Source organism: Pseudomonas reactans, assembly GCF_013387025.1.
Taxonomy (GTDB): domain Bacteria; phylum Pseudomonadota; class Gammaproteobacteria; order Pseudomonadales; family Pseudomonadaceae; genus Aquipseudomonas; species Aquipseudomonas reactans.
In genome coordinates, this window is record NZ_JACAQP010000008.1 from 71081 (window position 1) to 124173 (window position 53093).

At 60.2% G+C, this 53093-nt stretch carries 47 protein-coding genes, 5 tRNA genes and 1 riboswitch (1 of these 53 cut by a window edge); of the genes, 38 read left to right on the forward strand and 14 right to left on the reverse strand.

What is annotated here, in order from left to right:
• The 3 genes in view from HX793_RS11485 to HX793_RS11495 are tightly spaced (at most 28 nt apart) and all read right to left on the reverse strand, a layout consistent with a single transcriptional unit that may run on beyond the window.
• Positions 1-498: the 5' portion of a flavin reductase family protein gene (locus HX793_RS11485; RefSeq protein ID WP_177095534.1), read on the reverse strand. It extends 21 nt beyond the left edge of the window; the window shows 498 of its 519 coding nt (coding positions 1-498); it begins with the start codon at positions 496-498; the stop codon falls past the left edge of the window.
• Positions 498-1526 (reverse strand): methionine synthase, encoded by a 1029-nt coding sequence (locus tag HX793_RS11490; protein WP_177095536.1) that lies wholly within the window; start codon positions 1524-1526, stop codon positions 498-500. Before HX793_RS11490 ends, HX793_RS11485 begins: the two co-directional genes overlap by 1 nt.
• Positions 1527-1554: 28 nt before the next feature.
• Positions 1555-2538, reverse strand: coding sequence for a DUF1852 domain-containing protein (locus tag HX793_RS11495; protein WP_177095538.1), 984 nt, complete (start codon positions 2536-2538; stop codon positions 1555-1557).
• A 277-nt stretch (positions 2539-2815) separates the two neighbouring features.
• Here HX793_RS11495 and HX793_RS11500 point away from each other — a divergent pair, with 277 nt between their 5' ends.
• On the forward strand, positions 2816-3049 hold the full coding sequence (locus HX793_RS11500) for a hypothetical protein (RefSeq protein WP_038843387.1): 234 nt from the start codon (positions 2816-2818) through the stop codon (positions 3047-3049).
• Here HX793_RS11500 and HX793_RS11505 read toward each other — a convergent pair.
• Complete coding sequence (locus HX793_RS11505) at positions 3046-3510, reverse strand: putative adhesin (RefSeq protein ID WP_177095540.1); 465 nt, start codon at positions 3508-3510, stop codon at positions 3046-3048. The two genes, HX793_RS11500 and HX793_RS11505, sit on opposite strands and share 4 nt — an antisense overlap.
• A 177-nt stretch (positions 3511-3687) precedes the next feature.
• On the opposite strand from HX793_RS11505, the gene HX793_RS11510 reads away from it, so the two are divergent.
• Positions 3688-4290 (forward strand): nucleotidyltransferase family protein, encoded by a 603-nt coding sequence (locus tag HX793_RS11510; RefSeq protein ID WP_177095542.1) that lies wholly within the window; start codon positions 3688-3690, stop codon positions 4288-4290.
• Positions 4291-4295: 5 nt separating this feature from the next.
• On the opposite strand, the gene HX793_RS11515 is transcribed toward HX793_RS11510, so the two are convergent.
• On the reverse strand, positions 4296-5453 hold the full coding sequence (locus HX793_RS11515) for a hypothetical protein (RefSeq protein ID WP_177052961.1): 1158 nt from the start codon (positions 5451-5453) through the stop codon (positions 4296-4298).
• A 273-nt stretch (positions 5454-5726) separates the two neighbouring features.
• Here HX793_RS11515 and tspO point away from each other — a divergent pair, with 273 nt between their 5' ends.
• Positions 5727-6167 (forward strand): tryptophan-rich sensory protein TspO, encoded by a 441-nt coding sequence (tspO, locus tag HX793_RS11520; protein ID WP_177052960.1) that lies wholly within the window; start codon positions 5727-5729, stop codon positions 6165-6167.
• The gene (locus tag HX793_RS11525; RefSeq protein ID WP_177052959.1) at positions 6167-7111 is read left to right on the forward strand and encodes an alpha/beta hydrolase fold domain-containing protein; all 945 of its coding nucleotides are present in this window, start codon (positions 6167-6169) and stop codon (positions 7109-7111) included. The genes tspO and HX793_RS11525 overlap by 1 nt, the downstream gene beginning before the upstream one ends.
• A gap of 186 nt (positions 7112-7297) precedes the next feature.
• Here HX793_RS11525 and HX793_RS11530 read toward each other — a convergent pair whose 3' ends face one another.
• Genes HX793_RS11530 through HX793_RS11540 form a run of 3 tightly spaced genes read right to left on the reverse strand, consistent with a single transcriptional unit; the run spans position 7298 to position 10070 of the window.
• Positions 7298-8062 carry an ABC transporter ATP-binding protein gene (locus tag HX793_RS11530; RefSeq protein WP_177095544.1) on the reverse strand — a complete coding sequence of 255 codons (765 nt, stop codon included), beginning with the start codon at positions 8060-8062 and terminating at the stop codon, positions 7298-7300.
• Positions 8059-9063, reverse strand: a complete 1005-nt coding sequence (locus HX793_RS11535) for a FecCD family ABC transporter permease (RefSeq protein WP_177052957.1) — start codon at positions 9061-9063, stop codon at positions 8059-8061. Before HX793_RS11535 ends, HX793_RS11530 begins: the two co-directional genes overlap by 4 nt.
• Positions 9060-10070, reverse strand: a complete 1011-nt coding sequence (locus HX793_RS11540; RefSeq protein WP_177095546.1) for an ABC transporter substrate-binding protein — start codon at positions 10068-10070, stop codon at positions 9060-9062. The genes HX793_RS11535 and HX793_RS11540 overlap by 4 nt, the downstream gene beginning before the upstream one ends.
• A 102-nt stretch (positions 10071-10172) precedes the next feature.
• Positions 10173-10367: riboswitch (cobalamin riboswitch) on the reverse strand.
• Positions 10368-10470: 103 nt separating this feature from the next.
• Here HX793_RS11540 and HX793_RS11545 point away from each other — a divergent pair.
• Positions 10471-10914, forward strand: coding sequence for a hypothetical protein (locus tag HX793_RS11545; protein ID WP_177095548.1), 444 nt, complete (start codon positions 10471-10473; stop codon positions 10912-10914).
• A gap of 502 nt (positions 10915-11416) precedes the next feature.
• Here the strand turns inward: HX793_RS11545 and HX793_RS11550 are convergent.
• A complete protein-coding gene (locus HX793_RS11550) occupies positions 11417-12343 on the reverse strand; it encodes a DNA/RNA non-specific endonuclease (protein WP_177061593.1) in 927 nt (308 codons plus the stop codon).
• A 114-nt stretch (positions 12344-12457) separates the two neighbouring features.
• Between HX793_RS11550 and HX793_RS11555 the strand changes: the two genes are divergently transcribed.
• Positions 12458-13519 (forward strand): M4 family metallopeptidase, encoded by a 1062-nt coding sequence (locus HX793_RS11555; RefSeq protein ID WP_177052953.1) that lies wholly within the window; start codon positions 12458-12460, stop codon positions 13517-13519.
• 14 nt (positions 13520-13533) lie between these two features.
• The gene (locus HX793_RS11560) at positions 13534-13839 is read left to right on the forward strand and encodes a protealysin inhibitor emfourin (protein WP_177052952.1); all 306 of its coding nucleotides are present in this window, start codon (positions 13534-13536) and stop codon (positions 13837-13839) included.
• A 23-nt stretch (positions 13840-13862) separates the two neighbouring features.
• On the opposite strand, the gene HX793_RS11565 is transcribed toward HX793_RS11560, so the two are convergent.
• Complete coding sequence (locus HX793_RS11565; protein ID WP_177095549.1) at positions 13863-15245, reverse strand: aldehyde dehydrogenase family protein; 1383 nt, start codon at positions 15243-15245, stop codon at positions 13863-13865.
• A gap of 104 nt (positions 15246-15349) precedes the next feature.
• Here HX793_RS11565 and ptrR point away from each other — a divergent pair, with 104 nt between their 5' ends.
• Positions 15350-16243 (forward strand): putrescine utilization regulator PtrR, encoded by an 894-nt coding sequence (ptrR, locus tag HX793_RS11570; RefSeq protein WP_016979491.1) that lies wholly within the window; start codon positions 15350-15352, stop codon positions 16241-16243.
• Between the two features lie 81 nt (positions 16244-16324).
• Here ptrR and HX793_RS11575 read toward each other — a convergent pair whose 3' ends face one another.
• Together HX793_RS11575 and HX793_RS11580 are read right to left on the reverse strand one after the other, a co-directional pair.
• The gene (locus tag HX793_RS11575; RefSeq protein ID WP_028617133.1) at positions 16325-16534 is read right to left on the reverse strand and encodes a hypothetical protein; all 210 of its coding nucleotides are present in this window, start codon (positions 16532-16534) and stop codon (positions 16325-16327) included.
• 100 nt (positions 16535-16634) lie between these two features.
• On the reverse strand, positions 16635-17831 hold the full coding sequence (locus tag HX793_RS11580; RefSeq protein ID WP_038845572.1) for an amino acid aminotransferase: 1197 nt from the start codon (positions 17829-17831) through the stop codon (positions 16635-16637).
• A 343-nt stretch (positions 17832-18174) separates the two neighbouring features.
• On the opposite strand from HX793_RS11580, the gene uvrB reads away from it, so the two are divergent.
• The 13 genes from uvrB to HX793_RS11645 all read left to right on the forward strand — a co-directional run bounded on the left by uvrB (position 18175) and on the right by HX793_RS11645 (position 30062).
• Positions 18175-20190 (forward strand): excinuclease ABC subunit UvrB, encoded by a 2016-nt coding sequence (gene uvrB, locus HX793_RS11585; RefSeq protein WP_016979488.1) that lies wholly within the window; start codon positions 18175-18177, stop codon positions 20188-20190.
• 184 nt (positions 20191-20374) lie between these two features.
• The gene (gene gltX / locus HX793_RS11590) at positions 20375-21856 is read left to right on the forward strand and encodes a glutamate--tRNA ligase (RefSeq protein ID WP_177052950.1); all 1482 of its coding nucleotides are present in this window, start codon (positions 20375-20377) and stop codon (positions 21854-21856) included.
• Between the two features lie 147 nt (positions 21857-22003).
• A tRNA-Ala gene (locus HX793_RS11595) sits at positions 22004-22079 on the forward strand.
• A 78-nt stretch (positions 22080-22157) separates the two neighbouring features.
• Positions 22158-22233 (forward strand) — tRNA-Glu (locus HX793_RS11600).
• A gap of 50 nt (positions 22234-22283) precedes the next feature.
• A tRNA-Ala gene (locus HX793_RS11605) sits at positions 22284-22359 on the forward strand.
• Between the two features lie 77 nt (positions 22360-22436).
• Positions 22437-22512, forward strand: a tRNA-Glu gene (locus HX793_RS11610).
• 182 nt (positions 22513-22694) lie between these two features.
• The gene (locus HX793_RS11615; protein WP_010209050.1) at positions 22695-23234 is read left to right on the forward strand and encodes a TetR/AcrR family transcriptional regulator; all 540 of its coding nucleotides are present in this window, start codon (positions 22695-22697) and stop codon (positions 23232-23234) included.
• 15 nt (positions 23235-23249) lie between these two features.
• The gene (locus tag HX793_RS11620) at positions 23250-24083 is read left to right on the forward strand and encodes an alpha/beta hydrolase (protein WP_177052972.1); all 834 of its coding nucleotides are present in this window, start codon (positions 23250-23252) and stop codon (positions 24081-24083) included.
• Between the two features lie 39 nt (positions 24084-24122).
• Complete coding sequence (locus HX793_RS11625) at positions 24123-24557, forward strand: acyl-CoA thioesterase (protein ID WP_033901813.1); 435 nt, start codon at positions 24123-24125, stop codon at positions 24555-24557.
• A 55-nt stretch (positions 24558-24612) separates the two neighbouring features.
• On the forward strand, positions 24613-25590 hold the full coding sequence (locus HX793_RS11630) for a tRNA dihydrouridine synthase (protein ID WP_095016956.1): 978 nt from the start codon (positions 24613-24615) through the stop codon (positions 25588-25590).
• Positions 25591-26154: 564 nt separating this feature from the next.
• Entirely contained in the window at positions 26155-27039 is an 885-nt protein-coding gene (locus HX793_RS11635) for a hypothetical protein (protein ID WP_177052949.1), read from the forward strand.
• Positions 27040-27119: 80 nt separating this feature from the next.
• Positions 27120-28085, forward strand: coding sequence for a hypothetical protein (locus tag HX793_RS11640; protein WP_256348364.1), 966 nt, complete (start codon positions 27120-27122; stop codon positions 28083-28085).
• A 51-nt stretch (positions 28086-28136) separates the two neighbouring features.
• Complete coding sequence (locus tag HX793_RS11645; RefSeq protein WP_177052948.1) at positions 28137-30062, forward strand: hypothetical protein; 1926 nt, start codon at positions 28137-28139, stop codon at positions 30060-30062.
• Here HX793_RS11645 and HX793_RS11650 read toward each other — a convergent pair.
• Complete coding sequence (locus HX793_RS11650) at positions 30059-33355, reverse strand: EAL domain-containing protein (protein WP_177052947.1); 3297 nt, start codon at positions 33353-33355, stop codon at positions 30059-30061. The genes HX793_RS11645 and HX793_RS11650 overlap by 4 nt on opposite strands.
• A gap of 66 nt (positions 33356-33421) precedes the next feature.
• Positions 33422-34312, reverse strand: a complete 891-nt coding sequence (locus HX793_RS11655) for a LysR family transcriptional regulator (RefSeq protein WP_038845586.1) — start codon at positions 34310-34312, stop codon at positions 33422-33424.
• A 140-nt stretch (positions 34313-34452) separates the two neighbouring features.
• Here HX793_RS11655 and leuC point away from each other — a divergent pair, with 140 nt between their 5' ends.
• The 17 genes from leuC to HX793_RS11740 all read left to right on the forward strand — a co-directional run bounded on the left by leuC (position 34453) and on the right by HX793_RS11740 (position 53018).
• Positions 34453-35871 (forward strand): 3-isopropylmalate dehydratase large subunit, encoded by a 1419-nt coding sequence (gene leuC, locus HX793_RS11660; RefSeq protein WP_016976623.1) that lies wholly within the window; start codon positions 34453-34455, stop codon positions 35869-35871.
• A gap of 10 nt (positions 35872-35881) precedes the next feature.
• The gene (gene leuD / locus HX793_RS11665; protein WP_033901804.1) at positions 35882-36526 is read left to right on the forward strand and encodes a 3-isopropylmalate dehydratase small subunit; all 645 of its coding nucleotides are present in this window, start codon (positions 35882-35884) and stop codon (positions 36524-36526) included.
• A 130-nt stretch (positions 36527-36656) separates the two neighbouring features.
• Positions 36657-37421 (forward strand): class I SAM-dependent methyltransferase, encoded by a 765-nt coding sequence (locus HX793_RS11670; RefSeq protein ID WP_177095551.1) that lies wholly within the window; start codon positions 36657-36659, stop codon positions 37419-37421.
• Positions 37422-37474: 53 nt separating this feature from the next.
• A complete protein-coding gene (leuB, locus tag HX793_RS11675; RefSeq protein ID WP_177095553.1) occupies positions 37475-38557 on the forward strand; it encodes a 3-isopropylmalate dehydrogenase in 1083 nt (360 codons plus the stop codon).
• Positions 38558-38621: 64 nt separating this feature from the next.
• Positions 38622-39734: an aspartate-semialdehyde dehydrogenase gene (gene asd, locus HX793_RS11680; protein ID WP_095016947.1), complete on the forward strand. Its 1113-nt coding sequence runs from the start codon at positions 38622-38624 to the stop codon at positions 39732-39734.
• A 116-nt stretch (positions 39735-39850) separates the two neighbouring features.
• Entirely contained in the window at positions 39851-40861 is a 1011-nt protein-coding gene (locus tag HX793_RS11685; RefSeq protein WP_177052945.1) for an aspartate-semialdehyde dehydrogenase, read from the forward strand.
• 162 nt (positions 40862-41023) lie between these two features.
• Entirely contained in the window at positions 41024-43567 is a 2544-nt protein-coding gene (locus HX793_RS11690; protein WP_177095555.1) for a FimV/HubP family polar landmark protein, read from the forward strand.
• Positions 43568-43797: 230 nt separating this feature from the next.
• Positions 43798-44622, forward strand: coding sequence for a tRNA pseudouridine(38-40) synthase TruA (gene truA, locus HX793_RS11695; RefSeq protein ID WP_020372639.1), 825 nt, complete (start codon positions 43798-43800; stop codon positions 44620-44622).
• Positions 44623-44686: 64 nt separating this feature from the next.
• Entirely contained in the window at positions 44687-45307 is a 621-nt protein-coding gene (locus HX793_RS11700; RefSeq protein WP_177095557.1) for a phosphoribosylanthranilate isomerase, read from the forward strand.
• A 244-nt stretch (positions 45308-45551) separates the two neighbouring features.
• Positions 45552-46472 carry an acetyl-CoA carboxylase, carboxyltransferase subunit beta gene (accD, locus tag HX793_RS11705; RefSeq protein ID WP_016976632.1) on the forward strand — a complete coding sequence of 307 codons (921 nt, stop codon included), beginning with the start codon at positions 45552-45554 and terminating at the stop codon, positions 46470-46472.
• The gene (folC, locus tag HX793_RS11710; protein ID WP_177052943.1) at positions 46469-47776 is read left to right on the forward strand and encodes a bifunctional tetrahydrofolate synthase/dihydrofolate synthase; all 1308 of its coding nucleotides are present in this window, start codon (positions 46469-46471) and stop codon (positions 47774-47776) included. The genes accD and folC overlap by 4 nt, the downstream gene beginning before the upstream one ends.
• Positions 47760-48419, forward strand: a complete 660-nt coding sequence (locus HX793_RS11715) for an SPOR domain-containing protein (protein WP_177052942.1) — start codon at positions 47760-47762, stop codon at positions 48417-48419. Before folC ends, HX793_RS11715 begins: the two co-directional genes overlap by 17 nt.
• Before the next feature lie 258 nt (positions 48420-48677).
• On the forward strand, positions 48678-49235 hold the full coding sequence (locus HX793_RS11720; RefSeq protein ID WP_003192538.1) for a CvpA family protein: 558 nt from the start codon (positions 48678-48680) through the stop codon (positions 49233-49235).
• A 41-nt stretch (positions 49236-49276) separates the two neighbouring features.
• The gene (gene purF / locus HX793_RS11725) at positions 49277-50782 is read left to right on the forward strand and encodes an amidophosphoribosyltransferase (RefSeq protein ID WP_015884965.1); all 1506 of its coding nucleotides are present in this window, start codon (positions 49277-49279) and stop codon (positions 50780-50782) included.
• A gap of 65 nt (positions 50783-50847) precedes the next feature.
• Positions 50848-52059: an O-succinylhomoserine sulfhydrylase gene (locus HX793_RS11730; protein ID WP_016976635.1), complete on the forward strand. Its 1212-nt coding sequence runs from the start codon at positions 50848-50850 to the stop codon at positions 52057-52059.
• Positions 52060-52070: 11 nt separating this feature from the next.
• Positions 52071-52835, forward strand: a complete 765-nt coding sequence (locus tag HX793_RS11735) for an SDR family oxidoreductase (RefSeq protein ID WP_020372640.1) — start codon at positions 52071-52073, stop codon at positions 52833-52835.
• A gap of 107 nt (positions 52836-52942) precedes the next feature.
• Positions 52943-53018: transfer RNA gene (locus HX793_RS11740), tRNA-Val, on the forward strand.
• Positions 53019-53093: the final 75 nt, after the last annotated feature.

Sequence of the window (53093 nt, forward strand, 5' to 3'; positions counted from 1 at the left end):
GAGGTTGCAATATTGCCCTTTGAAATACAGCAGGGGTTGCGCCGCCGCCGTCTCTTGCAGGTTCAGCGCTTTTACTTCACCGATCACGATCAGGTGATCGCCGGCGGTGTGTTCGGCGTGAATCTCGCAATCGAGCCAATGCAGGCTGCCGGCAATGATCGGGTTGCCCAGGGGCGATGCCTGCCAGTCGACGTCGTGCCACTTGTCGGTGCCACGCCGCGCGAACTGGTTGGAGATCTTGACCTGCTCGCCCGAGAGGATGTTGACGGCAAACCGACCGGCCTGGCGGATCTTGGGGTAGCTGGCGGAACTGGCCATGACGCTGAATGACACCAACGGTGGGTTCATCGACACGCTGTAGAACGACTGGCAGGTGAAGCCAATCGGCTCGCCATTGATGTGCGATGTAATCACCGTGATGCCGGAGGCGTAGTGCCCGAGCGCTTCGCGAAAGCTCAAGGGCTCAATGGCCGCACAGGCACGTGACAGGATGGACATCAGTTCGACAGTTCTCGGCGGATGATTTCAGCGCCGGCACTCAACGCCTGCAGCTTGCCGCGTGCCACTTGGCGGGGCAGGGGCGCCATGCCGCAGTTGGTGCACGGGTAAAGTTTGTCGGCATCCACGAACTGCAGGGCTTTGCGCAGGGTATTGGCGACTTCTTCCGGTGTTTCAATGGCGTGGTTGGCCACGTCAATGGCACCGACCATCACTTTTTTACCGCGAATCAGTTCGATGAGTTCCATGGGCACATGGGAGTTGTGGCATTCCAGCGAGACGATATCGATGCTCGATTGCTGCAGCTTGGGAAATGCCTCTTCGTATTGGCGCCACTCGGAGCCCAGGGTTTTTTTCCAGTCGGTATTGGCCTTGATGCCGTAGCCGTAGCAGATGTGCACCGCTGTTTCACATTTAAGACCTTCGATGGCTCTTTCCAGGGTGGCAACGCCCCAGTCGTTCACCTCGTCAAAGAAGACGTTAAAGGCAGGCTCGTCAAACTGGATGATATCCACGCCCGCCGCTTCCAACTCCCGGGCTTCTTCATTGAGGATCTTGGCGAATTCCCAGGCCAGTTTTTCGCGACTTTTGTAGTGGTTGTCATACAGCGTATCGATCATCGTCATGGGGCCTGGCAGCGCCCACTTGATCGGTTGGTTGGTCTGTTGGCGCAGGAACTTGGCGTCTTCGACAAACACCGGCTTTTGACGCGCGACAGCCCCCACTACGGTCGGCACGCTCGCATCATAACGGTCACGGATTCTGACGGTTTCACGCTTCTCGAAATCCACACCGCTGAGGTGTTCGATGAAGGTGGTGACGAAGTGTTGGCGCGTTTGTTCGCCATCACTGACGATATCAATGCCGGCGTTTTGTTGTTCTTGCAGCGACAAGCGCAACGCGTCTTGCTTGCCCTCGATCAGTGCTTCTTCTTGCAGTTTCCAGGGCGACCAGAGTGTCTCGGGTTGTGCCAGCCAGGACGGTTTAGGCAAGCTGCCGGCGGTTGATGTAGGTAATAACTTTTTCATTAAAGGGTGACCTTGTCTTTTAAGGGAATTAACGCGCGCAGTGGGCAGACCACTGCTCCAGTACCGACTGGTAGGGCTTGATGAAGTTTTCTTCAACGAACTTGCCCTGCTCGATGGCCAGTCGGCCGCGCTCTTCGCGGTCGTACACAATCCGCGTCAGTGAATAGTCCTGGTGTTGCAGGCTGGGTTGATAGGATTTACCGGCTACAGAGTTCGCGTTGTAGATCTCTGGGCGGTAGATCTTCTGGAAGGTGTCCATGGTGCTGATGGTGCTGATCAGCTCAAGGGTGCTGTAGTCGCTGAGCAAATCCCCGGAAAAGTAAAACGCCAGGGGCGCAACGCTGTTGGCCGGCATGAAATAGCGAACCTTGAGCCCCATCTTGTTGAAGTACTCATCCGTCAGGGAGTATTCATCTTGCTGGTATTCAACACCCAGCACAGGGTGCAGGTTTTCGGTGCGGTGATAGGTCCTGGCGCTCGACACGCTCAGGCAGATCACGGGCGGTTTGTTGAAGTGCTCCTTGTACGTGCTGGAGTTGACGAAGCTCTTGAACAACTTCCCGTGCAGCTCGCCAAAGTCAGCGGGCGTGCTGAACTGGGCTTGGTCTTTGTTGTGCTCCAGCAAGCGCACGCTGAAGTCATAGTCGCGTACGTAAGAGGAAAAGTTATTGCCGACAATGCCTGCCAGGCGCTCGTTGGTTTTGCGATCGACAATATTGGTTTTCAATATTTCAATCAAAGGAATGGCATGGCCGCTGCGCTGGGCATCCATGTCCATTTCCACGGAAATGATTTCAAGCTCGACCGTGTAGCGATCGCCTTTGGGGTTGTCCCAATGGGCCAAGGCATTGAAGCGGTTGTCAATCATCCGCAACGTGTTGCGCAAGTTTTCTTGACGGCTCGCGCCCCTCGCCAGGTTGGCAAAGTTGGTGGTGATGCGCGTATTTTCGGCGGGATGGTAGTTCTCGTCGAAACGAATGCTCTTGACCGTAAATGCAAACTCTTTGTTCATTGTGATGCCACACCCTGATTGCCGCGATAGCCCCTGAACGTGTTCAGGGGCTTGTTCAGCGGTCTATAACTTGTCTTTAAGTAGGGTGCATCTTAGGCGGGGAGCAACATGAGAAAAACTGAATTGATTTCACTGCAACTTTAGCGCTCCTCATGATGGGGTACCGCCGTTGCGCGGCCGCCGCCAAAACCAGCCCCTTTCTACGCAAACCGGTCTACCATGCCTCCCCGGCAGTGGTTCCACGCGCTACCGACCTCTCTCTTGCAAGGTATCGCCCATGTCCATTGACCAGATTTCCCTCCCTAAAGGCGTAGGCCCTCACGCCACCAAGCTTCTCGATGCCATCACCGGCGCTGCCACCCACGATGAACTCAACCGCGCCGGCGGCAAGGCCGAAGGGTTTGTACTCGGGCTGGAATCCACCAAGGCGATCAAGAGCCAGATCGCCGAGTCGCTGTATGTGGCCTACGACGACGCGGCGAGTCACCGGGCAACTGAACTGAAAGGCTAACGCCAGGCGGGTTTCTTCGGGTCCGGATTGAACGGCCTGAGCGACTGTTGCCAGGCCGGAGCCGGCAAGTTGCTGCGGCAGGCGCACCAATGCACCGGTGTCGGATTATTGATATCGCCCCAGCCTTTGGCTTCATAGGACGCCATGATCTCGCTCAACCGCCAGGCGTCACCGGCCCCGGCGATCAACTGCGTATGGGGCGCCGGCGTGGGGTTGATCGTCAGCGGCGGGTTGGTGGAGTCCAGCAGCCAGTAATCCTTCACCAGCCCGCCCCGGGACACCACGTTAGGGGCTTGTAGCCGATTCATCGAAGCGGGGTCGGCTTCGATCCGGCCTGCTACGTTATCCCGGATGGGAATGCCGTCGGCCGTCCAGAAGTACAGCGTGAAGCCCTTTGGCAGCGCAAAAGGGGGAAACCCGTCCCCACAGGCCAACCCATGCCCCGACAATACAATCGCCATACTGATTCCCCGCTCGTTTGAGGTGTGCCGAGCGCCCCTTCGCAGGAGGGGCGAGTTGAATTAAAAACGTGTGAGGTGGGCGGAATATTCCAGTCGCGGGCAAAAATAATCCAGAAATCTTGTCATGAGGGTGCGCTACAGTGGGTGCCTGACGCTGGCCCGATAGAAAGGAATCCCATGACATTGACCGTCGACGATTTGCTCAGCCTGGCCATGGCCAACCCCATCAACGCCGAAATCACCGCGCGCCTGCCGGACCTCGGGGTGGACCAGTGCTTTCTCACGGCGGGCTGCCTGTTCCAGGCGGTGTGGAATCATCAGTCGAACCTGCCTGCGGCCCAGGGTGTAAAGGACTACGACGTTTTCTACTTCGATACCGACCTGTCCTACGAGGCCGAGGACGCGGTGATCCGTGCGGCTGAGCGGTTGTTCCAGGACCTGGGCGTCAACGTCGAGGTGAAGAACCAGGCGCGGATTCATCTCTGGTACGGCGAGCGGTTTGGTCGGCCTTATCCGCAGTTGCACACGGCCAAACAGGGGATTGATCGTTACTTGGTCGCGGGCACCTGCATCGGGTTGGAGATTGCCACGGGCGAGTTGTACGCGCCTTATGGGCTGGAGGACGTGGCGCAGGGCGTGCTGCGCATCAACCCCCTGCATCCGGAACCTGAGTTGTTTAGGCAGAAGGCCCGCAGTTATCAGGCGCGCTGGCCTTGGCTCAGGGTTGTAGAGGCAGCCCACAGAGGTCCATTTCTAGCGTCTGCCAAAACCTGCCCGTGAATCATCTACGGTAGTGGGTGTGCTGGCACCGCAGCCGAACGTGCATCCAAGGCTGACTCGATGTTGCTGATCAAGTCTTCAAGGCTAGTGACTACTTTGGCTTTGCATTTGATTTGTGCATTTTTCAAGGCGTTTGCAGTAGCCAAGTCGGCTCTGAAGAAATCGACATAGGGGATGTACAGCGTGTGGATTAAATCACCGAGGTCGCTGTCTCGCGCTTTTCTCGTGTTCTTGGTTGATACCACGGATGATAAAAACATCTGGGCGATAAATTTTGACGCGACATACATCGAGGGCGAGCCTTCGGGGCTGGCGGTTACTAGACTGTTGGCTGGGATGTGTCCTTCTGAAAGTGCGTCAATAAAGTCTTGGGGCGCTTTGTCAGCCAGTTGTTTCGCCAACGCCGTCAGACGTTTATTGACCTCGGAGGCGCTTGCTCCCGTCGCCACCAATTCGTCATGGAGGGTTTTAAGCTCTGCGGACGACTCGGTAAGCAGATGGTTAAGCCCTTTGCCTGCCGTCCGTAGGCTTGTTGAAAACTGTGTTGAGGTGTTCCAGTTTTTTACATACCAATTGGATAAAAAATCTAAGTCGTTAACAGAGTCCTGCATGGCGATGGCTAGAGCCGAAGTAAAGTCCTGAGCAGAGAGCATCTCCAACGTCTTGCTCTGCTTGATCGGAAACTCCCGAGTGATATCTCTCACCAGTGTGTTGTCGGTAGCCAATGCTTTCTTTGTTTTGGCTTTATCCGCGCGTCGTTGCTGCCTGTTTTTTGGCGGCTCGGTACTCTGATCGTTGCTTGTGTCGTCTTTCCATAACTCTGCCAGGTTGGGGAGCCAGTGACCGCGATCATTCAGTACACCCGACGTGACGGTTCCTGAAAGCTCATTGATGATGAGTGATATGGGGTCCATGAACACTTTTGTCCCGCAGAGTTGTTTGATGCACGACAAGCGTAATTGTCCAAATTCGGCACTTGCAATATCAACAGGCACCGCCTCCATGATATGAGCCATGGAGTATCTGATTTCGATTTTTCCGCTGTTAACCCAGTGGAGTAATTTTGACTTTATTTGGCTCATGGCGTGACCATCTTTGCCTTGAGCGCGGGAGAGGTTCGAAAAATCGCTACTGTCCAGATAGACCTGCATTGAGGTATTCATACTTCAAGAAGATTCCTTTTTTCGTGAAGCCTGGATGGTATCAATACGACATTATTTCGGACAAGAGTCCATGGGCGTAGAGCTGGCGTAGCAGTACTTTCTGATTTAAGCGGGTAGCCCGGTTGTTCAGGGGGGGCGTGCATGCAGCGGGTCAGTGGGATCGCACGCTGTCCCATTGAGTATTTGATTGAATTTTTGAAGGTGGGTTGAGTCATTGAAGGATGCACGGAAAAGCCCTTTTTCATCACCGCTGACGACAGCCAAGGATCGCCCATGACCTTCTTCATCTTCCTGCTCGCCTGCGTCGCTGCTGCCAGTACCGGCATGCTCTTCAAACCGGGGGCCTGGTACGAATCCCTGGTCAAACCCAGTTTCACCCCGCCCAATTGGTTGTTCCCGGTGGCGTGGACGATCATCTACCTGCTGCTGGCCTGGGCCGGTTACCGCCTCAGCCTGATTCCGGGCAGCCAAACCGTGTTGGCGCTGTGGGCGGCGCAGATTGCGTTGAACACCTTGTGGACGCCGGTGTTTTTCGGCGCCCATCGCATCCTCGCCGGGATGGTGATTCTGGCTGTGTTGTGGCTGACCGTGGCGACGATGGTGGTGCTGGCGGTGCAGTTGGACCTGATCACCGGCTTGATTCTGTTCCCGTACCTGGCGTGGTTGTGCGTGGCGGCGGCGCTGAATTTCTCGATCCTGCGCAATAACCGCTGATGGCCGTTAAAGCCTGGCCCGCCAGTGAGTCCGAACTGGCCGAAATGCGGCGCTTCAACCAAAAGCTCGCCTGGTTGCCGCGCTTCAAGATCCGCAATCGCGTCACGCCGCGTTTGATCCAGGCGCTGTTGCGGGTCAGTCAAAAGATCAAGCAAGCGCCTTTGGCGCAAACCCGCTACGTCGACTCAGTCCCCGTGCGCATCCTGCGCCCCAGCGGCCAGCCCAAGGGCGTGGTACTGGATATCCACGGCGGCGGCTGGGTGATCGGCAACGCGCAGATGGATGACGACCTCAACCTGGGCATGGTCAATGCCTGCGACGTGGCGGTGGTGTCGGTGGATTATCGGCTGGCAGTCGACACGCCGGTCGAAGGGCTGATGGACGACTGCCTGGCGGCGGCGCGGTGGCTGCTCACCACGGAGGAATTTGCCGGGCTGCCGGTGATTGTCGTCGGCGAGTCCGCCGGTGGGCACCTGGCAGCGGCCACTTTGCTGGCGCTGAAGCAATGGCCGGCGCTGCTCCAGCGGGTGAGCGGGGCGGTGTTGTATTACGGCGTCTACGACCTGACCGGCACACCCAGCGTGCGCGCGGCGGGGCCCGACACCCTGTTGCTGGACGGGCCGGGTATGGTCGACGCGCTGCGCCTGCTCACGCCGGGGTTGAACGATGACGCGCGACGCCAGTCGCCGCTGTCACCGTTGTATGGCGACTTCGAAGGCCTGCCCCCGGCGTTGATGTTCGTGGGGGAGCTTGATCCGTTGAAGGATGACACGCTGTTGATAGCTGAGCGGTGGCCGGGGGCTGAGGCGCATTTGTTGCCGGAGGCGGCACATGGGTTTATTCATTTTCCCGTGGCGATGGGGGCGGGAGTGCTTGCCTACAGCCGCCGGTGGATAAGCCAGCGCGTGGACGGTAGCGAGCGGCAGACGACGCTGATGCAATGAGGTTCAGTGGTCTATGTGTGGCGAGCGAGCTTGTTGTGGCGAGCGGGCTTGCCCCGCGTTGGGCTGCGAAGCGGCCCTAAACCATGCGAACCCGTTCGACCTGAAGGAACGCAGTGGCCTTATTGGGGCCGCTTCGCAGCCCAACGCGGGGCAAGCCCGCTCGCCACAGTAATCTCCTTTCCATCATTAAACCGAGCGTAGCCGCAGGATTTGCGCCCCATCAAACGGGTCTGTCAGATAGTGCGCCTGCACCCCAAAAGTCTCCTGCAAACGCTGCGGCGTCAACACCTCCAGTGGCTTGCCCAGTGCCACCAACCGCCCGTGATCCAACACCGCCAGCCGATCGCAGGTCAGCGCCTGGTTCAGATCATGCAGGGCAATCAAGGTGGTGACGGGCAACCCTTGCACGCCCTTCAACATGCCAAGCTGATGCTGGATATCCAAATGATTGGTCGGCTCATCCAGCAACAGGATCTGCGGCCGTTGCGCCAACGCACGGGCGATGTGCACGCGTTGGCGTTCACCGCCCGAGAGGCTGCGCCAGGCGCGATGGCTCAGGTGGGTGGCGTCGACGTCGTGCAGCGCCTGATTGACGATGACGTCGTCTTCATTCGACCACGGGCTCAGCGCCGACAACCACGGGGTTCGGCCCAGCGCCACGGCGTCGAACACGCGGATGGCGTCGTCGGTGTCGGCCTGCTGTTCCACCACCGCCAGTTGTTGCGCGATGGCGCGGCGCGACAGCTTGCCCAGGCGCTGGCCGCCCAGCAGCACTTCGCCGGACGCTGGGGTGCGCAGGCCGGCGAGCAACTTGAGCAAGGTGGATTTACCGGAGCCGTTCGGCCCGACGATACCGAGGGTTTCGCCCGGCTGAACGTCCAGATGAATGTCGCTCAGCAATTGCGCCTCGCGCACTTTGAAACCCAATCCTGTGCAGCTCAGCACGGTCATCGCGCATTCCTCCGGCCAATGAGGATCAGCGCAAACACCGGCGCACCGACCAGCGCCGTGACCACACCGACCGGAATCACTTGGCCCTTGATCAAGGTGCGTGACAGCACATCCGCCGCAATCAAGAACAACGCGCCGCCCAACGCACTGGCCGGCAGCAAGCGCGAATGCCCGGTGCCAAGCAACAGGCGCACGGCGTGGGGAATCACCAGCCCCACAAACCCGATGGAGCCGACAATCGACACCATCACCGCCGTCACCAGCGCCGCGCAGCCCACCAGCACGAACTGCACGCGGCGCACCGGAATGCCGAGGGACGCCGCCGAGTCGCTGCCGAAGGTAAACGCATCCAGCGCCCGACGGTGCCACAGGCACACCGCCAAGCCTGCAACCGCCACCGGCACCGCCAGCCACACCGAAGGCCAGCGCACGCCACTGAGGTTACCGAGTAGCCAGAACATGATGCCGCGCGCCTGTTCGGAACTGGCGGATTTGGTGATCAGGAACGCGGTGAGCGCATTGAACAATTGCGAGCCGGCAATGCCCGCCAGGATGATCTGGCCGGTGCCACTAACCGAACCGCTGGCGCGGGCGAGCAGGATCACCAGCGCAAACGCGGCCATGGCGCCGACAAACGCGCCCGCCGACAACGAGATCAAACCGCCGCCCACACCGATCAACGCCACCAGCACCGCGCCGGTCGAGGCGCCGGCGCTGATGCCCAGCAGGTACGGATCGGCCAGCGGGTTGCGCAACAGCGATTGCAGGATCACGCCGCACGTCGCCAGCCCGGCGCCGCACGCAGCGGCGACCAGGGCGCGGGTGAGGCGGTAGTTCCACACCACGCCTTCGTCGATAGGGTCGAGCACGTAGCCAGCCGCCCACAGTTTGTTGGCGAGGACTTGGAGTACCACCTGCGGCGAGATGGCGGTTTCGCCGATGGCCACGCCCGCGAGTACGGCGGCTAATAGCAGGGCCAGGGCGAGTAGGGTGCGTATCATTTGGTTAGATCGTAGCCGTCGATGGCCGTGGCCAGTTGTTCAAGGCCGTCGAACGTGCGGATGCTGGCCTGCAGCGCCAGGGCGTCGAGGATGATGATGCGGTTGTTTTTCACCGCGTCCATGTTGCGGGTGACCGGGTCGCTGCGCAGGAAGGCCAGTTTCTTTTCATGATCGTCGGCAGGGTAGCGGCGGCGGTCCATGCGCGCGATCACCAGCACGGTCGGGTTGGCCTTGGCGAGGGTTTCCCAGCCGACGGCGGGCCACTCTTCGTCGGACTGCACGACATTATGCAAACCGAGGGTTTCCAGCATGAACTCCGGAATGCCCTTGTGGCCGGCCACATAAGGGTCACTGGCCATCTCGGAACTGGAGAACCACACCAAGGCGCTGGCTTGCTTGAGGCCCTTGCTCTGCACGGTGGCGACGGATTTGGCCAGGCGCGCCTTGAGTTCTTCGTTCAGTTGTTGGCCGCGTGCCTGCACGTCGAAGATCTCGGCGAGTTGGCTGATGCTTTTATAGATCGTCTCGATGCGAAACGGCTCCAGCCGCGTGCCGTCGGCGCCGACCAGGTTGTCCTTGCCTTCGCAGTCGGAGGGCAGCAGGTAGGTGGGAATCTTCAGTTCATGGAATTGCTCGCGGGTGCCGACCACGCCTTGCGGCCCGACCACCCATTCCAGCTCGGCGGCCACCAGTTGCGGGCGCTTGGCGATCACGGCCTCAAAACTTGGCTCATTGTTGGCCAGGCGCTCGATGGTGTCGTTCTGCGCTTTGTACTGTGGCAGTACGCTGTTGAACCACAGCGAGGTGCCGACCACTTTATTGCCCACGCCCAGGGCGTAGAGCATCTCGGTGGCGGCCTGGCCGATGGTCACGCTGCGGGCCGGGGCTTGCTGGAAGGTTAGGGTGCTGCCGCAGTTTTCCACGGTCAGCGGGTAGTGGGTGGGTGCGGCTTGGGCCAGGGCACAGAAGCCCAGACCGGTAAGCAGGGCGGTAACGCGTGGCAGCATGGGGCTATCTCCGAGTGAAGCGTGCGTGCCATTCGGAAATACACCCTCGAGCGCTGTGGTAGCGACAGGCAAGAATGTCCTTCCCGGACACCCCGCCGGTTAGTAGTTGAGCTCGAGCCGGCAGGTCTCCTGACTGATGCGTCGTCGCCCGGCTCCGGCCTTCCCGGACAAGGTCCAGTGGCATCAAGGAGCAGGCTCAGCACCTACAGTTGCGGGGGCAGTTCCGATTGGCGCGGGTGTGCCGCGCTTCGGATTCCCTATTAGTCCCGTTTGGGAACCGGCGCGGTATGGTAGTCGATCACGCGGTTGAACGGGAGGGCGTGAAGTCAACGGTAGCTCTCTGGCGGTCAGGCTCCTATGATGCTCAGCCCATGGATCGCTTTATCACAAGGAATACACCGTGAAATCATTTGTCGCGCTCGTCCTTATCGCCACCCTGGCCGGTTGTGCCACTCAGGGTAAATCTGAACAGCAGATTCTCGACGAGGCCTCCACCGCCTATGTCAAGTCGATGCCCGCCGACTCAGACAAACTGCGCTTGCACACGATGAGCATCCCTAAAAGCGGTATGTTCGGCGACACCCTGGCGATTTCCCTGGCCGGCGACCAAAACGCTGCCAGCCTCAGGGGCGAATTGCTGAATACCAAGCGCTTGGGCGACGTGTTCTTTTTGATCATGGGGGCCGGCACGCCGGTTGATGTTGCCGTGATCGGCAAAGCCGTCGAAGGGCAGGATTTGAAGGGCCTGCAGATTTACTACTCGGGCACCGACGCACAGAAAGACCTGGTGCGTGCGGCGGTCGAGAAGTCGCAGGCGCAGTTTCATTACATCAGTGCGCAGTGAGGGGGCGGCCAAAGGGCGCAAGTATCCACACCTCGCTGGGTACGGCGCTGGCGGCTTGACGGTCGGCCGCAATCTTACTGTTACTCCTGCGATTCAGAATGTGGGAGCTGGCTTGCCTGCGAAGGCGGCCTGACAGCTGGCCTGGATGTTGGATCAGACCGGGTACATATCCGTTATTTAGGTAATGGCGGCTATGGGTTCCGCTCTTACAGCGGGTCACTTTTTGAAGAGCGCAAAAAGTAACCAAAAACGCTTCGCCCCAACACTCGGCACCTCGCCTAGGCTCGGTGTGCCCGATCGCAGGCTTGAATCCGTGGGCCGCCGCGATGGGCCATCCTTGGCCCAGCGCGGCTAACCCGGCGTCCTGCCGGGTTACCCACGGATTCAAGCCTGCGTTCGGCCAGCGTGTTTGACGGGGCGCCTGAGATCAAAAGCCAGATCAAGAGCGGCTCGCTTCGCATCGTGGTTGGCGTGTGACGCAGTTCAACATGTGAAGCGTCGGTCAGAGACGAATGTCTTCAGGCCCCTGTATCAGCGCTTCAATCCGCGTGCCGGTGGCGCGCTCTTCGTTGCTGAAGCCGTCGTAGTCGGCCAGGTTGCCGAAGCGCAGACCGGTCAGGCGCTCGATCTGGATCACGCTGCGCTGGTAGGTCCTGAGCTGGCCGAACACCAGGTCGAGTTGGCCCAGTTCGCGGCTCTGGTCAATCATGTAGGCACTCGCGCTAGGCTTGCCGTTGTCGCTGAGGTAGGCGACCACTTTCCAGAACGCCTTGGGAATCTGCACGCCTCGGTACACCCGGTCGTCGTCGGCGAATACCGGGCCGGTGAACACCGTGGCGCGGGCTTTCCAGCGTTGGGTGTTGTCGAGGATGTAGTCTTCGAGTTCCAGCCAGGTCTTCTGGTTGAACCCGCTCATCTGCGGCGAGCAGTTGGTGAAATGGAAGGTATCGAGGTTGGCGGTTTGCGCCTCATCGCCCCAGTTGGGGTCTTGTCGGCGGACCAGGTGGCCGCGATCCAGGCCATTGCTGGCATACAGCGCTTCGCCCACCTGCGCGTCGACGGGCAGGCGGCCGTCATAGGCCCAGGTGTCGTTGCTGCGAATGATCTCTACGTGCTGACCACCATCGATGTTGACGCCCACATACAGCGCAAGTCGCTTGGCGCGTGACATCGTGATCGAGAAGTGCGTGTAGTCCAGGCGTTTTTGTGCGTCCCCCGACAAGGCTTTTTCAACCGTGGGCCAGGGCACCTCGAAGTTGCCGAGAAAGTCCTCGGCGTAGCCGCGTCGGTCCTTCAAGTCTTTGGCGGGGGTGACGCGGGGTGTCGCGGCACGCGCCTCCAGCAGCGTGGGGCTCGGTGCGATCAACGGGCGCAGGTCAGCGAGCCGGGGGCGGTATGAAAGGTCGATTTTGGTTTTACGTGCAGGCATCGGTCAGTCCTCCTTGGATAAACACGACTGCAACATAGCTTAATGACAATTGATGATGCGCGTTAACCCCGGGGGACTATCCTCAAACAGTCATTGCCGACAAGGAGCCAGCCGATGTGTGATCGCCATGACCGTAACCCGATTTTCTGCCTGATCCCGCCCTACATGCTCGACCAGATCGCGCGCAACGGCGATAAAGCGCAACGGGAGGTCGCGTTGCGCACCCGCGCCAAGGACACGACCTTTCGCTCGTTGCGCATGGTCGCCGAGCCTGCCAAGGGGCCGGCGCACATGGCCCTGGCCATGGGCGCGGATAAGCGTCGCTCGATCTACAGTGCCGAAGGCACCGACAGCCTGCCGGGCACGCTGGTGCGTGGTGAGGGGCAACCCGCCAGTGGGGATGCCGCGGTGGACGAAGCTTACGAGGGCTTGGGCGCCACCTTCGATTTTTTCGACCAGGTCTTCGATCGTAACTCCATCGACGACGCCGGTATGGCGTTGGATGCCACGGTGCATTTTGGCCAGAACTACAACAATGCGTTCTGGAACTCGACCCAGATGGTGTTCGGCGATGGAGACGCGCAGTTGTTCAACCGCTTCACGGTGGCGCTCGACGTGATCGGCCATGAGTTGGCGCATGGCGTCACCGAGGACGAGGCCAAGCTGATGTATTTCAATCAGTCCGGCGCGTTGAACGAGTCGCTCTCGGATGTGTTCGGCTCGCTCATCAAGCAATATGCCTTGAAGCAAAGCGCGCAAGACGCTGATTGGTTGATCGGCAAAGGGCTGTTCACCCAAAAGATCAAAGGCACCGCCCTGCGTTCGATGAAAGCCCCTGGCACGGCGTTTGACGACAAACTGCTGGGCAAGGACCCTCAGCCGGGGCACATGGATGATTTTGTGCAGACCTACGAGGACAATGGCGGGGTGCATATCAACTCCGGCATTCCCAACCATGCGTTCTACCAGGTGGCGACCAAGCTCGGCGGTTTTGCCTGGGAGCGCGCCGGGCGCATTTGGTATGACGCGCTGCGGGATGCGCGGCTGCGGCCCAACTCGGGGTTCCTGCGCTTTGCGCGCATTACTTACGATGTGGCTGGCCGGCTTTACGGTGTGAACAAGGATGAACAGAAGGCGGTCAAGGAAGGTTGGAAGGCGGTCGGCATTTCTGTCTGACGTGAGGAACAGCCATGCAAATTTCGATCAAGGAAAACGGCGGCCCCGGTTATTTTCCGGGCTTGGCCAAGCCTCAGACGGTGGAGCTGGACGCGCTGCCGGAGCAGGATCAGCGGGAGCTGCGGCGGCTTGTCGAGGCGTGCGACTTCTTTGAGTTGCCACAAAGCCATGCACCTGCGCCGGGTAATCCTGGGCAGGTGCATTACACCCTGACGGTGAAGGAAGACGAGCGCGAGCACACGGTTTGCGTGCTCGCGCCAGTCAAATCGCAGGCCTTGGATGGGTTGGTGCAGTGCGTGCGGCGGCATGTGCGTTGCTGAGACAGGCCGCCGTCATGGCCAGCTTACTTGCGGTCCAGCCACACCGTCTGCGCGTTGCAGAATTCCCGCACGCCGAAGTGCGACAGCTCGCGGCCGAAACCACTCTTCTTGATCCCACCAAACGCCACCCGAGGGTCGGAGACGCTGAAGGCGTTGACGAAAATGCCGCCGGTTTCCAATTGGTTGGCGATATCCCGCGCCTTGGCCGGGTCGGTGGTGAAGATGCTCGCGGTAAGGCCGAACTCGCTGTCATTCGCCAGGGCCACCGCATGGTTGGCATCGCGGGCGGTGATGATCGAGGCGACTGGGCCGAACAGTTCCTGTTTGAACGAGGTCATCTGGTCGGTGACGCCTGCCAGCACGGTGGGTTCGTAGTAGTTGCCGGCGCCGGGCACTTTGTGGCCGCCCAGCAGCAGGGTCGCGCCTTCTTCCAGGGTGGCCTGGACCTGACCATGCAACTCGTCGCGCAGATCGAAGCGCGCCATCGGGCCGATGTAGGTGGCGGCTGACGTCGGGTCACCCATCACCAGAGCACGGCTGGCCTCGACGAATTTGGCGGTGAAGGCTTCCACTACGCCTTCCTCGATGATCAGGCGTTTGGCGGCGGCGCAGACTTGGCCGCTGTTCTGGAAGCGACCGATCAGCGCGGCTTGCACGGCGGCGTCGAGGTCGGCGTCGTTGAGCACGATGAACGGGTCCGAGCCGCCCAATTCCAGCACGCACTTTTTCAGCGCCGCGCCAGCCTGGGAGCCAATGGCGATACCGGCGCGCACGCTGCCGGTAAGGGTAACGGCGGCGATGCGTGGGTCGGCGATGGCTTTGGACACGCCTTCGTTGGTCACGTTGACCACTTCAAACAGGCCTTCGGCAAAACCGGCCTTCTGGAACGCCCGCTGGATCAGATAGGCGCTGCCCATCACGTTCGGTGCGTGTTTGAGCACATAGGTGTTGCCGGCCAGCATCGTCGGCACGGCGCCGCGCAACACTTGCCATACCGGGAAGTTCCACGGCATCACGGCGAAGATCGGTCCCAGCGGGCGGTATTCGATCTGCGCGCTGCCGTTGTCCACCAGGGTCGGTTCTGGGGCGAGCATGGCGGGGCCATGGGCGGCGTACCATTCGCTGAGTTGCGCGCATTTTTCGATTTCGGCACGGGCCTGGGCGATGGGTTTGCCCATTTCCAGGGTGATCATCTGTGCCATGTCTTCGGCTTGTTCGCGCAGGGCGCTGGCCAGGCTCAGCAGCAACTCGGCGCGCTGGCTCACCGGCTGGCGGCGCCAGGCCCGGAAGGCGAGGGTGGAGCGGTCGAGGGCGGCGTCCAGTTGCTGCGCGGTTTCATACGGATAGCTGCCGACCGTTTCGCCGTTGGCCGGGTTGATCGAGAGGGCGTGGGTAGTCGCGTTCATGGCACCGTCCTGCTGAATGAGTTAAGTGGGGTTCAGCGTACGGGGCTATCACTTTTCTGGAAACTGAATAATATTAAGCAATACGTTCACGATTGGAGAATGATTTGGACCTGGTGCAGCTGGAAATCTTCAAGGCCGTGGCCGAGCAAGGCAGCATCAGCGCCGCCGCGCAGTTGATTCATCGTGTGCCGTCGAACTTGACCACGCGCATCAAGCAACTGGAGCAGGACCTCGGGGTGGAGCTGTTCATCCGCGAGAAAAGCCGCCTGCGCTTGTCACCGGCCGGGTGGAATTTCCTTGGCTATGCGCGGCGCATTCTCGACCTGGTACAGGAAGCCCGCGCAACCGTGGCGGGCGAGGAGCCCCAGGGCGCGTTTGCCCTGGGTTCGCTGGAGAGCACGGCGGCGGTGCGTATCCCGGCGCTGCTGGCGGCGTACAACCAGAAACACACCAAGGTTGAGCTGGACCTGAGTACCGGGCCTTCAGGCACCATGATCGAAGGCGTGTTATCCGGGCGGCTGACGGCGGCGTTCGTCGACGGCCCGCTGTTGCACGCGACCCTGGAAGGCGTGGCGGTGTTCGAGGAAGAGATGGTGGTGATCGCGCCGCTGCATCATGCGCCGATTACCCGGGGCCAGGATGTGAATGGCGAGAATATCTACACGTTCCGCTCCAATTGCTCTTACCGCCACCATTTCGAGCGCTGGTTTTCACAAGACGGCGCGGCGCCGGGGAAGATTTTCGAGATTGAGTCCTACCACGGCATGCTGGCTTGCGTCAGCGCCGGCGCGGGATTGGCGTTGATGCCGCGCAGCATGTTGGAAAACATGCCGGGGTTTGCGGCAGTGAGTGTGTGGCCGCTGACGGATAACTTCCGGATTCTGCACACCTGGCTGATCTGGCGGCGGGGGACGGTGTCGCAGAGTTTGAACAGCTTCGTAAAACTACTCGAAGAACGCGACCTCTGTAGGAGCGAGCTTGCTCGCGAAGATCGTTAACGATAATGCGGGCTGCCTGGTTGTACGCGGCGGTCTCTGGTTTTTCGCGAGCAAGCTCGCTCCTACAGCGGCGGGAGGTGTTCAGCCGCCAAATTGCAGGGTGCCCATCGCCAGCTTTGCCATCAGTGCAGTCGCGCCCAATTGCACCAGCCACAGTGCCAGGCCACCCAGGAACACACCCAACGCCACTTGCAGCACCAAGCTCTTCTGGCGCTTGGGTTGCGGTGCGCGTGGGGCGTAGTCATGCAGTTCGTCGCGGTCGGCGCGCAGGTCCAGGTCGTCGTTTCTCATAGCATTCTCACAGCAAAGGGGCGGTCAAGGTTCAGTCTAGGGGCTGGAGACGAAAAAGGGGAAGCCATCGGCTTCCCCTTCTGGTGCAACAGCTGCAGGTTTACAGCACCTGAACGATTGCCTTTGTGACTGCATCAATGTTCGACTGGTTCAACGCCGCCACGCAGATACGGCCGGTATCCAGTGCGTAGATACCAAACTCGCTGCGCAAGCGGGTGACTTGCTCAACGGTCAGGCCGGAGTAGGAGAACATCCCACGCTGGCGGCCGACGAAGCTGAAGTCGTGGCCCGGAGCAGCCTTGGCCAGCTCACTCACCATCTGCTCACGCATGCCACGGATGCGCAGGCGCATTTCGGCCAGTTCGGCTTCCCACTGAGCGCGCAGTTCAGGGTTGTTCAGTACCGCTGCAACGATCGCCGCGCCGTGGGTCGGCGGGTTGGAGTAGTTGGTGCGGATCACGCGTTTGACCTGGGACAGGATGCGCGCGCTTTCTTCCTTGGAGTCGCCGACGATGGACAGTGCGCCCACCCGTTCGCCGTACAGGGAGAACGACTTGGAGAACGAGCTGGAGACAAAGAAGGTCAGGCCCGATTCAGCGAACAGGCGCACGGCAGCGGCGTCTTCGTGGATGCCATCGCCAAAGCCCTGGTAGGCCATGTCGAGGAACGGCACCAGGTTCTTGGCCTTGATCACGTCCAGCACGTTCTGCCAGTCGGCCGGGCTCAGGTCGACGCCGGTCGGGTTGTGGCAGCACGCATGCAGCACCACGATGGACTGGGGCGGCAGGGCGTTGAGGTCTTCGAGCAGGCCGGCACGGTTCACGTCGTGGGTGGCGGCGTCGTAGTAGCGGTAGTTCTGCACCGGGAAACCGGCGGTTTCGAACAAGGCACGGTGGTTTTCCCAGCTCGGGTCGCTGATGGCGACGACGGCGTTTGGCAGCAGTTGCTTGAGGAAATCAGCACCCAGCTTCAGCGCGCCAGTGCCGCCTACCGCTTGCACGGTGGTGACGCGGCCAGCGTTCAGCAGGGGCGATTCAGCGCCGAACAGCAGGGTTTGCACGGCCTTGTCGTAGGCCGCGATGCCGTCGATTGGCAAGTAGCCACGGGCGGCGTGTTGCGCCACGCGAATGGCTTCCGCTTCGGCAACGGCACGCAAGAGTGGAATCTTCCCCTCCTCGTTGCAGTAAACGCCCACGCCAAGGTTGACCTTGGTGGTTCGTGTATCGGCGTTGAATGCTTCGTTGAGGCCCAGGATTGGATCGCGTGGTGCCATTTCGACAGCGGAGAACAGGCTCATTTTTGCGGCAGCTCTATGGGGGGTAGGAGGGACGTGTCGCGCTCCAGCCGAATGCACTAGAGCGGTGCACAAACGGGGAGTTAGTATAGAGACCATCACCGCCTGAGGCGACAGCCGAAACGGCTTTTCGGCCAAGTTTTTCGGTTTATTTGCTGACCGTTAGTCTTATTGCAACATTGATCGGTCAGGGCGCGTAGGGCGATTGCCTTGAAACCCGTCACATTCGCCACCACTTCTACAGCTATCATGGTTTTTTCCTGCAACCTGCGATGATTTTTCGCCGGTTGTTGAGCTATTTCGTCCCTGGCGGTTTCGAGTCTGGGGTGACTTCACGAGGTACGTTATGTCGGATTTCCAGCTCGTCACCCGCTTTGAACCCGCCGGCGATCAACCGGAAGCCATTCGCCAGATGGTCGAAGGCATCGAAGCCGGGCTGGCGCACCAGACCCTGCTCGGGGTGACCGGCTCGGGCAAGACCTTCAGCATTGCCAACGTGATTGCGCAGATCAACCGGCCCACCCTGGTGCTGGCGCCGAACAAGACCCTGGCCGCGCAGCTGTACGGCGAGTTCAAGGCGTTCTTCCCGAACAACGCGGTGGAGTACTTCGTTTCCTACTACGACTACTACCAGCCCGAAGCCTACGTGCCGTCCTCCGACACCTTTATCGAGAAGGATGCGTCGATCAACGACCACATCGAGCAGATGCGGCTGTCGGCGACCAAGGCCTTGCTGGAGCGCAAGGACGCGATCATCGTCACCACCGTGTCGTGCATCTACGGTCTGGGCAGCCCGGAAACCTATCTGAAGATGGTGCTGCACGTCGATCGCGGCGACAAACTCGACCAGCGCGAACTGCTGCGCCGCCTGACCAGCCTGCAATACACGCGCAACGACATGGACTTTGCCCGCGCCACCTTCCGCGTGCGCGGCGATGTGATCGACATCTATCCGGCAGAATCCGATCTGGAAGCGATCCGCATCGAGCTGTTCGACGATGAAGTAGAAAGCCTGTCGGCCTTCGACCCGTTGACTGGTGAGGTGATCCGCAAACTGCCGCGCTTTACCTTCTATCCGAAAAGCCACTATGTGACCCCGCGTGAAACCCTGATGGGCGCCATCGAAGGCATCAAGGTCGAGTTGGCCGAGCGTCTGGAGTACCTGCGCTCCAACAACAAACTGGTCGAAGCCCAGCGCCTGGAGCAACGTACCCGTTTCGACCTGGAGATGATCCTGGAGCTGGGTTACTGCAACGGCATCGAAAACTACTCGCGCTACCTGTCGGGCCGTGAATCCGGCGCGCCGCCGCCGACCCTGTACGATTACCTGCCGCCTGATGCGCTGCTGGTGATCGATGAGTCCCACGTCAGCGTGCCGCAAGTGGGCGCGATGTATAAGGGCGACCGTTCGCGTAAAGAAACCCTGGTGGAGTACGGTTTCCGCCTGCCGTCGGCCCTGGATAACCGGCCGATGCGCTTTGACGAGTGGGAAAGCATCAGCCCGCAGACCATCTTTGTGTCGGCGACGCCGGGCAACTATGAGGCCGAGCATGCCGGCCGCGTGATTGAGCAGCTGGTGCGCCCGACCGGCCTGGTGGACCCGGAAATCGAAATCCGCCCGGCATTGACCCAGGTTGACGATTTGCTCTCGGAGATCACCAAGCGTGTGGCCCTGGAAGAGCGGGTGCTGGTCACCACGCTGACCAAGCGCATGTCCGAAGACTTGACCGACTACCTGGCCGACCACGGCGTGCGCGTGCGTTACCTGCACTCGGACATCGACACCGTGGAGCGCGTGGAGATCATCCGCGACCTGCGCCTGGGCACCTTTGACGTGCTGGTGGGCATCAACCTGCTGCGTGAAGGCCTGGACATGCCGGAAGTGTCGTTGGTAGCGATCCTTGACGCGGACAAGGAGGGCTTCCTGCGCTCCGAACGCTCGCTGATCCAGACCATCGGCCGTGCGGCACGCAACCTCAATGGCCGGGCGATTCTTTATGCGGACCGCATTACCGGCTCCATGGAGCGGGCGATTGGCGAGACGCAGCGCCGTCGCGACAAGCAGATCGCGTTTAACCTGGAAAACGGCATCATCCCCAAAGGCGTGTTCAAGGACGTCGCCGACATCATGGAAGGCGCCACCGTGCCGGGCTCGCGCAGCAAGAAGCGCAAGGGCATGGCCAAGGCTGCCGAGGAAAGCGCCAAGTACGAGAACGAACTGCGCTCGCCGAGTGAGATCACCAAGCGCATCCGCCAACTGGAAGAGAAAATGTACCAGTTGGCGCGGGACCTGGAGTTCGAGGCGGCAGCGCAGACGCGGGATGAGATCGGCAAGTTGCGCGAGCGCCTGCTGGCGGTCTAAACCTCTATCACTGTAGGAGCGAGCTTGCTCGCGAAAAACCCGAGAACGCCGCGGGGTATCAGGTTCCCCGCGTCATCGTTGACGAGCTTCGCGAGCAAGCTCGCTCCTACAATAAGGTGCTGCGGGCTGTTACCATTCGCCCCTTGTTTCAATTTTCAGTTTTATCGCCCATTCGAGACCTGCCATGACCACCGTCCGCACGCGCATCGCGCCATCGCCTACTGGGGATCCCCACGTCGGCACTGCTTACATCGCCTTGTTCAACTACTGCTTTGCCAAGCAGCACGGCGGTGAATTCATCCTGCGGATCGAAGACACCGATCAACTGCGTTCCACCCGCGAGTCGGAACAGCAGATTTTCGATGCCCTGCGCTGGTTGGGCATTACCTGGGCCGAAGGCCCGGACGTCGGCGGCCCGCACGGCCCGTACCGCCAGAGCGAGCGCAGCGACATCTACAAGCAATACACCCAGCAATTGGTCGACATGGGTCATGCGTTCCCGTGCTTCTGCACCGCGGAAGAACTGGACCAGATGCGCGCCGAACAACAGGCCCGTGGCGAAACCCCACGTTATGATGGCCGCGCGCTGCTGCTGTCGAAAGAAGAAGTGGCCCAGCGCCTGGCCGCCGGCGAGCCTCACGTGATCCGTATGAAGGTGCCGAGCGAAGGCGTGTGCGTGGTGCCGGACATGCTGCGCGGTGACGTCGAGATCCCGTGGGACCGCATGGACATGCAGGTGCTGATGAAGACCGATGGCCTGCCGACATACTTCCTGGCCAACGTGGTCGACGACCACCTGATGGGCATCACCCACGTGCTGCGGGGCGAAGAGTGGCTGCCATCGGCGCCGAAACTGATCCTGCTCTACGAGTATTTCGGCTGGGAGCAACCGCAGCTGTGCTACATGCCGCTGCTGCGTAACCCGGACAAGAGCAAGCTGTCCAAGCGCAAGAACCCGACCTCGGTGACCTTCTACGAGCGTATGGGCTTCATGCCGGAAGCGATGCTCAACTACTTGGGCCGCATGGGCTGGTCGATGCCGGACGAGCGCGAGAAGTTCTCGCTGCAGGAAATGGTCGATAACTTCGACCTGTCCCGCGTGTCGCTCGGCGGACCGATCTTCGACATCGAGAAGCTGTCGTGGCTCAACGGCCAGTGGCTGCGTGACCTGCCGGTGGAAGAATTCGCCAGCCGCGTGCAGCAGTGGGCGTTGAACCCTGAGTACATGATGAAGATCGCGCCGCTGGTGCAGGGCAGGGTGGAGACGTTCAGCCAGGTCGCGCCGTTGGCCAGCTTCTTCTTTGCCGGGGGTGTGAATCCGGATCCTAAGCTGTTTGAGTCGAAGAAACTCTCCGGTGACCAGGTTCGCCAATTGATGCAGTTGATCCTGTGGAAGCTGGAAAGCCTGCGCCAGTGGGAAAAGGATGCGATCACCGCGACGATCCAGGCGGTGGTGGAGTCCCTGGAATTGAAACTGCGCGATGCCATGCCGTTGATGTTTGCCGCGATAACCGGGCAGGCCAGTTCGGTGTCGGTGCTGGATGCAATGGAAATTCTCGGCCCGGACCTGACCCGTTTCCGTCTGCGCCAAGCCCTTGATTTGCTTGGTGGTGTGTCGAAGAAAGAAAACAAAGAGTGGGAAAAGCTGCTAAGCGCTATCGCTTAAGCACGCGGTTGAAACGGCGAAACCCCGGTTTTCCGGGGTTTCGACGGTAAGTGATTGTTATCCCGGCAAAAAATTTTGGAAAATGTTGAAAATAAATTTGACACACTTCCAAAGCGCTATTAAGATTCGCCCCGTCCTCACCGATGAGGGGCTATAGCTCAGCTGGGAGAGCGCTTGCATGGCATGCAAGAGGTCAACGGTTCGATCCCGTTTAGCTCCACCAATTTACAGGTTCAAGGTCTGGCCACACCGTCCTTGAATCGATCAGTTCTCAGCGCTGATCAGTTGTATAGAAGGTTTTGTCCCCTTCGTCTAGTGGCCTAGGACACCGCCCTTTCACGGCGGTAACAGGGGTTCGAGTCCCCTAGGGGACGCCATTTTCAACAAGCAGTTCGCAAGGTCTGCTGCGTCGAAAGACGAAAAATTTGGGGCTATAGCTCAGCTGGGAGAGCGCTTGCATGGCATGCAAGAGGTCAACGGTTCGATCCCGTTTAGCTCCACCAATTTACAGTTCCAAGGTTCCGGCCACACCGTCCTTGGATCGATCAGTCTCAGCCTGATCAGTGTACAGAAGGTTTGTGTCCCCTTCGTCTAGTGGCCTAGGACACCGCCCTTTCACGGCGGTAACAGGGGTTCGAGTCCCCTAGGGGACGCCACGATTACCCGCTTTGCGGGATTTTTAAGGGTCATTCAATTATTGAATGGCCCTTTTGTTTGTCTGGCGTTTGGCCAAATCTTTCCTCCATCCCATTCTTCTCTTCTGACCAGCGGTCATGCCTGTGGCTTGCGAAATATTATTATGGTAATAATATCCAACCCATGAACATCGGAGGCAATGATGAGCGATAAAAAAGCGCAAACCCGCGAACGCATTCTGCAGGCCGCCAGCGCCGCGTTGATCCAGCGCGGTCCGGCCGAACCGAGTGTGGGTGAAGTCATGGGGGCGGCGGGGCTGACCGTCGGTGGTTTCTACGCGCATTTCGAAAGCAAGGACGCGTTGATGCTGGAGGCCTTTACTCAGTTGCTGGCCAAGCGTCGTGCGTCGATTGATGACATGGACGCCCAGTTGACCGGAGAGGAGCGCAGAAGCCTGGTGGCGGCGTTCTACCTGTCACGAAAGCACCGTGACTCTACCGCCCAGGCCTGTCCGATCCCGGCCACCGTCGGCGAAATGAGCCGTCTGCCGGATGAATTCCGCCAAGCGCTGAACGAACACTGCGAGCTGATGGCCGCGCAACTCGCCGCCAGCCCTGAAGACACCGATAAAGCCCTGGCCGACATGGCGCTGATGATCGGTGGCCTGGCCTTGGCCCGCGCCTTGGGGCCGGGTGAGTTGTCTGACCGTGTGCTGCGCGCCGCCAAGTCGGCCGTGCGATAGAAGAGGGCTGTCATGATGGGCACGTTAACCTGGATTCGTCGCTTCAACGGCACCCTGGGGCACCTGGCACCGCAAACGGTGGCCAACAAGATGCGCCGCGCCTTCATGACACCCCGCGACCTGCCGCCGCGTGACTGGGAGCTGCCGCTGTTGGCGCAATCGGAGCGCATCACCTTGCGTTTCGGTTTGTCCGCCTTGCGCTGGGGCCAAGGGCCGGCTGTGTTGCTGATGCACGGTTGGGAAGGACGGCCCACTCAATTCGCCAGCCTGATCACGGCATTGGTCGACAACGGTTACTCAGTGATTGCCCTCGACGGCCCCGCCCATGGCCGTTCGCCAGGGCGTGAAGCCCATGTGCTGCTGTTCGCCCGCGCCATGCTCGAAGCCGCTGCCGAGTTGCCGCCGCTGCATGCGGTGATTGGCCATTCCATGGGCGGCGCCAGTGCGATGCTGGCGGTGCAGTTGGGTTTGCGGACCGAGGCGTTGGTGAGTATTGCCGCACCGTCACGCTTTCTGGATGTGCTGCGGGGCTTCACCAAGATGGTTGGTTTGCCGGCGCGGGCGCGTTCGGCGTTCATCCAGGAGGTTGAGCAGACCTTTGGCATGCCGCTCAAGCATTTGGACGTGGCCCACTACCAGATGAATATCCCTGGCCTGATCGTGCACGCCGAAGACGATACGTTTGTCCCGGTCAAAGCCTCTCAGGCGATTCACGAAGCCTGGTTCGACAGCCGCCTGCTGCGCCTGGAGCAGGGCGGTCATCAGAAAGTGCTGGCTGACCCTCGCGTAATCGACGCTGTGCTGGCGTTGTTCGCCGGCCGTCGTCTACAGGAGCGGCAAACCGCCTGATACACTGCCCCGGTTAAGTTAATCGACTGGGAGCAAGGCATGGGCTGGGATTTGGCAACGCCGTTTATCATCGATCTGCAGGTGGCCCCTGAAGACATCGACGGCCTGGGGCACGCCAACAACGCGGTGTATGTGTCCTGGCTGGAGCGCTGTGCCTGGCGCCACTCCCAGCGCCTGGGCCTGGACCTTACCGAGTATCGCCGCCTGGACCGCGCCATGGCAGTGGTGCGCCATGAGATTGACTACCTGGCCGCCGGCTACGAAGGCGACGAGCTACAACTGGCCACTTGGATCGTCGACTGGGACCAGCGCCTGAAGATGACCCGACGCTTCCAACTGGTCCGTCCGCGTGATGGTGCGACCCTGCTGCGTGCACAAACCACCTTTGTCTGCATCGAACTCTCCACCGGCAAGCCCAAGCGCATGCCCGCTGAGTTTCTCGACGGTTATGGCCCCGCCCTGACAGGGGGTTAACGGTTGCTGTAGGAAACCCAGTAAACTGCGCCACGATTTTTGTTGAGTGTTTTCCATGCAAATTGCTTTGGCGCCCATGGAGGGGTTGGTCGACAACATCCTGCGGGACGTTCTCACCCGTGTCGGCGGTATTGACTGGTGCGTGACCGAGTTCATCCGCGTCAACGACCGCCTGCTTACCCCCGCGTATTTCCATAAGCTCGCCCCGGAACTGCTGCACGGTGCTCACACCGCTGCCGGCGTACCGCTGCGTGTGCAATTGCTCGGCTCCGACCCGGTGTGCCTGGCAGAAAACGCCGCGCTGGCCTGTGAACTGGGTTCGCAGGTCATCGACCTGAACTTCGGCTGCCCGGCCAAGACCGTCAACAAGTCCCGTGGCGGCGCGGTGTTGCTCAAGGAGCCCGAGCTGCTCAACCAGATCGTCGAACACGTGCGCCGCGCGGTGCCTGCCCACATTCCAGTCACTGCCAAGATGCGCCTGGGTTTCGACAGCCCGGACGGCGCCCTGGTCTGCGCCACGGCGCTGGCCGAGGGTGGCGCGGCGCATATCGTGGTGCATGCGCGCACCAAGGCCGATGGCTACAAGCCGCCTGCTCATTGGGAATGGATTCCGAGGGTGCAAGACGTGGTCAAGGTACCAGTGTTCGCCAATGGCGATATCTGGAGCGTCGAAGACTGGAAGCGTTGCCGCGAAGTCAGTGGCGCTGAAGACATCATGCTGGGCCGTGGCCTGGTCGCGCGTCCGGACCTGGCGCGTCAGATCGCTGCCGCGCGGGCGGGTGAGGAAGTCGTCGAGATGACCTGGGCAGACATGCAGCCCATGCTTCAGGATTTCTGGACCCAATCGGTGGCGCAATTGACCGAGCGTCAGGCGCCGGGGCGTTTGAAGCAATGGCTGGCGATGCTCACCCGCAATTATCCAGAGGCGGTAGAGTTGTTTACGCTGATGCGTAGGGAAACCGACCTGGAGCAGGTCGGGCGTTTGCTGGGCATGCCCGCACAGCGTGAACAGTCGGCTGCACTGCAAGATTAGTTTTACATATATAAGTGTTTCATCTGTTGCTGTAAGGGGCGCCGAAAGGTGCCTTTTTTTTGTCTGAAAAGTGCGTTTGGCGTCACCACGCACTGCCTGGGCAAGACTGAAGTGTTTACTTATTTTTTGGTATTTTTTGTGTTGTTGCGAGATATATGCGAGGGCGTATGAATATTTGCCTCGATTGCTACTGATTTTTAATTTTTTAATGTTCTTGGGGGGCGGTTAGGTACTTGTGTGCGCGCATGATTAACATGTTTTTTGATTTTTATATAGCATTGTTGTTTTCTTTAAGTTGCTTTGTTCATGGCGTGTTTCTTTACGTTTCCACTATTGGGGCGGTGTGAGGCGCGTACGGCCTGGGTTTTTCTGCGGATGTCCATAGGCAAAAGCCTCTGGTGGTCATTTGGTTTCCTTATATAAGTCTCGATTGTTCGGAACTCATCTCCGTTACAGCCCACGAATCTTACGAGTTTGTTGAGCTCGCCGTTATTCCACACTTAATGTCAATAATTGTCCCTCTCCTGTCCGTGCGGAGGGTGGCGAAGTTATTAGGAATAAAACATGTCTAATGTCTCGAACAAGCAATTCGCGCCGATGAATACACATTATGCACAGCTTAATCAGTCCTCCATGCAAACTGATAAGTCGATAGAATTTCCTCGGTCTTTGGATAGTGTAAGTAAGTTTCTTAAGGACAGTAGTCCGGCACCAAAAGAAAACAGTGTGCCGATGAATAAGGAGTCGCTGGAAAAGTTGTTTGCCATGTTTGAGTTCGCGGTCAAGGCGATGCGTAGCATGCTGGCTGGCATGGGGGTGTTCCCCAAGCTGCCAGGGGGATTGGACGCGCAATCTCAGGTGAAGCCTGGTTCTGATGTCAAGATAGTTCCGTATGCGAAGACGGAGCAGAAGGTTGCGCCGGGGATGGATACCAAGACGACTGTGCTGCCTGGCACTGATGCCAAGATCGTTCCGGAGACGAAGGCGGAACACAAGGTTGCCCCCGAGGCAGATACCAGAGCACAGGTGACGCCGGGCCCAGAGGTTAAAGTCACGTCCGATGGCCGTACCCAGATGACCACTGCGCATGACGGCAAACACGATGTCCGACCGGCAAGGCTTTCTCTCAGCCCTGTGGATTATAAGAACAAGCTGTCGCCTGATATCAACGTGACGGTGCAGGTCCAAAACTGTCATTGTCCGCATACAGGTGAGAAAGTTGCGCCGCAACCGCCAGTAACGCCAGGGCTTGATAAGCAGCCGTCGCCACAACAGCCAATGACGCCGGCACTTGATAAGCAACCATCGCCACAACCGCCGGTCACCCCACCCACTCCAGACGTTACTAGTCCCGCACCTGATGACTTGGTTGATGATTTCAGTAGCCACTCCCAAACGCGTTTCGACAACCATCGAGCTAACAGGCCCAGCCTCCGCTCACGTTTCTGAGCCCGTTATCTTGATGCGTTAAACATAAACGCTCGCTCCCTGGTCGTGACGACCAGGGGGCACTCAATGAGAGTTAAGTCATGTTATCGATAAGCCATAACCGTGTTGCACCGCCAACGATTGAACCTAACCGTGCAACAGACCTTTCAGTTCGTGCATCGCTTGATTCTGCACGAAGAGAAAATACTCGGGCTGTAACACCTGTTCCTCGCTCAGAGGTGAAGGCTGATGGTTTCAGTAATAACGCGGGCACTTCAGCCTTGCTCAACAAGTTTGAAGAACTGTTCAAGCAGTTTTTCAGCCAACTGCTGGGCCTCTTGCGTGGCGACGTGCATCCGGTTGAGCCGAAAAACAATGATGTACCTGCACCGCCGCGACCTGTGCAACCCACGATCGATACGAAACCCACCGATAAACAAAGTGAACCCATTCCTGAACTTTCCACTAAGCGCAACGGTTCAAAGCCCAGTAATGTCTTCAGCGGTTTCCGTCAGGGTAAGAATGGTAACTGCGTAACAATCTCCGCGATGAAGGCGGCGATGCAAAAGTTTGGACAAAGTCCTAAGGATATTTATAAATCTGTCGAGAAAACCGCGGATGGATTTAAAGTCGTGATGCGTGATGACGTGACTGTAAAACTCAGCAAGGCGGAGCTGGAGAGTGCGATTCGCGGTTCAAACTTTGTCGGGTTGAATGATCCTGGAATGCTCAAGGATGCGCACTTTCTGTTTGCATGTTCTGCCAAGCGAGCGCAAAACGAGAATAACGACGGGCGAGCAAGTAGAAGTTTTGAAGCCGCCATAAGAAGCCTCAACGATGGTGAGGATGAGTGGGGGCCGGGAGAGGGCTTCAAACGTCTGGGGCTAAAGGATCATATGACGCGCGTATCGGTGCGTGACTTTGTCACTGACAAATCTTTGATTGGCATGGTCAATCGGCGCGGGCACTCAGTGGCTGTCGTGGAGGGGAGTGAGGAGCTCTATGGGCGCAAAAGTGGCCGGCCCACAGGTGGGGACGCCATTGCTTTGATTGACCGCAAAGTTTGATCAGGCATTTCTAACGAGCTCGTCCAACTTTTCAATAACAGAGTGAACGATATGAGTACGTTTGCAACTGGATCTTTCGCGCGCTCAAATCCCGTGGCAGCGCCGTTGTCGAACAACTTGGAAACCTCTCGCATCCCGGCGTTTGATGCGCCGGAGCGGAGTTTCGGTGAGCATTTCAACGCGAGCTCACACAGCGCGGTCATCAAGTTGATGATGCTCACGTTTGGCCCGCGCCCTACCGATTTATTCAATGATGTAAGGGGCAACAGCGAGGGTTATGACGTGACCATGAAAGATGGCTATCGATTGCATCTTTCCGGGCAGGAGTTGCAGCAGGCGGCTGCTGCATCGCGTTTTGCCGGTCATGACGCGGGGGTATTGAACACCGCTAATTTCATGCTGGCTGCGTTCGTCAAACGCAAGCATCTGCGCAACGCAGACGCTGCTGGCCTGCCAGGTTTTGCGTCGGTCCTGACTCGAACCCTGCAGGGTGAAACGCCTTTTAGCATACTCAAAGGGCTGGGGCTGTCTGGCCAGATTCAATATGTACCCACTGCCTCGGTTGTCAGCACAGGCGGAAAGGGAGTGGCTGACAGTTGGGATCTTGGTGGTTCTCTGATTCATGGTGGCATGGCTCACCAGTTGGGCAGGGCGAGTTTGCCTGACCGTAGCTACACGTATGTGCTGGTGCACGATAGCACGCCGAAGCCCCGCATCATCCCGGCGGTCGTCACTCCGATCGTCGAGCCAAAAGTTGACCTGGCCACGACGAGTGCCCGCCCCGAGGCTGCCGAGGTTTTGCGTGGTTTCACTGAGGCCGAGCGAAATTTCGGTGACGTATCTGAGATGAGCAGCTATGTCTCTGTGATCAAGATGATGATGCTCAGGTTCGGTCGTTCGCCCTCCGACATGTTTGAAAAGGTCGAGGTCGTTGAGAATGGGTACAGCGTCACTATGAAAGATGGTTTTGACGTGAAGTTGTCAAAGGAGGAGTTGCGGCGCACTGCCGAAGCCTCCCGGTTTACTGGCCCTGACGCGCAAATGGTCGCCGATGCCAATTTCATGCTGGCAGCCTATGTCAAGCGCAAACAAGTTAATAGTAATGTCCCGTTTGATACGGCGTTATCGAGCTCCTTGCAGGGAGCACACGTTTACGGCCTCTTGAAGGGGATGGGGGTGATCGGCTTTTTGCGGATGGTGTCACCCGACAAACTGCTCGAACCTTACAGCGTCGGTGTCACCGATACCCATAGCTATGCAGGTGCATTGGTAGTGAATGGCATCAAACATAGCGGCAACAAGAAGGAGGCCGTCGGTAAAAGCTACGGCTACCAGCTGGCTGCGGACTTACCCGTCAACCACAGCGGCAGGCCTGCGCAGTTCCCGGCTGCGCCTGTCGGCGTCAAGCCCGACAATATTTGGAGCGGTTTCTATCAGGGCGTGGAGGGTAATTGCGTCACAGTGTCGGCGATCAAGGCTGCGATGATGAGGTACGGGCAAAACCCTCTTGGAATATTTAAGCGTGTCACTGAATCGCCAGAAGGTTTCACCATCACCATGCGCGACTCTTGCACGGTTCGGCTTACCCGTGCCGAGCTGGAAATGGCACGGGCGGCTGCCAACTTCCATGGTGAGGATAAAGGCCTGGTTGACGATGCTATCTTCCTTTACGCGGCGAGCGCCAAGCGTGCTCAACTGGAGAATCACGAATTCCGCGCGGGCGCCGGTTTTGACGCCGCCCTGAAAACGCTGAACGACGGTGAGGTTCCTGGCGATGCGTTGCGCCGCCTCGGCTTGTACGCCTTTACCCGCCCCAGCAGCGTGCAGGAACTGGCATCAGGTGTGCCAGGCACCTTGGCGAACTTTAGGCACTCGGTGGTCGTGGTAGAGGGTGCCATGGATGAATATGGGGTCAAACGCGATTTGCAAGGCTCGGACTGGATGCAACAGGGCGGTCACGCCTTGAAACTGGTTTAACCCCGGCCATCTCCCGCGAGCAAACGCTCCCGGAATCCAGTTATGGGCAGTGGCCGGCTGTGCAGATACCCTTGGTACAAATGGCAACCCAGGCCCTGCAGGAAGGCGAGTTGGTCCTGGGTTTCCACGCCTTCGGCAATCACCTCCAGGTTCAGGCTGCGGGCCATGGCGACAATGGCGCGGATGATCTCGGCGTCGTTGGGGTCATGGGTCGCATCGCGCACAAAGGACTGGTCAATCTTCAGCGCATCCACCGGCAGGCGCTTGAGGTAGGTCAGCGATGAATAGCCGGTACCGAAGTCATCCATCGCAAAGCTCACGCCGAGTTTTTTCAAGCGGCGCATTTTGCTGATGGTGTCGTCCAGGTTCTGGATCACGATGCCCTCGGTGATTTCCAGTTTCAACAGGCTGAACGGCAGCTCGTGCTGCTTGAGGCTGCGCTCTACCCGCTCCACGAAGTCGTTCTGGCGGAACTGCCGGGGGCTGATGTTCACGCACAGGCTGAAATTCAGCGGGTCGACCAAGCCTTCTGCAATCAGCTGTTGGAAGGCCGCGCAGGCTTCATCCAGGATCCAGGTGCCGACTTCAAGGATCAGGCCGCTGTCCTCCAGCACCTTGATGAATTCGGAGGGCGATTGCGCACCCAGTTGCGGATGCTGCCAGCGCACCAGGGCCTCGGCGCCGACGATCCGGTTACCACGCGCGTCCACCTGCGGTTGGTAATGCACGCTGAACTCGCCGCGCGACAGGGCCAGGCGCAGATCGGTCTCCATGCGCAGGCGTTCGCTGGCAGTTTTTTGCATGCTGTTGTGGAACATCTGCGTGGTGTTACGCCCTGAGTCCTTGGCGCGGTACAGGGCGATATCGGCGCGCTTGAGCAAGTCCGCCGGCGTGGAGCCGTGATCGGGAATCAACGCCACGCCAATGCTCGGCGTGACTTGCAAACGATGGCCATCCAGGAACATCGGTTCCGAAAGCAGTTCACGCAAGGTGTCGGCCAGTTCCTGGACCTGACGGCTGACTTCCGTGCGCGTGCCATCCAGGCCGCTGAGCAGCACCACGAACTCATCGCCACCCAGGCGCGCCACGGTGTCTTCCATGCGCACGCTGGCTTCCAGGCGGGCGGTGACGATCTTCAGCACCGTGTCGCCCACCGGATGGCCGAGGGAATCGTTGATGTGCTTGAAGTGGTCGAGGTCGAGGAACAACAGCGCGCCGCGCAGGTTATGCCGCTTGAGCAGGGCGATCTGTTGGCTCAGGCGGTCCATCAACAAGGCGCGATTGGGCAGGTTGGTCAGCGGGTCGTGGTAGGCCAGATGGCGGATCTGCGCTTGGGCATTTTTCAGCAGACTCACGTCCCGCGCGGTCAACAGCAGGCACGGGGTTTCATTCAGGGTGATGGGCTCTACCGAGACTTCCACCGCCAGCAACTCGCCGCGTTTGTTGTGCCAGAGCATTTCCAAGTGATGGATGCGGCCCTTGATCTGCAATTCGGCCAGCAGCGCGGCGCGTTGATTCTCGTCGGCCCAGATGCCGATCTGGTAGAGGGTCAGGCCAATGGCTTCCTCGGCGCGATAGCCGGTCAGGCGACAGAAACCATCGTTGACCTCCACATAGCGGCCGGTGTCGCGCTCAGTGATGGAAATCGCATCGGGGCTGGAATGAAAGGCCTTGGCAAATTTCTCTTCGCTGGCCTTGAGCGCAGCTTCCGAGCGTTGTTGCTGAGTGATGTCGCGCAAGGTGGTGACGATACATGGCTGGTCACCGACTTTGATCAAACGGCTGGAAATCACACAGGTCAGCGCCTGGCCGTTCTTGTGATGCACCACGATCGCCACATTGCTCAGCGCCTGCTCGCGGATCACCCTCTCGATCCGTTGCAGGCGCTTGCTGGATTCGTCCCACAGGCCGATCTGCTCGGCACTCTTGTCGATCACTTCGGCGGCCGTCCAGCCAAAGGTCTGGGTGAACGCGGGGTTGATCTCGATAAACGCACCGCTGTCCAGGCCGGTGACGCAGATCGGGTCGGGGCTGGCTTGAAAGAGGCTGGCGAATTTTTCTTCGGAGGCGGTCAGGCGCTGTTCGCGTTCGACCTGGTCGGTGATGTCGAGCAAGGTGCCGGCCATGCGCAGCGGCGCGCCGTGTTCATCGCGGTACAGGCGCGCGCGGCTTTCGAGGTAGCGTGAGCTGCCGTCCTCCATGGGCACGCGGTAAGTCAGTTGGTAGTTGCCGGCCGGGCCCTCACGCAGGGTGCGGTAGGCATTGCGCATGCTATCGCGCTCGTCATCGGGCATGCCTTCGAAGAACGCATCGAACGACTCATGGAAGGGTTCCGGCGGCAGGCCGTGCAATTGGGCGGCGCGGGCCGAGCCATAGAGCATGCCGGTCGGGATGTGCCAGTCCCAGGTGCCCAGTTGCGCCGAGTCCAGGGCCAGGTCGAGGCGTTCCTGGCTGTCCTTGAGGGCTTGCTCGGCGTTTTTGCGCTCGGTGGTGTCCAGGAATGTGCTGATCAGGTAGGCCTCTCCCTCCAGCTCGACCTTTTGCGCGCTGAGGGTACCGTCGTGGATCTGGCCGTTACTGGCGCAAAACTGCACCTCCATGGTGATCGGCTCGCCCTTGCGTTGGGTGGCTTTGACCAACTGCACGCGTTGCTCCGGGTGACGCCACAGGCCGAGGTCCAGGGTGGTGCGGCCGATGGCGTCGGCGAGCGGCCAGCCGAACAGCATTTCGAAGTACTGGTTGGCCTCGCTGATCAGGCCGTCGGCCTGGCGGGTCAGCAGGACCATGTTCGGGCACAGGTGGAACAACGTGGCGAAGCGTTTTTCGGAGTGGCTGAGGGCGGTTTCTCGGTCGCGCTGGTGGGTGATCTCGCGGATCACTCCGATCATGCGGCGCCGCCCGGTCTTGTCCGGCGCCAGGCTGCCGTTGATTTCCAGCCAATGAAGGCTGCCATCCGGCCATTGGATACGGTGATGCATGGCCTGTTCGAACGGCTCGCCCGCCAGCACCGCATGGAACGCCCGCACCACACGAGCACTGTCTTCGGGGGCCAGCAGGTCGAGGTAGTCCAGGTCCTTGGGCAGTGGCTGGCGCGGATCAAAGCCGAACAACGCCTGGGTGCCCCGCGACCAACTGATGCGCCCGGTGTCGATTTCCCAGCACCATGCTCCCAGCCTGGCAGCATTGAGCGCTGCCAGCAATTGCGGGGCGCTGTCCCAGCTTTGTTCCGCCGCTTGAGGGTCAAGGGCGTAGATGCGGGGCAGGGGTGGCACGGAATCGACGGGGTTGCGCATTATCAAAGGGCCTTGGCTCAATGGGCGTTCGGCGCGGATTTATTCAGGCCTGGAGGCCGCACAGCTTCATGCCGGTATCCCTGGCAGATCGACCTGTGCATCCAATAGGCTCATGAAAGCCCGCGCAGCGTTCGACAGCGTCCTTTCGGTGTGCACGATATAGCCTAGCTGGCGACTGAGCTGTATGCCCGGCAAAGCGATACTTGCCACCTGATCATCCAGCATAGTGCGCGGCAACACGCTCCAGGCCAGGCCGATCGACACCATCATCTTGATGGTTTCCAGATAGTTAGTGCTCATCGCGATGTTCGGCGTGAGGCCCTGGGCTTCGAACAACCGGCTGACAATATGGTGGGTAAAGGTGTTGCCACCGGGGAAAACGGCGGGGTGGCCGGCAATATCGGCCAGGCTGATGCTGCCGTTGCTGATCAGGCTGTGCTCCGGCGCGACCACGAAATCCAGCGGGTCATCCCAAACCGGGGTGGCGCGCACCAGGTTGTGAGGATCGGGCGCCAGCGTGATCACCGCCACTTCGGCGCGGCCATGGAGGATTTCTTCGTAGGCCACTTCCGAATCGAGGAACTGAATATCCAGCGCCACATTCGGGTATTCCCGGGTAAAAGTGCGCAGCACCGGCGGCAAGCGATGCAGGCCGATGTGGTGACTGGTGGCCAGGGTCAGGCGGCCGCTGACTTCGCCGGTCAGGTTGGTCAGGGCGCGACGCGTGTCGTCCAGCACGTTGAGAATCTGATAAGCCCGTGGCAGCAAGGCCCGGCCGGCCTCGGTCAAGCCGACTTCACGGCCCAGGCGGTCGAACAAACGCACCTTTAATTGCTGCTCCAGACCGGCGATGCGCTTGCTGATGGCCGGTTGGGTCAAGTGCAGGCGTTCACCGGCGCCGGAGAAGCTGCCGGTCTCGGCGATGGCAATAAAGGCGTTGAGGTTGGCCAAGTCCATTGTGGTATTCCAGTTGGTAATCCAAAGCATAAAAAATATGAATTTGAGTTATTTAATGTAGCGCCATACCATCAGCCTCACAAGCCAAAGGGTTATTGAAAAGCCCGGCATAGAGAAACACCGCTGATGAGGACCGACTGATGGCCGGCAAAACGCTTTACGACAAGCTTTGGGATTCCCATGAAGTGAAACGGCGCGACGATGGCTCGTCGCTGATCTATATCGACCGTCACATCATCCATGAAGTGACCTCGCCCCAAGCGTTCGAAGGCTTGCGACTGGCCGGGCGCAAGCCTTGGCGCGTCGACTCCATCATCGCCACCCCCGACCACAACGTACCGACCACGCCTGAGCGCAAGGGCGGCATCGAAGCCATTGCCGACCAGGTGTCGCGTCTGCAGGTACAGACCCTCGACGACTACTGCGACGAATATGGCATTACTGAATTCAAGATGAATGACGTGCGTCAAGGCATCGTGCACGTGATCGGCCCGGAGCAGGGCGCCACCTTGCCGGGCATGACCGTGGTCTGCGGTGATTCGCACACCTCCACCCACGGTGCCTTTGGCGCCTTGGCCCATGGCATCGGCACGTCCGAGGTGGAACATGTGTTCGCCACCCAGTGCCTGGTTGCCAAGAAAATGAAGAACATGCTGGTTCGCGTTGAGGGCAAATTGCCGTTCGGCGTGACCGCCAAAGACATTGTGCTGGCTGTGATCGGCAAAATCGGCACCGCCGGCGGTAATGGCCATGCCATCGAGTTCGCCGGCAGCGCCATTCGCGACCTGTCCATCGAAGGCCGCATGACCATCTGCAACATGTCCATTGAAGCCGGAGCCCGTGTGGGCATGGTGGCGGCGGACGAAAAGACCGTTGAATACGTTAAAGGTCGTCCATTTGCACCTGCGGGTGCTGATTGGGACGCCGCCGTTGAAGCCTGGAAAGACCTGGTCTCCGATGCCGACGCGGTGTTCGACACCGTGGTCGAACTCGACGCAACCCAGATCAAGCCACAAGTCAGCTGGGGCACGTCGCCGGAAATGGTCCTGGCCGTTGACCAGAACGTGCCGGACCCGGCCAAAGAGGCCGATCTGGTCAAGCGTGGTTCCATCGAGCGCGCCTTGAAGTACATGGGTTTGCAGGCCAACCAGGCGATCACCGACATTCAGTTGGACCGCGTGTTCATCGGCTCCTGCACCAACTCGCGGATCGAAGACCTGCGCGCCGCAGCCGTCATCGCCAAGGGCCGCAAAGTGGCGTCGACCATCAAGCAAGCCATCGTGGTGCCAGGCTCCGGTCTGGTTAAAGCCCAGGCTGAAGCCGAGGGCCTTGACAAGATTTTCCTCGAAGCCGGTTTTGAATGGCGTGAGCCGGGCTGCTCGATGTGCCTGGCGATGAACCCGGACCGTTTGGAATCGGGCGAGCATTGCGCGTCTACGTCCAACCGTAACTTCGAAGGGCGTCAGGGCGCCGGTGGGCGTACCCACCTGGTCAGCCCGGCCATGGCCGCTGCGGCGGCCGTCAACGGTCGTTTCATCGACGTTCGCGAATTGATCTGAGGAATACCCGATGCGTGCTTTTACTCAACACACCGGCCTTGTCGCCCCTTTGGATCGCGCCAACGTCGACACCGACCAGATCATCCCCAAGCAGTTCTTGAAGTCGATCAAGCGCACCGGGTTCGGCCCGAACCTGTTCGACGAGTGGCGCTACCTGGACGTGGGCTACGCCTACCAGGACAACTCCAAGCGCCCGCTGAACAAGGACTTCGTGCTCAACGCCGAACGTTACCAAGGCGCCAGCGTACTGCTGGCCCGCGAGAACTTCGGTTGCGGCTCCAGCCGTGAACACGCGCCGTGGGCCCTGGAAGAATATGGCTTTCGCAGCATCATCGCGCCGAGTTATGCCGACATCTTCTTCAACAACAGCTTCAAGAACGGCCTGTTGCCGATCATCTTGACCGACGCAGAAGTCGACGAGCTGTTCAAGCAGGTGGAAGCCGAAGAGGGCTACCAACTGACCGTCGACCTGGCCGCGCAAACCGTGACCCGTCCAGACGGCAAGGTGTATCACTTTGAAGTGGATGCGTTCCGTAAGCACTGCCTGATCAACGGCTTGGACGACATCGGCCTGACCTTGCAGGACGGCGATGCGATTGCCGCGTTTGAAGCCAAGCACCGGGCGAGCCAGCCTTGGTTGTTTCGCGACGCGTAAACCCTGTAGGAGCGAGCTTGCTCGCGAAAAATTCAAGAGCGCCGCGTTCATTCAGGATTCGAGCGTCATCGTTGACGACCTTCGCGAGCAAGCTCGCTCCTACAAAAGCACCACCCTTGAGGAGCTTTCCATGACCACCACCGCCCACACCCAAGTCGTGCAAAAACAATTCGGCGAGCAAGCCTCCGCCTACCTGAGCAGTGCCGTGCACGCCCAAGGCACCGAATTCGCGCTGCTGCAGGCCGAACTGGCCGGGCAGGGCGCTGCACGACTGCTGGATTTGGGCTGCGGTGCCGGTCATGTCAGTTTCCATGTGGCGCCTCTGGTAAAAGAAGTGGTGGCCTACGACCTGTCCCAGCAGATGCTCGACGTAGTCGCCGCTGCGGCGACAGATCGGGGTCTGGGTAACATCCGCACCGTCCACGGCGCCGCCGAACGCCTGCCATTCGCCGATGGCGAGTTCGACTTCGTGTTCAGCCGTTATTCGGCCCACCACTGGAGCGACCTCGGCCTGGCCCTGCGCGAAGTGCGCTGCGTACTCAAACCGGGCGGTGTGGCGGCGTTCGTCGACGTCTTGTCACCGGGCAGCCCGCTGTTGGACACTTACCTGCAAACCGTCGAAGTGCTGCGTGACACCAGCCACGTGCGTGATTATTCCGCCGCCGAGTGGATGCAGCAGCTCAGCGAGTCTGGCCTGCATGTGCGCACCAGCAGTCGCCAGCGTCTGCGCCTGGAATACACCTCGTGGGTCGAGCGCATGCGCACGCCAGCAGTACTGCGCGCTGCCATCCTTGAGTTGCAGAAGGCGATGGGCCAGGAAGTGCGCGATTATTACGAAATTCAGGCCGACGGCACCTTCAGCACCGACGTGCTGGTGGTCTTTGCCGAACGCTGATTGATTTTTCCCGACCTGCCCACGGGCGGGTCGCTTGATGAAATGAGGAACGCATGAGCAAGCAGATTCTGATTCTCCCTGGCGACGGTATTGGTCCGGAAATCATGGCCGAAGCGGTCAAGGTGCTGGAACTCGCCAACAGCAAGTACAGCCTGGGCTTCGAGCTGAGCCACGACGTGATCGGCGGCGCGGCCATCGACAAGCACGGCGTGCCGCTGGCCGACGAAACCCTGGACCGCGCCCGCGCGGCCGACGCCGTATTGCTCGGCGCTGTGGGCGGCCCGAAATGGGACAAGATCGAACGTGACATCCGCCCTGAGCGCGGCCTGCTGAAGATCCGTGCGCAACTGGGCCTGTTCGGCAACCTGCGCCCGGCGATCCTCTACCCGCAACTGGCTGACGCGTCGAGCCTCAAGCCGGAAGTGGTCGCGGGCCTGGATATCCTCATAGTGCGCGAGCTGACCGGTGGTATCTACTTCGGCTCGCCACGTGGCGTGCGTGAGCTGGAAAATGGCGAGCGTCAGGCCTACGACACCCTGCCGTACAGCGAGAGCGAAATCCGCCGTATTGCCCGTGTCGGCTTCGACATGGCTCGCGTGCGTGGCAAGAAGGTCTGCTCGGTGGACAAGGCCAACGTCCTGGCCTCCAGCCAGTTGTGGCGCGAAATTGTCGAAGAAGTGGCCAAGGACTACCCGGATGTCGAACTGAGCCACATGTACGTCGACAACGCCGCCATGCAACTGGTGCGTGCACCTAAGCAGTTTGACGTGATCGTCACCGATAACCTGTTCGGCGACATCCTGTCCGACCAGGCGTCGATGCTCACCGGTTCCATTGGCATGCTGCCGTCGGCGTCTCTGGACACCAACAACAAGGGCATGTACGAGCCTTGCCACGGTTCGGCGCCGGACATCGCGGGCCAGGGCATTGCCAACCCGTTGGCGACGATTTTGTCGATCTCGATGATGCTGCGTTACAGCTTCAACCTGGCGGACGCGGCGGACGCGATCGAGAAGGCGGTGAGCCTAGTGCTGGACCAGGGCTTGCGCACCGGCGACATCTGGTCGCAGGGTTGCACCAAGGTCGGTACGCAAGAAATGGGCGACGCAGTAGTCGCCGCGCTGCGGAATCTGTAATCTCTCGGGCCCCCTTGCAGAAGTTTGCTGCAGGCGGCCCACTTTTTAACAAGGTGTAGTTGCGATGAAACGTGTAGGTCTGATCGGTTGGCGCGGTATGGTCGGTTCCGTGCTCATGCAGCGGATGCTGGAAGAGCAGGATTTCGATCTTATTGAGCCGGTGTTTTTCACCACTTCGAATGTGGGTGGCCAAGGGCCGTCTGTGGGCAAGGATATTGCCCCGCTCAAGGACGCCTACAACATTGAAGAGCTGAAAACCCTCGACGTGATTCTGACCTGTCAGGGTGGCGACTACACCAGCGAAGTCTTCCCGAAGCTGCGCGAAGCCGGCTGGCAGGGTTACTGGATCGACGCCGCGTCGAGCCTGCGCATGCAGGACGATGCTGTGATCATCCTCGACCCGGTGAACCGCAAGGTCATCGACCAGCAACTGGACGCGGGCACCAAGAACTACGTCGGCGGCAACTGCACCGTCAGCCTGATGCTGATGGGCCTGGGCGGCTTGTTCGAAGCCGGCCTGGTCGAGTGGATGAGCGCCATGACCTATCAGGCAGCCTCCGGTGCCGGCGCGCAGAACATGCGTGAGCTGATCAAGCAAATGGGCGCGACCCACGCGGCTGTCGCCGATCAACTGGCCGACCCGGCCAGCGCGATTCTCGACATCGACCGCCGTGTGGCCGAAGCCATGCGCAGCGAGGCCTACCCGACCGAAAACTTCGGCGTGCCATTGGCCGGTAGCCTGATCCCATGGATCGACAAGGAGCTGCCGAACGGCCAAAGCCGTGAAGAGTGGAAGGCCCAGGCCGAGACCAACAAGATCCTCGGTCGCTTCAAGAGCCCGATCCCGGTGGACGGCATCTGCGTGCGTATCGGCGCGATGCGCTGCCACAGCCAGGCGCTGACCATCAAGCTGAACAAAGACGTACCGATCAGCGATATCGAAGCCTTGATCAGCCAGCACAACCCCTGGGTCAAGCTGGTGCCGAACAACCGCGACATCAGCATGCAGGAGCTGAGCCCGACCAAGGTTACCGGCACCCTGAATGTCCCGGTGGGCCGCCTGCGCAAGTTGAACATGGGCAGCCAGTTCCTCGGTGCGTTCACCGTAGGCGACCAACTGCTGTGGGGCGCGGCCGAACCGCTGCGCCGGATGCTGCGGATCTTGCTGGAGCGTTGATCGCTTGAAGCAATAAGAAAAACCCGCGACTGGTCACAGGCGCGGGTTTTTTATTGGCCTCACCCCCAGCCACCCGGTAAAGTGCCGCTCCCCCCGCAATGCCCGAGGCAGCCCCCATGACCCAGACCTTTGAAATCGCCGTGATCGGCGCTACCGGCACCGTTGGCGAGACCCTGGTGCAGATCCTCGAAGAGTTGAACTTCCCGGTGGGCACCCTGTATTTGCTGGCGGGCAGCAATTCTGCCGGCGCATCGGTGCCGTTTCGTGGCAAGAACGTGCGGGTCAAGGAGGTCGATGAATTCGACTTCAATAAGGTGCAACTGGCGTTCTTTGCGGCGGGTCCGGCGGTCACCCTGAGTTTCGCCCCGCGCGCCACGGCGGCGGGTTGCTCGGTGATTGACTTGTCGGGCGCGTTGTCGGCCGAACAGGCGCCGCGCGTGGTACCGGAAGCCAATGCCCATGTGCTCGATGGCCTGGAAAAACCCTTCCGGCTCGGCAGCCCGAGTCCGTCGGCGACCCATTTGGCGGTAGTGCTGGCGCCCTTGCGCAGTATGTTGGATATCCAGCGCGTGAGCGTTACCGCCAACCTGGCGATGTCGTCCCAGGGGCGTGAAGCCGTCAGCGAATTGGCCCGGCAAACTGCCGAGCTGCTGAATATGCGCCCACTGGAGCCGAAACTGTTTGATCGGCAGGTTGCTTTCAATCTACTGGCACAAGTCGGCCAACCGGACGACCAAGGCCATACCGATCTGGAGAAAAGGCTGATACACGAATTGCGTGCAGTGCTGGAAACTCCATTGCTAAAGATTTCCGCAACCTGCGTTCAAGCGCCGGTGTTTTTTGGCGATAGCCTGACTGTGTCTCTGCAATTGGGCGCACCGGTCGACCTCGCCGCCGTGAACCGCCTGCTCGACGCAGCGACAGGAATAGAGCTTGTGGAAGAGGGTGACTACCCAACAGCGGTGGGCGACGCGGTCGGCCAGGACGTGGTCTATGTAGGACGGGTTCGCGCAGGTGTGGATGACCCGGCGGAACTAAATCTGTGGCTGACGTCAGATAACGTACGCAAGGGCGCCGCACTGAACGCCGTACAGCTGGCGCAGTTGTTGATAAAAGGCCTTGCGTAAAAGATACTTGGCGGCAATTTGTAGATTGATTCTAACCAAGCGCTATGCTTGGCCCCAGGCAGGAAAAGTTGCGCGTCGGTGACCTATCGGCTCGCCATGCCTTATGGCAGCGGTTACCAACCTTCTCGCAGGCCGGGGAGTGTTCAAACAAAGGATGAGGCTATGGTTCAAGTTCGCAAACTGGTGTTAGCAATAGCGGCCGCCTCGGCGCTGTCCTCCGGTATGGCGCAGGCGCTGCAGCTGGGGGAGATGACCCTCAAGTCGAAGTTGAACCAGCCGTTGGCGGTGGAAATCGAATTGCTCGACGTCGGTGGCCTCACCGCTTCCGAGATCACGCCGAGCCTCGCTTCGTCCCAAGCCTTTGTGGATGCAGGCGTTGACCGCCAGGCGTTCCTCGAAGACCTGACGTTTACCCCGGTGATCAACCCCAGCGGACGCAGCGTGGTGCGTGTCACCTCCAGCAAGCCGTTGCCCGATTCCTACGTACGTTTCCTGCTGCAAGTGCAATGGCCCAATGGCCGTTTGATGCGCGACTACAGCGTGTTGCTCGACCCGGCCAAATTCGACCAGCCTGCTCCGACGACCGCCGCGCCTGCCCCGCGCCTGGCGGCACCGGCCAGCAGCGCGCCCGCCGCAAGCAAGCCGGCACAGCACACCACCACCTCCCGCGACACCTTGTGGGAAATTGCCGCGAAGAACCGTAACGGCGGCTCGGTACAGCAGACCATGCTGGCGATTCAGGCGCTGAATCCTGACGCGTTTATCGACGGCAACATCAACCGTTTGAAGACCGGCCAGGTCCTGCGCCTGCCTGATCCCGTACAAAGCACCGCGCTGCCGCAACCCCAGGCGATCGCCGAAGTCAGCGCGCAGAACGCCGCCTGGCGCCAAGGCCGACGTGCCGCCACCAACCCGACGGCGGGCAAGCAGCAACTGGATGCCACCAAACGCACCCAGGCCGGCAATGCCCCGGCGAGTACAAACACCAAGGACAACTTGAGCCTGGTTTCTGCCGAAGCGGCCAAGAAGGGGATCAAGGGCAAGGCGGGCGATAGTGCGGGGTTGAGCGACAAACTGGCGATGACCCAGGAGCAACTGGACACCACTCGTCGCGACAACGAAGAACTCAAAAGCCGCGCGGCAGACCTGCAAAGCCAGTTGGATAAACTGCAGAAACTGATTCAACTGAAAAACGATCAGCTCGCGCGTCTGCAGGCTGAGAAGGGCGCCCCGACCGCTCCGGCCACGGCGACGATGCCCGCGCAGTTGGCGGGTGAGCCGGCTGCTGCTCCGACAGTGCCCGACGCCGCTGCTACCCCTGCGCCCGCCGCGCCAGTGTCTGAGCCGATCAAGGCGGATGCAGCGCCTGCCAGCACCGAAGGTAAATTCAACGACCTGCTGACCAATCCGATTGTGCTTGGCGTGATCGGTGGTGCCGCTGGCCTGCTGGTGTTGCTGCTCCTGCTGTTGTGGGCGCGCCATCGCAATGCGCGCCGCGAAGAAGAAAAGCACCTGCGCATGGCGCGCGCGCTGGCTGAAGAACCGGCGTTCACCTCGAATATCGACCAGGACTTGCCGCCAGACAGCTTCGAAGGCCTGGAAGTGCCGCCGCCAACCGTCAAGCTGGCCGCCGCTCCAGCGTCAGCGGTTGAACCAGCAGTTGCCGTGCCGACCGTCGCTTCCGTGCTGGCGCCTCTGGCGGTTGCCGTGGCCCCGGCGAACTCCAGCGATGCGCTGGCCCAAGCCCAGTCGCTTGTCGATCGTGGCCACCTGAACCAGGCTGCCGACGTGCTGGAACAGGCGATCAAACAGGAACCCAAGCGCAGCGACCTGCGTTTGAAACTGATGGAAGTCTACGGCCTGCAAAACGACAAGGACGGTTTCGTGACCCAGGAGCGTCAACTGGTGGCCAATGGTGACAACCATGCCCAGGTCGAACAGCTCAAGAGCCGCTTCCCGGCCATGGCCGTGCTGGCGGCAGGCGTCAGCGCCGCGGTGGCTGCGGCGGCCCTGGATGCTCAATACGTCAAGGATTTGCTGGAAGACAAACCCGCCCCTGCGGAGCCCGAAGCCTTCGACACCGATTTCGACCTGAGCCTGGACGAGCTGGAGGAAGCCTCCCCAGCCGAGCTCAAGGACGATCAGCAGACCTTCGAATCGCTGCTGCAACAGCAAACCGAAGCTCAGGCTGCTCCGGATGACCTGTCGGACTTCGACCTGGACCTGCAACTGGATGCACCGGCGTCGGCGCAATCGGATGACGACTTCCTCTCGGGCCTGGAAGAGCAGATGAAGGACGTGCCGGCTGTCGAGCCGCCCACCCTGACCCCTGCGGCGTTGGATGACTTCGACCTGCCGGAAGACTTCGACCTGTCCTTGGCCGATGAGCCGGAAGCTGCCGCCAAGCCTGACGCCTTTGCGTCCGAGCTGGATGACGTCAACGCCGAGTTGGACCGTTTGTCCCAGAGCCTGGAACATCCGTCCATCGAGCCTTCGTTCACCGCAGAAGATGCGGCGAAGGGCGACGATGAGCCGGAATTCGACTTCCTTTCCGGCACGGACGAGGTGGCCACCAAGCTTGACCTGGCCCAGGCTTATATCGACATGGGCGATGCGGACGGTGCGCGGGACATCCTCAGCGAAGTGCTGACCGAAGGCGACGAAACTCAGCGCGGCGAGGCCAAGGAAATGCTCGGCCGCATTTAACGGGCGACGCCTATCCAGTGTGGGAGCGGTCTTGCTCGCGAAGACGGCGTGTCAGTCAATGATGTTGTGACTGATCCGCCCCCTTCGCGAGCAAGCCCGCTCCCACATTTTGCTAGGGGCCAATCCGTAACAAAAGTGCCCATCACGCTTTACGGTCTTTATAATGGCCGCCTTTGCGCAACTCATCAGGCTCTCAGTTCTTGGCAAATATAGATAACGCGGCCGCCGAAATGGCGGCCGCAGGCTTTTACCGCATCGCCCTGGGCGTGGAATACAAAGGTTCGCGCTATCGCGGCTGGCAGCGTCAGGCGTCCGGCGTACTGACGGTGCAGGAAACCCTGGAGAAAGCACTGTCGAAAGTCGCTGATTCGCCAGTGTCGCTGATGTGCGCTGGGCGCACCGATGCAGGCGTGCACGCCTGTGGCCAGGTGGTGCACTTCGACACCCAGGCTGAGCGGTCCATGAAGGCCTGGGTGATGGGCGCTAATATCAATTTGCCCCATGACGTCAGCGTCAGTTGGGCCAAGGTCATGCCGGCGCATTTTCATGCGCGCTTCAAGGCCATCGCTCGGCGTTATCGCTATGTGATCTACAACGACCAGATCCGTCCGGCGCACCTCAACGAAGAAATCACCTGGAACCACCGCCCGCTCGACGCCGAGCGCATGGCCGAGGCTGCGCAGCATCTGGTCGGCGTGCATGATTTCAGTGCCTTCCGTGCCGGCCAGTGCCAGGCCAAGTCGCCGATCAAGGAAGTTCATCATCTGCGGGTGACTCGTCACGGCAAGATGATCGTGCTGGATATTCGCGCTGGTGCGTTCCTGCACCATATGGTTCGAAACATTGCCGGGGTGCTGATGACCATCGGCACCGGCGAGCGTCCGGTGGAATGGGCCAGGGAAGTGCTGGAAAGCCGTGTCCGCCGTACGGGCGGGGTCACGGCGCATCCGTTCGGCCTGTACCTGGTGGATGTGGAGTACCGCGACGAGTTCGAATTGCCGGAACGTTTTATCGGGCCACACTTCCTCACAGGTTTCAGCGAACTTGGCGGCTGACGCCCGGAAAAGCTTTTGTTACCATCCGGGACTTTCTCGGTCCAATCCCTGGGGTTTCCACGACATGTCAGCCGTTCGCAGCAAGATTTGCGGGATTACCCGCATAGAAGACGCGTTGGCGGCGGTCGAGGCGGGGGCGGACGCCATCGGTTTCGTGTTCTATGCCAAGAGCCCGCGGGCGGTGAATGTGGTGCAGGCGCGGGCGATCATCGCCGCCTTGCCGCCGTTCGTGACCACCGTGGGGTTGTTCGTCAACGCCAGTCGCTGCGAACTCAACGAGACCCTGGATGCCGTACAACTGGACATGCTGCAGTTCCACGGCGACGAAACGCCGGAAGAATGTGAAAGCTACCAGCGTCCGTATATCAAGGCGTTGCGCGTGAAGGCCGGGGATGACATCGCGGCAGCGTGTGCGGCCTATGGTGGCGCTCGCGGGATTCTGCTGGATACCTATGTCGAAGGCGTGCCCGGCGGTACGGGTGAAGCGTTCGATTGGTCGCTGATTCCCGAAGGCTTGAGCAAGTCGATCATCCTGGCTGGCGGGCTCAATCCCGCAAACGTCTCGGTGGCTATCGAGCAGGTCCGCCCTTATGCCGTGGATGTCAGCGGCGGCGTGGAGCAGGGCAAGGGCATCAAGGATCACGACAAGATTCGCGCATTTATGCAAGCTGTGCGCGGGATGTGACGGCTGGCAGTCTGCCGCCGTCCATAACTACCACTGTGTAAAACAGCCCGGCGCCGCCTGAGGGTGGCCTGGAAACGAAGTGGCAACCCTGCGCTGGCAGGTTGTCTGGAAGGCTGAGGATACATGCGGGAAAAGGCCGGTCGAACGTCTGACCCCGTCCAGCATGTGTCATCGCCACATATGAATTTAGCTCAAGGGCATACGCGGGGCTGTGTTCAAGCCACCGGTACTGGAGAAAGAAAGCATGAGCAACTGGTTAGTAGACAAACTGATCCCTTCGATCATGCGTTCCGAGGTGAAGAAAAGCTCGGTTCCTGAAGGTCTGTGGCACAAGTGCCCATCCTGCGACGCGGTGTTGTACCGTCCGGAGCTGGAAAAGACTTTGGACGTTTGCCCCAAGTGCAACCACCACATGCGTATCGGCGCCCGCGCCCGCATCGACATTTTCCTGGACGCAGAAGGCCGCAACGAGCTGGGTGCCGACCTGGAGCCAGTTGACCGCCTCAAGTTCCGCGACAGTAAGAAGTACAAGGACCGTCTGGTCGGCGCGCAGAAGCAGACCGGCGAGAAGGACGCGCTGATTTCCGTCAGCGGCAAACTGCTCGGCATGCCTGTGGTGGTATCTGCGTTTGAGTTCTCCTTCATGGGCGGCTCCATGGGTGCCATCGTCGGTGAGCGCTTTGTTCGCGCCGCCAACTATGCCCTGGAAAACCGTTGCCCGATGATCTGCTTCGCCGCCTCCGGTGGTGCGCGCATGCAGGAAGCCCTGATCTCCCTGATGCAAATGGCCAAGACCTCTGCGGTACTGGCGCGTCTGCGCGAAGAAGGCATCCCGTTCATCTCCGTGCTGACCGACCCGGTCTACGGCGGCGTTTCCGCCAGCCTGGCGATGCTGGGTGACGTCATCGTCGGCGAGCCCAAGGCCCTGATCGGTTTTGCCGGCCCGCGTGTGATCGAGCAGACCGTACGTGAAAAACTGCCGGAAGGCTTCCAACGCAGCGAGTTCCTGCTGGAGCACGGTGCGATTGACCTGATCATCCCGCGCGGTGAGCTACGTCCGCGCCTGGGCAACCTGCTGGCACAAATGATGGGCCTGCCGACCCCTGTGTACGTCGCGCCTAAAGTTGAACCGATTGTCGTGCCGCCGGTGCCTGCAAACCTATGACCCAACGTACCCTGGGCGAATGGCTCGCCTACCTTGAGCAGTTGCATCCGTCCGCCATCGACATGGGCCTGGAGCGCTCGCAACAGGTAGCGGCCCGCCTCGGGTTGGGCCGGCCGGCGCCGCGCGTGATCACGGTGACCGGCACCAACGGCAAAGGCTCTACCTGTGCCTTTGTCGCGGCGCTGCTGCAGGCCCAAGGGCTGAAAGTCGGCGTCTACAATTCCCCGCACCTGCTGCGTTACAACGAGCGTGTGCAGCTCAATGGTGTCGAAGCCACCGATGAGCAACTCTGCGAAGCCTTCGCCGCGCTCGATGCCGGCCGGGGCGAGATTTCCCTGACCTACTTCGAGATGGGCACCTTGGCGGCGTTCTGGCTGTTTGAGCGTGCGCAACTCGATGTGGTGGTGCTGGAAGTCGGCCTGGGCGGGCGTCTGGACACGGTCAACGTGGTGGATGCCGACCTGGCGTTGGTCACCAGTATTGGTGTGGACCACGCCGACTACCTGGGCAATACCCGCGAATCCGTGGCCTACGAAAAAGCCGGGATCTTCCGCCAGGGCAAGCCTGCGCTGTGCGGTGATCTGGATCCGCCGCATACCTTGCTCGACAAGGTGCGCGAGCTGGATTGCCCGTTTTTCCTGCGCGGTCGCGACTTCAATCTGGAAATCGGTGCGCAGTACTGGCAATGGCGTGGGCACGATGCTCGCGGCCAGGCCGTAGAGCTGTGCGACCTGCCGCTGCTGAACCTGCCAATGGAAAACGCCGCGCTCGCACTGCAGGCCTATCTGCTGCTGGATCTGCCGTGGAATGCTGAGCAGATTGCCGCCACCTTGCTGGCGACACGTGTAGTCGGGCGATTGGATCGTCGTGAGTTCCAATGGCAAGGCAAGCGCCTGAACCTGTTGCTGGACGTGGGGCATAACCCCCATGCGGCCGAGTACCTGGCGCAACGTCTGTCGCGCACGCCGCCCGTCGGTCGTCGCCTTGCAGTCTTTGGCTTGCTGGCCGATAAGGACCTGGACGGTGTGGTTGCGCCCTTGCTGGGCAATGTCCAGGCGTGGGCCGTAGCGCCACTGGATACCTCGCGCAGCCGTCCGGCCGCCGAGCTGCAAGTGGCCTTGCAGAACCTTGGTGCGCCGGTGGCGTCGTATGCAAGCGTGACCGCTGCCCTTGAAGCGCAGTGCGCCGTTGCCACCCCCGATGATGAGATTCTGTTGTTCGGGTCATTTTATTGTGTTGCCGAGGCGCTCGAGTGGTTGGCCCGGCGCTCCACGGAGGAAGCTGCACATGGCATTACTGGATAGCGCATACAAGCAGCGAATGGTCGGAGCCCTGGTGTTGGTGGCGTTGGCGGTGATTTTCCTGCCGATGCTGTTCTCGCGTCAGGACGAAGAGCGTCAGGTGGTCGTCGAAGCCCCGGTCGCTCCACAGGCGCCGGCTGTGCCGCAAGTGCAGGTCGAGCCGGTGGTGGTGCCTGAGCCTCAGGCCTTGCCGGAAGAAGAGCCGGTGCCGAGTGATGCGGAGGTTGCCGCCCAGCAAGCCCCGTCGATGCCGGTTCAGCCGAGCGTGCCGGTGGTCAAGCCAGCACCTGCGCCGACCGTAGCGGCCAAGCCTGCCGCGCCTGCGCCCGCACCGAAGCCGGTAGCGCCGCAACCGGCTGCACCGGGCAAACCGGATGTGGGGCAGAGCCGTATTGATCCGAATGGCCTGCCGATCAGCTGGTCTATTCAAGTCGCCAGCCTGGGCAATCGCGAAGGTGCTGACGCTTTGCAGAAGAAGCTGCGCAGTCAAGGCTACAACGCGTACATCCGCAGCGCTGATGGCAAGAACCGCGTGTTTATCGGGCCACTGATCGAGCGTGCCGAGGCGGATCGCCTGCGGGACTTGTTGGATCGCCAGCAGAACCTCAAGGGTTTTGTGACCCGTTTCCAGCCTGAGCGCGGCTGAATAACTGCCAGCTCCGGTTGGTAATGCGGTTCAAATGTGGGAGCGGGCTTGCTCGCGAATGCGATGGATTAGTTGACTTTTTGGTTGCTGGTCCAGCGCATTCGCGAGCAAGCCCGCTCCCACATTCGTTTTATGGTGGGGTTGAAATCGGATTCGGCCGCCACAAACTATTGATTTGCAAAGCAGTCGTAATCACAGCTTACCGATAGCCCGACGCTCTGCTAAAATGCGCCGCCTCATCTGTCCGTAGGCTGAACTGTGCCATTTACCTGGGTTGATTGGGCGATCGTCGCAATCGTCGCCATCTCCGCTTTGATCAGTCTAAGCCGCGGCTTCGTAAAAGAAGCACTGTCGTTGCTGACCTGGATCATCGCAGGAGTCGTAGCCTGGATGTTCGGCGGTTCATTGTCGGTCTACCTGGCCGGATACATCGAGACACCTTCGGCTCGCGTCATCGCGGGCTGCGCCATCATGTTCATCGCCACGCTGCTGGTGGGAGCAATGGTCAATTATCTTATCGGCGAGTTGATACGTGTCACCGGCCTCTCCGGGACCGATCGATTCCTCGGCATGGCCTTCGGTGCTGCGCGTGGCGCGTTGCTGGTGGTCGTGGCGGTCGGGCTGTTGAGCCTGGGGCCGGTACAGCAGGATTCGTGGTGGCAGGAGTCGGTACTCGTGCCAAAATTTCTATTGGTTGCAGATTGGTCCAAGAACCTCATTTTGGGGTGGAGCAGTCAGTGGCTGGCCAGCGGAATCAGCGTACCCGCTGATCTTCCGTTCAAGGAACATCTCTTACCGGCCAAAACGCCTCAGTAAGCTGTGTTCAGTCAAGATTCATTAAGTAGGGGTTGCGTCGCATGTGTGGCATCGTCGGTATCGTCGGTAAGTCGAACGTCAATCAGGCGCTGTATGACGCGCTAACCGTCCTCCAGCACCGCGGCCAGGACGCTGCCGGTATTGTGACCAGCCACGACGGCCGGTTATTCCTGCGCAAGGACAATGGCCTGGTGCGTGACGTGTTCCATCAGCGTCACATGCAGCGCCTGGTCGGGCACATGGGCATTGGTCATGTGCGTTACCCGACCGCCGGTAGCTCGACGTCGGCTGAAGCTCAACCGTTTTACGTCAACTCGCCTTACGGCATCACCCTGGCGCATAACGGTAACCTGACCAACGTTGAACAGCTGGCCAAGGAGATTTACGAATCTGACCTGCGCCACGTCAACACCAGTTCCGACTCGGAAGTGCTGCTCAACGTGTTCGCCCACGAGCTGGCCCAGCGCGGCAAGCTGCAACCGACCGAAGAGGACGTGTTCGCCGCCGTCACTGACGTGCACAATCGTTGCGTCGGTGGTTACGCCGTTGTGGCCATGGTCACCGGTTATGGCATCGTCGGTTTCCGTGACCCGCATGGCATCCGTCCGATCGTGTTCGGCCAACGTCACACTGACGAAGGCGTCGAATACATGATCGCTTCCGAAAGCGTGTCCCTGGACGTGCTGGGTTTCACCCTGATTCGCGACCTCGCGCCGGGCGAAGCGGTGTACATCACCGAAGACGGCAAGTTGCACACTCGTCAGTGCGCCGTGGCGCCGAAACTCACCCCGTGCATCTTCGAACACGTCTACCTGGCGCGTCCGGATTCGATCATCGACGGCGTTTCGGTGTACAAGGCGCGTCTGCGCATGGGCGAGAAACTGGCCGAGAAGATCCTGCGCGAGCGCCCAGAGCACGACATCGACGTGGTCATCCCTATCCCGGACACCAGCCGCACCGCTGCGCTGGAGTTGGCCAACCACTTGGGCGTCAAGTTCCGCGAAGGCTTTGTGAAGAACCGCTACATTGGCCGTACCTTCATCATGCCGGGCCAGGCGGCGCGCAAGAAGTCGGTGCGCCAGAAGCTCAATGCCATCGAGTTGGAATTCCGCGGCAAGAACGTGATGCTGGTGGATGACTCCATCGTGCGCGGTACTACTTGCAAGCAGATCATCCAGATGGCCCGCGAAGCCGGTGCGAAGAACGTGTACTTCTGTTCTGCAGCCCCAGCGGTGCGTTACCCGAACGTCTACGGCATCGACATGCCGAGCGCCCATGAGCTGATCGCTCACAACCGTTCGACCCAGGACGTGGCCGACCTGATCGGCGCTGATTGGCTGATCTACCAGGACCTGCCTGATCTGATCGAGGCGGTCGGTGGTGGCAAGATCAAGATCGACCAGTTCGACTGCGCCGTGTTTGACGGCAAGTATGTGACCGGTGATGTCGACGAGGCCTACCTGAACAAGATCGAGCAGGCGCGTAACGACTCGTCGAAGATCAAGACCCAGGCGGTCAGCGCGATCATCGACCTGTACAACAACTGAGTGACAACCGGCCCTGAGGGGCCGGTTTTGTATCTTAAATAAAGAATTGAGTAAGGAGTCGCAGCATGAGTCAGGAATGGGATGCCGGTCGGTTGGATAGCGACCTCGATGGCGTAGCTTTCGATACCCTGGCTGTGCGCGCCGGCCAGCACCGCACCCCGGAAGGTGAGCACGGTGACCCGATGTTCTTCACTTCCAGCTATGTGTTCCGCACCGCCGCCGACGCCGCTGCGCGCTTTGCAGGCGAAGTGCCGGGTAACGTGTACTCGCGTTATACCAACCCGACGGTACGCGCGTTCGAAGAGCGTATTGCGGCACTGGAAGGTGCTGAGCAGGCGGTAGCGACGGCCACTGGTATGGCGGCGATCCTGGCGGTGGTGATGAGCCTGTGCAGTGCTGGCGACCATGTGTTGGTGTCGCGCAGTGTGTTTGGTTCGACCATCAGCCTGTTCGAGAAGTATTTCAAGCGCTTCGGTATCGAAGTGGACTACGTGCCCTTGGCGGATCTTTCCGGCTGGGATGCGGCGATCAAGGCCAACACCAAGTTGCTGTTCGTCGAGTCGCCCTCCAATCCATTGGCTGAGCTGGTGGATATCGCGGCGTTGTCCGAAGTGGCGCATGCCAAAGGCGCGATGCTGGTCGTGGACAACTGCTTCTGCACCCCAGCGCTGCAACAGCCGTTGAAGCTGGGGGCGGACATCGTCGTGCACTCGGCGACCAAGTTCATCGACGGCCAGGGCCGTTGCATGGGTGGCGTGGTTGCAGGCCGTAGCGAGCAGATGAAGGAAGTCGTCGGCTTCCTGCGCACGGCTGGCCCGACCTTGAGCCCGTTCAACGCGTGGATCTTCCTCAAGGGTCTTGAGACCCTTAACCTGCGGATGAAGGCCCACTGCGCCAACGCCCAGGCTTTGGCCGAGTGGCTGGAGCAGCAGGACGGTATCGAGAAGGTGCATTACGCCGGCCTCAAGAGCCACCCGCAACACGAATTGGCCCAGCGCCAGCAGCGTGGTTTCGGCGCTGTGGTGAGCTTTGAGGTCAAGGGCGGCAAAGAGGGGGCCTGGCGCTTTATCGATGCGACTCGCCTGATTTCCATCACCGCCAACCTGGGTGACAGCAAGACCACCATTACCCATCCGAGTACCACTTCCCACGGGCGCCTGGCGCCGCAGGAGCGTGAAGCAGCGGGTATCCGTGACAGCCTGATCCGCATTGCGGTTGGCCTGGAAGACGTGGCTGACTTGCAGGCTGACTTGGCTCGCGGGCTGGCGGCCTTGTGATCGAGTGGTCCATGGAAGCGGCGGCTGCCACTAACGGCCGCGTTGCGCTGGTCACAGGTGCCGCGCGAGGCATTGGTCTAGGGATTGCCGCATGGCTGATCAGCGAAGGCTGGCAAGTGGTGCTGACCGACCTGGACCGCGAGCGCGGTTCAAAGGTGTCCAAGGTGCTGGGTGAAAACGCCTGGTTCATCAGCATGGACGTGGCCGATGAGAAGCAGGTGGCCCAAGGTGTTGCCGAGGTATTGGGGCAGTTTGGGCGCCTGGACGCGTTGGTCTGCAATGCGGCGGTGGCTGACCCGCGCAATATCACCCTGGAAAGCCTCGACCTGGCGTACTGGAATCGAGTGCTTGCGGTGAACCTCAGTGGGCCGATGTTGCTGGCCAAGCACTGTGCGCCTTACCTGCGCGCCCATGGCGGTGCCATCGTCAACTTGGCCTCGACCCGGGCTCGACAGTCTGAGCCGGACACCGAAGCCTACGCGGCGAGCAAAGGTGGTCTGCTGGCCCTCACGCATGCCTTGGCGATGAGCCTGGGGCCGGAAGTACGGGTCAATGCGGTCAGCCCTGGCTGGATCGATGCGCGTGATCCGGCTGCACGTCGTGCCGAGCCATTGAGTGATGCTGATCATGCGCAGCATCCGGCGGGCAGGGTGGGTACTGTAGAAGACGTGGCGGCGATGGTGGCGTGGCTGTTGTCGCGCCAGGCGGGGTTTGTCACCGGGCAAGAGTTTGTCGTGGACGGTGGCATGAGCAAGAAGATGATTTACAGCGAGTAGGGCGGGTAGCCGTCTTGAAGCAATTTTGTCTTTTTCAGAAAAACTTCAAGCAGGCTATTGACTTAGGTCCGATACCTGCGTAAATTTCGCGGCCTCAACGAAGCAAAGGGTGATTAGCTCAGCTGGGAGAGCATCTGCCTTACAAGCAGAGGGTCGGCGGTTCGATCCCGTCATCACCCACCACTTCTTGAGAGTTTTGCTCCAGGGCAAGACGCAACGTTAAAGGTTGCACCGACGCGCAGCGGTAGTTCAGTCGGT

Bases quoted from the DNA above. Each gene is read 5' to 3' on its own strand.
- HX793_RS11490 (WP_177095536.1), bottom strand. From the start codon at position 1,526: ATGAAAAAGTTATTACCTACATCAACCGCCGGCAGCTTGCCTAAACCG.
- HX793_RS11495 (WP_177095538.1), bottom strand. From the start codon at position 2,538: ATGAACAAAGAGTTTGCATTTACGGTCAAGAGCATTCGTTTCGACGAG.
- HX793_RS11500 (WP_038843387.1), top strand. From the start codon at position 2,816: ATGTCCATTGACCAGATTTCCCTCCCTAAAGGCGTAGGCCCTCACGCC.
- HX793_RS11505 (WP_177095540.1), bottom strand. From the start codon at position 3,510: ATGGCGATTGTATTGTCGGGGCATGGGTTGGCCTGTGGGGACGGGTTT.
- HX793_RS11510 (WP_177095542.1), top strand. From the start codon at position 3,688: ATGACATTGACCGTCGACGATTTGCTCAGCCTGGCCATGGCCAACCCC.
- HX793_RS11515 (WP_177052961.1), bottom strand. From the start codon at position 5,453: ATGAATACCTCAATGCAGGTCTATCTGGACAGTAGCGATTTTTCGAAC.
- tspO (WP_177052960.1), top strand. From the start codon at position 5,727: ATGACCTTCTTCATCTTCCTGCTCGCCTGCGTCGCTGCTGCCAGTACC.
- HX793_RS11525 (WP_177052959.1), top strand. From the start codon at position 6,167: ATGGCCGTTAAAGCCTGGCCCGCCAGTGAGTCCGAACTGGCCGAAATG.
- HX793_RS11530 (WP_177095544.1), bottom strand. From the start codon at position 8,062: ATGACCGTGCTGAGCTGCACAGGATTGGGTTTCAAAGTGCGCGAGGCG.
- HX793_RS11535 (WP_177052957.1), bottom strand. From the start codon at position 9,063: ATGATACGCACCCTACTCGCCCTGGCCCTGCTATTAGCCGCCGTACTC.
- HX793_RS11540 (WP_177095546.1), bottom strand. From the start codon at position 10,070: ATGCTGCCACGCGTTACCGCCCTGCTTACCGGTCTGGGCTTCTGTGCC.
- HX793_RS11550 (WP_177061593.1), bottom strand. From the start codon at position 12,343: ATGCCTGCACGTAAAACCAAAATCGACCTTTCATACCGCCCCCGGCTC.
- HX793_RS11555 (WP_177052953.1), top strand. From the start codon at position 12,458: ATGTGTGATCGCCATGACCGTAACCCGATTTTCTGCCTGATCCCGCCC.
- HX793_RS11560 (WP_177052952.1), top strand. From the start codon at position 13,534: ATGCAAATTTCGATCAAGGAAAACGGCGGCCCCGGTTATTTTCCGGGC.
- HX793_RS11565 (WP_177095549.1), bottom strand. From the start codon at position 15,245: ATGAACGCGACTACCCACGCCCTCTCGATCAACCCGGCCAACGGCGAA.
- HX793_RS11575 (WP_028617133.1), bottom strand. From the start codon at position 16,534: ATGAGAAACGACGACCTGGACCTGCGCGCCGACCGCGACGAACTGCAT.
- HX793_RS11580 (WP_038845572.1), bottom strand. From the start codon at position 17,831: ATGAGCCTGTTCTCCGCTGTCGAAATGGCACCACGCGATCCAATCCTG.
- uvrB (WP_016979488.1), top strand. From the start codon at position 18,175: ATGTCGGATTTCCAGCTCGTCACCCGCTTTGAACCCGCCGGCGATCAA.
- gltX (WP_177052950.1), top strand. From the start codon at position 20,375: ATGACCACCGTCCGCACGCGCATCGCGCCATCGCCTACTGGGGATCCC.
- HX793_RS11615 (WP_010209050.1), top strand. From the start codon at position 22,695: ATGAGCGATAAAAAAGCGCAAACCCGCGAACGCATTCTGCAGGCCGCC.
- HX793_RS11620 (WP_177052972.1), top strand. From the start codon at position 23,250: ATGGGCACGTTAACCTGGATTCGTCGCTTCAACGGCACCCTGGGGCAC.
- HX793_RS11625 (WP_033901813.1), top strand. From the start codon at position 24,123: ATGGGCTGGGATTTGGCAACGCCGTTTATCATCGATCTGCAGGTGGCC.
- HX793_RS11630 (WP_095016956.1), top strand. From the start codon at position 24,613: ATGCAAATTGCTTTGGCGCCCATGGAGGGGTTGGTCGACAACATCCTG.
- HX793_RS11635 (WP_177052949.1), top strand. From the start codon at position 26,155: ATGTCTAATGTCTCGAACAAGCAATTCGCGCCGATGAATACACATTAT.
- HX793_RS11640 (WP_256348364.1), top strand. From the start codon at position 27,120: ATGTTATCGATAAGCCATAACCGTGTTGCACCGCCAACGATTGAACCT.
- HX793_RS11645 (WP_177052948.1), top strand. From the start codon at position 28,137: ATGAGTACGTTTGCAACTGGATCTTTCGCGCGCTCAAATCCCGTGGCA.
- HX793_RS11650 (WP_177052947.1), bottom strand. From the start codon at position 33,355: ATGCGCAACCCCGTCGATTCCGTGCCACCCCTGCCCCGCATCTACGCC.
- HX793_RS11655 (WP_038845586.1), bottom strand. From the start codon at position 34,312: ATGGACTTGGCCAACCTCAACGCCTTTATTGCCATCGCCGAGACCGGC.
- leuC (WP_016976623.1), top strand. From the start codon at position 34,453: ATGGCCGGCAAAACGCTTTACGACAAGCTTTGGGATTCCCATGAAGTG.
- leuD (WP_033901804.1), top strand. From the start codon at position 35,882: ATGCGTGCTTTTACTCAACACACCGGCCTTGTCGCCCCTTTGGATCGC.
- HX793_RS11670 (WP_177095551.1), top strand. From the start codon at position 36,657: ATGACCACCACCGCCCACACCCAAGTCGTGCAAAAACAATTCGGCGAG.
- leuB (WP_177095553.1), top strand. From the start codon at position 37,475: ATGAGCAAGCAGATTCTGATTCTCCCTGGCGACGGTATTGGTCCGGAA.
- asd (WP_095016947.1), top strand. From the start codon at position 38,622: ATGAAACGTGTAGGTCTGATCGGTTGGCGCGGTATGGTCGGTTCCGTG.
- HX793_RS11685 (WP_177052945.1), top strand. From the start codon at position 39,851: ATGACCCAGACCTTTGAAATCGCCGTGATCGGCGCTACCGGCACCGTT.
- HX793_RS11690 (WP_177095555.1), top strand. From the start codon at position 41,024: ATGGTTCAAGTTCGCAAACTGGTGTTAGCAATAGCGGCCGCCTCGGCG.
- truA (WP_020372639.1), top strand. From the start codon at position 43,798: ATGGCGGCCGCAGGCTTTTACCGCATCGCCCTGGGCGTGGAATACAAA.
- HX793_RS11700 (WP_177095557.1), top strand. From the start codon at position 44,687: ATGTCAGCCGTTCGCAGCAAGATTTGCGGGATTACCCGCATAGAAGAC.
- accD (WP_016976632.1), top strand. From the start codon at position 45,552: ATGAGCAACTGGTTAGTAGACAAACTGATCCCTTCGATCATGCGTTCC.
- folC (WP_177052943.1), top strand. From the start codon at position 46,469: ATGACCCAACGTACCCTGGGCGAATGGCTCGCCTACCTTGAGCAGTTG.
- HX793_RS11715 (WP_177052942.1), top strand. From the start codon at position 47,760: ATGGCATTACTGGATAGCGCATACAAGCAGCGAATGGTCGGAGCCCTG.
- purF (WP_015884965.1), top strand. From the start codon at position 49,277: ATGTGTGGCATCGTCGGTATCGTCGGTAAGTCGAACGTCAATCAGGCG.
- HX793_RS11730 (WP_016976635.1), top strand. From the start codon at position 50,848: ATGAGTCAGGAATGGGATGCCGGTCGGTTGGATAGCGACCTCGATGGC.
- HX793_RS11735 (WP_020372640.1), top strand. From the start codon at position 52,071: ATGGAAGCGGCGGCTGCCACTAACGGCCGCGTTGCGCTGGTCACAGGT.